54 protein-coding genes (2 of these 54 running past the window's edge) are annotated in these 57,061 nt (G+C 73.2%); 29 read left to right on the top strand and 25 right to left on the bottom strand.

The window, feature by feature from the left end; genetic code table 11:
* The 6 genes from ABIH81_RS07580 to pdhA all read right to left on the bottom strand — a co-directional run.
* A protein-coding gene (locus tag ABIH81_RS07580; RefSeq protein ID WP_349879645.1) for a hypothetical protein crosses the window boundary here: on the bottom strand, positions 1-20 show its 5' end (the start). It extends 169 nt beyond the left edge of the window; 20 of the gene's 189 nt are visible here — the first part of the coding sequence; its start codon is at positions 18-20; its stop codon lies off the left edge, out of view.
* A 186-nt stretch (positions 21-206) separates the two neighbouring features.
* The gene (locus tag ABIH81_RS07575; protein ID WP_349879644.1) at positions 207-3,002 is read right to left on the bottom strand and encodes a hypothetical protein; all 2,796 of its coding nucleotides are present in this window, start codon (positions 3,000-3,002) and stop codon (positions 207-209) included.
* Positions 3,003-3,349: 347 nt separating this feature from the next.
* Positions 3,350-3,487: a hypothetical protein gene (locus tag ABIH81_RS07570; RefSeq protein WP_013283356.1), complete on the bottom strand. Its 138-nt coding sequence runs from the start codon at positions 3,485-3,487 to the stop codon at positions 3,350-3,352.
* Positions 3,488-3,710: 223 nt separating this feature from the next.
* Positions 3,711-5,204: a dihydrolipoamide acetyltransferase family protein gene (locus tag ABIH81_RS07565; protein ID WP_349881034.1), complete on the bottom strand. Its 1,494-nt coding sequence runs from the start codon at positions 5,202-5,204 to the stop codon at positions 3,711-3,713.
* Positions 5,205-5,209: 5 nt separating this feature from the next.
* A complete protein-coding gene (locus ABIH81_RS07560; protein WP_260036515.1) occupies positions 5,210-6,199 on the bottom strand; it encodes an alpha-ketoacid dehydrogenase subunit beta in 990 nt (329 codons plus the stop codon).
* Positions 6,199-7,377, bottom strand: coding sequence for a pyruvate dehydrogenase (acetyl-transferring) E1 component subunit alpha (gene pdhA, locus ABIH81_RS07555; RefSeq protein WP_349879643.1), 1,179 nt, complete (start codon positions 7,375-7,377; stop codon positions 6,199-6,201). The genes ABIH81_RS07560 and pdhA overlap by 1 nt, the downstream gene beginning before the upstream one ends.
* 487 nt (positions 7,378-7,864) lie before the next feature.
* Between pdhA and ABIH81_RS07550 the strand changes: the two genes are divergently transcribed.
* The gene (locus tag ABIH81_RS07550; RefSeq protein ID WP_349879642.1) at positions 7,865-8,611 is read left to right on the top strand and encodes a hypothetical protein; all 747 of its coding nucleotides are present in this window, start codon (positions 7,865-7,867) and stop codon (positions 8,609-8,611) included.
* Here ABIH81_RS07550 and ABIH81_RS07545 read toward each other — a convergent pair.
* Genes ABIH81_RS07545 through ABIH81_RS07535 form a run of 3 tightly spaced genes read right to left on the bottom strand, consistent with a single transcriptional unit; the run spans position 8,608 to position 13,397 of the window.
* Positions 8,608-9,834 (bottom strand): hypothetical protein, encoded by a 1,227-nt coding sequence (locus ABIH81_RS07545; protein ID WP_349879641.1) that lies wholly within the window; start codon positions 9,832-9,834, stop codon positions 8,608-8,610. The two genes, ABIH81_RS07550 and ABIH81_RS07545, sit on opposite strands and share 4 nt — an antisense overlap.
* Before the next feature lie 52 nt (positions 9,835-9,886).
* Positions 9,887-11,545 (bottom strand): GTPase, encoded by a 1,659-nt coding sequence (locus tag ABIH81_RS07540; protein ID WP_349881033.1) that lies wholly within the window; start codon positions 11,543-11,545, stop codon positions 9,887-9,889.
* 37 nt (positions 11,546-11,582) lie between these two features.
* Complete coding sequence (locus tag ABIH81_RS07535) at positions 11,583-13,397, bottom strand: ABC transporter (protein ID WP_349879640.1); 1,815 nt, start codon at positions 13,395-13,397, stop codon at positions 11,583-11,585.
* A 210-nt stretch (positions 13,398-13,607) separates the two neighbouring features.
* Here ABIH81_RS07535 and dnaK point away from each other — a divergent pair, with 210 nt between their 5' ends.
* The 5 genes from dnaK (at position 13,608) to ABIH81_RS07510 (ending at position 18,361) form a co-directional block, all read left to right on the top strand.
* Positions 13,608-15,470 (top strand): molecular chaperone DnaK, encoded by a 1,863-nt coding sequence (gene dnaK / locus ABIH81_RS07530; RefSeq protein WP_349879639.1) that lies wholly within the window; start codon positions 13,608-13,610, stop codon positions 15,468-15,470.
* A gap of 48 nt (positions 15,471-15,518) precedes the next feature.
* The gene (grpE, locus tag ABIH81_RS07525; RefSeq protein ID WP_349879638.1) at positions 15,519-16,256 is read left to right on the top strand and encodes a nucleotide exchange factor GrpE; all 738 of its coding nucleotides are present in this window, start codon (positions 15,519-15,521) and stop codon (positions 16,254-16,256) included.
* Positions 16,257-16,335: 79 nt separating this feature from the next.
* Positions 16,336-17,523: a molecular chaperone DnaJ gene (dnaJ, locus tag ABIH81_RS07520; protein WP_349879637.1), complete on the top strand. Its 1,188-nt coding sequence runs from the start codon at positions 16,336-16,338 to the stop codon at positions 17,521-17,523.
* A gap of 24 nt (positions 17,524-17,547) precedes the next feature.
* On the top strand, positions 17,548-17,988 hold the full coding sequence (locus ABIH81_RS07515) for a MerR family transcriptional regulator (RefSeq protein WP_349879636.1): 441 nt from the start codon (positions 17,548-17,550) through the stop codon (positions 17,986-17,988).
* Positions 17,989-18,154: 166 nt separating this feature from the next.
* Positions 18,155-18,361, top strand: a complete 207-nt coding sequence (locus ABIH81_RS07510; RefSeq protein WP_349879635.1) for a hypothetical protein — start codon at positions 18,155-18,157, stop codon at positions 18,359-18,361.
* An 88-nt stretch (positions 18,362-18,449) separates the two neighbouring features.
* On the opposite strand, the gene ABIH81_RS07505 is transcribed toward ABIH81_RS07510, so the two are convergent.
* From ABIH81_RS07505 to ABIH81_RS07490, 4 genes are all read right to left on the bottom strand, one after another.
* Complete coding sequence (locus ABIH81_RS07505) at positions 18,450-18,878, bottom strand: hypothetical protein (protein ID WP_091413780.1); 429 nt, start codon at positions 18,876-18,878, stop codon at positions 18,450-18,452.
* A gap of 166 nt (positions 18,879-19,044) precedes the next feature.
* On the bottom strand, positions 19,045-20,262 hold the full coding sequence (locus ABIH81_RS07500) for a cation:proton antiporter (RefSeq protein ID WP_349879634.1): 1,218 nt from the start codon (positions 20,260-20,262) through the stop codon (positions 19,045-19,047).
* 5 nt (positions 20,263-20,267) lie between these two features.
* On the bottom strand, positions 20,268-20,768 hold the full coding sequence (locus ABIH81_RS07495; protein WP_091416018.1) for a cation:proton antiporter regulatory subunit: 501 nt from the start codon (positions 20,766-20,768) through the stop codon (positions 20,268-20,270).
* A gap of 81 nt (positions 20,769-20,849) precedes the next feature.
* Positions 20,850-21,068 carry a winged helix-turn-helix domain-containing protein gene (locus ABIH81_RS07490; RefSeq protein WP_262012805.1) on the bottom strand — a complete coding sequence of 73 codons (219 nt, stop codon included), beginning with the start codon at positions 21,066-21,068 and terminating at the stop codon, positions 20,850-20,852.
* 291 nt (positions 21,069-21,359) lie between these two features.
* Here ABIH81_RS07490 and ABIH81_RS07485 point away from each other — a divergent pair, with 291 nt between their 5' ends.
* The 15 genes from ABIH81_RS07485 (at position 21,360) to ABIH81_RS07415 (ending at position 34,172) form a co-directional block, all read left to right on the top strand.
* Complete coding sequence (locus ABIH81_RS07485) at positions 21,360-21,614, top strand: hypothetical protein (protein WP_349879633.1); 255 nt, start codon at positions 21,360-21,362, stop codon at positions 21,612-21,614.
* Between the two features lie 159 nt (positions 21,615-21,773).
* Positions 21,774-24,365, top strand: a complete 2,592-nt coding sequence (gene clpB / locus ABIH81_RS07480) for an ATP-dependent chaperone ClpB (protein WP_349879632.1) — start codon at positions 21,774-21,776, stop codon at positions 24,363-24,365.
* Between the two features lie 376 nt (positions 24,366-24,741).
* The gene (locus tag ABIH81_RS07475) at positions 24,742-25,119 is read left to right on the top strand and encodes a hypothetical protein (RefSeq protein ID WP_349879631.1); all 378 of its coding nucleotides are present in this window, start codon (positions 24,742-24,744) and stop codon (positions 25,117-25,119) included.
* Positions 25,120-25,204: 85 nt separating this feature from the next.
* The gene (locus tag ABIH81_RS07470; RefSeq protein ID WP_120572374.1) at positions 25,205-25,843 is read left to right on the top strand and encodes a DUF4178 domain-containing protein; all 639 of its coding nucleotides are present in this window, start codon (positions 25,205-25,207) and stop codon (positions 25,841-25,843) included.
* Position 25,844: 1 nt separating this feature from the next.
* On the top strand, positions 25,845-26,339 hold the full coding sequence (locus ABIH81_RS07465; protein ID WP_349879630.1) for a DUF2617 family protein: 495 nt from the start codon (positions 25,845-25,847) through the stop codon (positions 26,337-26,339).
* Entirely contained in the window at positions 26,336-26,761 is a 426-nt protein-coding gene (locus tag ABIH81_RS07460; RefSeq protein WP_349879629.1) for a DUF4247 domain-containing protein, read from the top strand. The genes ABIH81_RS07465 and ABIH81_RS07460 overlap by 4 nt, the downstream gene beginning before the upstream one ends.
* 30 nt (positions 26,762-26,791) lie before the next feature.
* A complete protein-coding gene (locus tag ABIH81_RS07455) occupies positions 26,792-27,214 on the top strand; it encodes a DUF350 domain-containing protein (RefSeq protein ID WP_282312062.1) in 423 nt (140 codons plus the stop codon).
* A complete protein-coding gene (locus ABIH81_RS07450) occupies positions 27,214-27,987 on the top strand; it encodes a hypothetical protein (protein WP_349879628.1) in 774 nt (257 codons plus the stop codon). The genes ABIH81_RS07455 and ABIH81_RS07450 overlap by 1 nt, the downstream gene beginning before the upstream one ends.
* Positions 27,984-29,552 (top strand): polyamine aminopropyltransferase, encoded by a 1,569-nt coding sequence (locus tag ABIH81_RS07445; protein WP_349879627.1) that lies wholly within the window; start codon positions 27,984-27,986, stop codon positions 29,550-29,552. Before ABIH81_RS07450 ends, ABIH81_RS07445 begins: the two co-directional genes overlap by 4 nt.
* 64 nt (positions 29,553-29,616) lie before the next feature.
* A complete protein-coding gene (locus ABIH81_RS07440) occupies positions 29,617-30,615 on the top strand; it encodes a hypothetical protein (protein ID WP_349881032.1) in 999 nt (332 codons plus the stop codon).
* A gap of 67 nt (positions 30,616-30,682) precedes the next feature.
* Positions 30,683-31,438 carry a hypothetical protein gene (locus ABIH81_RS07435; RefSeq protein ID WP_349879626.1) on the top strand — a complete coding sequence of 252 codons (756 nt, stop codon included), beginning with the start codon at positions 30,683-30,685 and terminating at the stop codon, positions 31,436-31,438.
* Between the two features lie 72 nt (positions 31,439-31,510).
* Complete coding sequence (locus ABIH81_RS07430; RefSeq protein ID WP_349879625.1) at positions 31,511-32,245, top strand: hypothetical protein; 735 nt, start codon at positions 31,511-31,513, stop codon at positions 32,243-32,245.
* A complete protein-coding gene (locus tag ABIH81_RS07425; RefSeq protein ID WP_349879624.1) occupies positions 32,235-33,044 on the top strand; it encodes an SDR family NAD(P)-dependent oxidoreductase in 810 nt (269 codons plus the stop codon). Before ABIH81_RS07430 ends, ABIH81_RS07425 begins: the two co-directional genes overlap by 11 nt.
* A gap of 153 nt (positions 33,045-33,197) precedes the next feature.
* Complete coding sequence (gene pyrE, locus ABIH81_RS07420; RefSeq protein WP_091413808.1) at positions 33,198-33,737, top strand: orotate phosphoribosyltransferase; 540 nt, start codon at positions 33,198-33,200, stop codon at positions 33,735-33,737.
* A 57-nt stretch (positions 33,738-33,794) separates the two neighbouring features.
* Complete coding sequence (locus tag ABIH81_RS07415) at positions 33,795-34,172, top strand: metalloregulator ArsR/SmtB family transcription factor (protein WP_007454255.1); 378 nt, start codon at positions 33,795-33,797, stop codon at positions 34,170-34,172.
* Between the two features lie 173 nt (positions 34,173-34,345).
* On the opposite strand, the gene ABIH81_RS07410 is transcribed toward ABIH81_RS07415, so the two are convergent.
* From ABIH81_RS07410 to ABIH81_RS07390, 5 genes are all read right to left on the bottom strand, one after another.
* Positions 34,346-35,185, bottom strand: coding sequence for a VTT domain-containing protein (locus tag ABIH81_RS07410; RefSeq protein WP_349879623.1), 840 nt, complete (start codon positions 35,183-35,185; stop codon positions 34,346-34,348).
* A gap of 23 nt (positions 35,186-35,208) precedes the next feature.
* Entirely contained in the window at positions 35,209-37,725 is a 2,517-nt protein-coding gene (locus ABIH81_RS07405; RefSeq protein WP_349879622.1) for a polynucleotide kinase-phosphatase, read from the bottom strand.
* Positions 37,722-39,242: a 3' terminal RNA ribose 2'-O-methyltransferase Hen1 gene (locus tag ABIH81_RS07400; RefSeq protein ID WP_349879621.1), complete on the bottom strand. Its 1,521-nt coding sequence runs from the start codon at positions 39,240-39,242 to the stop codon at positions 37,722-37,724. The genes ABIH81_RS07405 and ABIH81_RS07400 overlap by 4 nt, the downstream gene beginning before the upstream one ends.
* 216 nt (positions 39,243-39,458) lie before the next feature.
* Positions 39,459-41,036: an LPXTG cell wall anchor domain-containing protein gene (locus ABIH81_RS07395; protein ID WP_349879620.1), complete on the bottom strand. Its 1,578-nt coding sequence runs from the start codon at positions 41,034-41,036 to the stop codon at positions 39,459-39,461.
* 168 nt (positions 41,037-41,204) lie between these two features.
* Positions 41,205-41,417 (bottom strand): hypothetical protein, encoded by a 213-nt coding sequence (locus tag ABIH81_RS07390; RefSeq protein ID WP_349879619.1) that lies wholly within the window; start codon positions 41,415-41,417, stop codon positions 41,205-41,207.
* A gap of 138 nt (positions 41,418-41,555) precedes the next feature.
* Between ABIH81_RS07390 and ABIH81_RS07385 the strand changes: the two genes are divergently transcribed.
* Both ABIH81_RS07385 and fbaA read left to right on the top strand, forming a co-directional pair.
* Entirely contained in the window at positions 41,556-41,939 is a 384-nt protein-coding gene (locus ABIH81_RS07385) for a phage holin family protein (protein WP_349879618.1), read from the top strand.
* 162 nt (positions 41,940-42,101) lie between these two features.
* Complete coding sequence (gene fbaA / locus ABIH81_RS07380) at positions 42,102-43,124, top strand: class II fructose-bisphosphate aldolase (protein WP_349879617.1); 1,023 nt, start codon at positions 42,102-42,104, stop codon at positions 43,122-43,124.
* Between the two features lie 94 nt (positions 43,125-43,218).
* Here fbaA and ABIH81_RS07375 read toward each other — a convergent pair whose 3' ends face one another.
* Positions 43,219-44,430, bottom strand: a complete 1,212-nt coding sequence (locus tag ABIH81_RS07375) for a hypothetical protein (RefSeq protein WP_349879616.1) — start codon at positions 44,428-44,430, stop codon at positions 43,219-43,221.
* Positions 44,431-44,691: 261 nt separating this feature from the next.
* Here ABIH81_RS07375 and ABIH81_RS07370 point away from each other — a divergent pair, with 261 nt between their 5' ends.
* Positions 44,692-45,120 (top strand): DUF3151 domain-containing protein, encoded by a 429-nt coding sequence (locus ABIH81_RS07370; RefSeq protein ID WP_349879615.1) that lies wholly within the window; start codon positions 44,692-44,694, stop codon positions 45,118-45,120.
* Between the two features lie 48 nt (positions 45,121-45,168).
* Here the strand turns inward: ABIH81_RS07370 and ABIH81_RS07365 are convergent, their stop codons facing one another.
* On the bottom strand, positions 45,169-46,959 hold the full coding sequence (locus ABIH81_RS07365) for a chromosome partitioning protein (protein WP_349879614.1): 1,791 nt from the start codon (positions 46,957-46,959) through the stop codon (positions 45,169-45,171).
* Positions 46,960-47,033: 74 nt separating this feature from the next.
* A complete protein-coding gene (locus tag ABIH81_RS07360) occupies positions 47,034-48,032 on the bottom strand; it encodes a diacylglycerol kinase family protein (protein ID WP_349879613.1) in 999 nt (332 codons plus the stop codon).
* 121 nt (positions 48,033-48,153) lie between these two features.
* On the opposite strand from ABIH81_RS07360, the gene ABIH81_RS07355 reads away from it, so the two are divergent.
* From ABIH81_RS07355 to purD, 4 genes are all read left to right on the top strand, one after another.
* Positions 48,154-49,443 carry an adenylosuccinate synthase gene (locus ABIH81_RS07355; RefSeq protein WP_349879612.1) on the top strand — a complete coding sequence of 430 codons (1,290 nt, stop codon included), beginning with the start codon at positions 48,154-48,156 and terminating at the stop codon, positions 49,441-49,443.
* Positions 49,444-49,662: 219 nt separating this feature from the next.
* Positions 49,663-50,391 carry a type IV toxin-antitoxin system AbiEi family antitoxin domain-containing protein gene (locus ABIH81_RS07350; protein ID WP_349879611.1) on the top strand — a complete coding sequence of 243 codons (729 nt, stop codon included), beginning with the start codon at positions 49,663-49,665 and terminating at the stop codon, positions 50,389-50,391.
* On the top strand, positions 50,388-50,582 hold the full coding sequence (locus ABIH81_RS07345; RefSeq protein WP_349879610.1) for a hypothetical protein: 195 nt from the start codon (positions 50,388-50,390) through the stop codon (positions 50,580-50,582). Before ABIH81_RS07350 ends, ABIH81_RS07345 begins: the two co-directional genes overlap by 4 nt.
* A gap of 84 nt (positions 50,583-50,666) precedes the next feature.
* A complete protein-coding gene (gene purD / locus ABIH81_RS07340) occupies positions 50,667-51,914 on the top strand; it encodes a phosphoribosylamine--glycine ligase (RefSeq protein WP_349879609.1) in 1,248 nt (415 codons plus the stop codon).
* Here the strand turns inward: purD and ABIH81_RS07335 are convergent.
* The 4 genes from ABIH81_RS07335 to ABIH81_RS07320 form a co-directional block, all read right to left on the bottom strand.
* Positions 51,898-53,400: a N,N-dimethylformamidase beta subunit family domain-containing protein gene (locus ABIH81_RS07335; protein WP_349879608.1), complete on the bottom strand. Its 1,503-nt coding sequence runs from the start codon at positions 53,398-53,400 to the stop codon at positions 51,898-51,900. The two genes, purD and ABIH81_RS07335, sit on opposite strands and share 17 nt — an antisense overlap.
* A 77-nt stretch (positions 53,401-53,477) precedes the next feature.
* A complete protein-coding gene (locus ABIH81_RS07330) occupies positions 53,478-55,043 on the bottom strand; it encodes an AMP-binding protein (RefSeq protein ID WP_349879607.1) in 1,566 nt (521 codons plus the stop codon).
* Positions 55,044-55,183: 140 nt separating this feature from the next.
* Positions 55,184-56,398 (bottom strand): acyl-CoA dehydrogenase family protein, encoded by a 1,215-nt coding sequence (locus tag ABIH81_RS07325; protein WP_349879606.1) that lies wholly within the window; start codon positions 56,396-56,398, stop codon positions 55,184-55,186.
* 1 nt (position 56,399) lies between these two features.
* Entirely contained in the window at positions 56,400-56,852 is a 453-nt protein-coding gene (locus ABIH81_RS07320) for an SCP2 sterol-binding domain-containing protein (protein ID WP_349879605.1), read from the bottom strand.
* Positions 56,853-56,930: 78 nt separating this feature from the next.
* Between ABIH81_RS07320 and ABIH81_RS07315 the strand changes: the two genes are divergently transcribed.
* Positions 56,931-57,061, top strand: the start of a protein-coding gene (locus ABIH81_RS07315; protein WP_349879604.1) for a TetR/AcrR family transcriptional regulator. It continues 508 nt past the right edge of the window; the window shows 131 of its 639 coding nt (coding positions 1-131); it begins with the start codon at positions 56,931-56,933; the stop codon falls past the right edge of the window.

Here is a 57,061-nt window from a genome sequence, read left to right as displayed (position 1 = left end):
ATGCGGGGCGGCTCGGTCACGGTGGGCTCCTTTGTTGCGCAGAGGGGCCGCCAGCGTACGCACCTCCCGAGCGCCGGAGGCGCAGCGGCTCGCCGGGATCACGGCCGAGGAAGCGATGCCCTAGGGGTCCGAAGGCCGACAGACGCACATCGAAACGGCGCGGAGCGCCCACCCCGGCGAGGGATGGGCGCTCCGCGTACGTGCGGTTACTGGCCGGCGGGCTTCAGGCAGAGCACCCGGGTGGTGCCGCCGCTCTCGACCGAGACCGAGGGCTGCGACAGATCGGCGCACTTGTCCTTGTTGTCCACCTTCGACACCACGCTGAACGCGCCCGGCTCACCGCACTCGGCGGGCACCGCGCTCGTGCCGGACTGCTTGACGCAGGAGCCGACCGCCGGGTCGAAGCCGGCCGGCTTGTCGTCACCGACCTTGCCGAGCAGCGTCAGCAGACCGAGCGGCACGGCGAGGATGAGCACCGCCGCGATCAGCACGGCGGCGAGCACCCGGCCGTTGCGCACCTTCGGCGGGGGCGCCTCGGTCTGCGACTCGGCGGCGTCCGGCTTGAACGCGTCGAAGCGGCCCTGCTCCGGCTCGGTGCCGGGCCCGTCCTGCGACCAGGCCGGCGGGGCCTGCTGGGGCGGCGGCGGGAAGGCGTTCGCGCCACCCGCCGGGCCCTGGCCGGGCACCGCGACCGAGGCACGTCCACCGGCCGACGGACCGAACCGGTCCGGCTCGCCGAACGGCTCGGGCCGGCCGGCCGGGCCGCCGAACGGATCCTGCTGCCCGCCGGGGCCGCCGAACGGCTCGGGCTGGCCGCCGGGGCCGCCGAACGGCTCGGGCTGGCCGCCCGGGGCGCCGAACGGGTCCGGCCGGCCACCCGGGCCGCCGAACGGATCCTGGCCGCCGGGAGCGCCGTACGGGCCCTGCTGGCCGCCGAACGGGTCACGGGCCGCGTCGGGCTGCTCGCCGCCCGGGTGCACGCCGTTGGCGGGGCGGGTGTTGCCGGGCGGGTCCACGAAGGACGGCACACCGACCGGGAACGACGGCGGCGCGGCCGGCGAGGAGGGCGCGCCGGCGTACCCGTGCGGGCCGTCGGCGTCCTCGGACCGCGACTGCGGGCCGGGGAAGCCGTTGCCGGGCGGCCCGTCCTGGCCGGGGAACCCGGGCTCGTCCTGCTCGGGGGCGTCCTCGGGCTCCGGGCGCGCGGGCCGGCCGTACACCCGGGGCTGCGGCGTGGGGCCGCCGGCCGGCAGCGGCTGGTCGGACGGCGGGGTGACCCGGCTGGCCACCGGGACCGACGCGCTCGCCGAGACCGGGCCGCCCTCCGGGGAGGTACGCGGTCCGGGAACGGCAGGCGACTGCGGCTCCTCGGCACGGGACGCGCCCCAGGCGCCGTCGCCGCGCTCCGGCTCGTACCCCTGGGGTTCGGTGCCCGGGTGGTCGGCGGGCGACGACGCGGCGAGCGCGGCGCCTGGCACCCGCTGCTGCTGTGCCGGCAGCGGCACGGCGTTGCCGGGAGAGATGCCCGGCGCGGGGGCGGGCTGGTAGGCCGGGGCGGAGTCCTCGGAGCGGCCCCACGCCTCGGCCGGCGACCACGGCTCGGGCGACGGTGCGGCCGCCCGCTCGTCCTGGTTGCCGCCCCAGCCGGCGGGCGCGTCGGGCGACGGCACGGACACGCTCGCGCGGGCCTCGGCCGGCGCGGCGGTGCCCCAGGCGGGCTGCGCGGGCTCGTCCGACGGCCGCCCGGGCTCGTGCTGCTGCGGTACGGAGGCCGCGCCGCTCCAGGCGCCGGCCTGCTCACCTGAGTCCCGCTGCTGCGGTACGGCGGCGCCGTCACCCCAGTCGCCGGCCTGCCGGCTCTGGTTCGGCTCCCAGCCGCCCGGCTGGGCCGCCTCGGCGGGGTTCGCGGCGCGCCCGGCGGCCCAGCCGCCGGAGCGGTCCGGGTCCTCGGTGCGGGCCGGCTCGTCCCAGCCGCCGGACCGGTTCTCGGCCTGCGGGGCGGGCCAGCCGCCGGAACGCTGCCCCTCGTCGTGCTGCGGCCCGCCCGAGGCCCGCCAGCCACCGCTGTCCTCGGCCGAGCGGTGGTCCTGATCGGACTGCTCCGGAGTGGACCAGGCGTTGTCCGGCCGGGCGGCGCCGGGCACCGAGACCGCGGCGGCGGCACGGGCGGGCGGGTCGGCGGGCGGCCAGGTGGCGCCGGTCTGCTGCCCCGGCGCCCAGGCCGGCTGGCTCTCGCGCGGGTTCCAGCCGCCCGAGCGGTTCGGGTCGTCGGACGCGGCGGGCTGCTCGTCGCGCGGGGTCCAGCCGCCGGAGCGGTTCGGGTCGTCCGGCTGCGGGACGGCCCAGCCACCGGCGCGACCGGGGGCGTCGTCGTGCTGCCCGCCGGTGGGCGCGAAGCCGCCGGAGCGGTGCGGGTCGTCCGCGGGGGCGGGCGTGACCCAGGTCTCGTTCGGCACGGTGGCCGGGGCGGGCACGTAACCGGTGCCACGGGCAGCCGGGTCACCGGACGGCGACCAGCCCGGCTGCTGCTCGCCGGAGCCCCATCCGGGACGGTTCTGCTCGGCGGCCCAGGGGGCCTGCGACGGTTCGGCCGGGCTGCCCGGCGGCGTGGCGGCCCAGGCGGGCGGCGCCTGCTCGGCGCCGCGGTCCGGGCCGGACTGCTCCTGGTTGCCCCAGGCGGGGCCACCGGAACCGGCCCAGGCGGGGTTGCCCTGGTCGTTGCCGCCCCAGGCGGGCTGCGGGACCTGGGCGGTCGCCCGTCCGGTCACCGGCTGGCCCGCGGGCGGGGCCCACGCGGGTGGCTGGTCGTCGTTCGCGGCCCAGGCCGGGGCCGGCTGCGCGGGCCGACCGGCCGGCGGGGGCGGTGCCCAGCCGAGGTCGGGTGCGCCGTTGTACCCGTTGTCCTGCTGCGCCGGCTGATCGCCGTACGGCACCGGTCCGCCGGTGCCCGGCGACACCTCGCCCGGCTCCTGGCCGGGGCGGTGCGGAGCCTCGGACGTCATGGGTGCGCCTCCTCCATCACAGGTCGGCCGCCGATGCCGGTCGGGGGACCGTCGGCATGGCTACCGGCGTCGCCGGCGGGTACCGGCCGTGCGGGCTCCCCGCACCGTATCCGGTGGTCGCCCGGGGCCGCTCGGGGGAGCATCAGCGGTCACCGAAAGTCACCGGATGACGTCGATGGGTTTCGTTGTCCCGCGTCCGTCCGGAGTCAGCCGGTTGGCGACCGTGCCAACCGTACCGGGCGGTGGAGCGAGGTGGAATCCCGGTGCCGACCGATGCCGATACGCCGAAGACCCGCCCGGTGCCGGGCGGGTCTTCGGACTGGAGGAGATGAGAAAGGTCGGTGGCGTCAGCTCATGTGACGCTGGGCGATGGCGAGAAGCTCCTCGCGGACCGCGGGCGAGTTGGCGGAACGCAGCGCGTGCTCGATGGCGCGGGCGCGGCGGTTGGCGTCGCGGCGGGTGCGGATTCGCTCGATCATGCTCATCTCGGGTCTCTCCTCCTGGCTATTCGGTTGTCAGCCCCTTGATGTCTCTATTCAACCGCATCGGACCGTCCACCGCCATCGATTATTAGGTGAGCTGAACCACGTACCTACGGATCGTAGGCCTCTGCGCCCAAGGATCCGACGAATCTGTTCCCAAAAAGGTCACGGCCGGTGTGCCGGGCGTTCACCCGTGGCACACCGGCCGTGACCGGAGCGTGGTGCGTCAGGTCCAGGCGAGCAGCGCCGCCTCCGGGTCGGCCAGGAAGTCCCCGATGTCGCGGAGGAACTTCGAGCCCAGCTCACCGTCGATGATCCGGTGGTCGAAGGACAGGCCCAGCGTGGTCACCAGGCGCGGCTTCACCTTGCCCTTGTGCACCCACGGCTGCTCCCGTACCGCGCCGAAGGCGAGGATCGCCGACTCGCCCGGGGGCAGGATCGGCGTACCGGTGTCGACGCCGAAGACGCCGACGTTGGTGATGGTGAGCGTGCCGCCGGACATGTCCGCCGGGGAGGTCTTCCCCGACTTCGCGGTCTGCACCAGATCCGTCATCGCGTCCGCCAGCTCGCGCAGCGAGAGCCGCCCGGCGTCCTTGATGTTCGGCACGATCAGGCCGCGCTCGGTGGCCGCCGCGATACCGAGGTTGACGTACTCCTTCACCACGATCTCGTCGCCGGCCCAGGTCGAGTTGACCATCGGGTGCCGCTTGACCGCCAGCAGCACCGCCTTGGCGACAAGCAGCAGCGGCGAGACCCGCACGTCGCGCCACTCGCGCCGGTCGCGGAGCCGGTCCAGCGCCTTCATCGCCCGGGTCACGTCGACGGTCAGGAACTCCGTCACGTGCGGGGCGGTGAACGCCGAGCGGGACATGTTCTCCGCAGTGAGTTTGCGTACCCCCTTGACCGGGATGCGCTGCTCGCGGTCGGCGCCGAAGCTCGCGGCCGGCACGGCCGGTGCCGCGACCGTCAGCGGCCCGGCCGCCGCCGGGGTCGCGCTCGCCGCCCGCTGTACGTCCTCACGGGTGATCGAGCCGAGCGGACCCGAGCCGGTCAGCGTGGCCAGGTCGATGCCGAGATCCTTCGCCAGCTTGCGGACCGGCGGCTTGGCCAGCACCGGGCCGGAGACCCGGCCGTTGCCGTTGACCGCCGGCGCCGGCGCCGGCGCCGGCGCCGGCGCCGGCGCGGGCGCCACCGGCGCGGGCGCGACAGGCGCGGGTGCCACCGGAGCGGCGGCCTGAGCCGGTGCCGCGGCCGGCACGTCGCCCTTGCGCGGGCGGCGCTTGGCCGGGGCGTTGCGCGGGCCGTAGCCGACCAGCACCGCGGTACGCCCGCCCGGCGCCGCGCCACCGATCAGGCCCGGCTCGACCATGCCCTCGGCGGGCGCGACCTGCACCGCGGCCAGCGACGCGGCCGACGGGGCGGGCAGCGCCGACGCCGGGGCGGCGGTCGTCGACTCCTCGATCGGCCCGGCGCCCGGGTCGGTGTCGATCGCGATGATCGGCACGCCGACCTCGACCGTGGACCCCTCCGGGTGGAAGATCGCCTGCACCCGGCCGGCCCACTTCGCCGGGATCTCGACCGCCGCCTTGGCGGTCTCCACCTCGACGATCGGCTGGTTCAGCTCGATGTCGTCGCCGACCTTGACCAGCCACGCGAGGATCTCGCCCTCGGTCAGGCCCTCGCCCAGGTCGGGAAGGTTGAACTCCTTGATCCGGGACATGCCGCTCACCAGCCGAACGTGCGGTCGACGGCGTCGAGCACCCGGTCCAGGTCGGGCAGGTACTCCTCCTCCACCCGGGCGGCCGGGTAGGGGGTGTCGAAGCCGGTCACCCGCAGCACCGGGGACTCCAGGGAGTAGAAGCACTCCTCGGTGATCCGGGCCGCGATCTCCGACCCGAGACCCAGGTTGCCCGGGGCCTCGTGCACCACCACGCAGCGGCCGGTGCGCCGCACCGACTCGTACGCGGCGGTCAGGTCCAGCGGCGAGAGCGTGCGCAGGTCGATGACCTCCAGCTCACGGCCGTCCTCGGCGGCGGCGGTCGCCGCGTCGAGCGCGGTACGCACCATCGGGCCGTACGCGAGCACCGTCGCGTCGGTGCCGGGCCGCGCGACCCGGGCCGAGTGCAGCGGGTACGCGTCGGCGATCGGCGCGTCCAGGTCCACCGGACCCTTCTCCCAGTAGCGCCGCTTCGGCTCCAGGAACACGATCGGGTCGTCCGACGCGATCGCCTGCTGGATCATGACGTACGCGTCCTGCGGGTTCGCGCAGCTCACCACCTTGAGACCGGCGGTGTGCGCGAAGTACGCCTCGGGCGACTCGGAGTGGTGCTCGACCGCGCCGATGCCGCCGCCGAACGGGATACGGATGACCATCGGGATCCGCACCTTGCCCTGCGAGCGGTAGTGCATCTTCGCCACCTGCGACACGATCTGGTCGTACGCGGGGTAGACGAAGCCGTCGAACTGGATCTCGCAGACCGGCCGGAAGCCGCGGATCGCCAGGCCGACAGCGGTGCCGATGATGCCGGACTCGGCCAGCGGGGTGTCGATCACGCGTTGGTCGCCGAAGTCCTTCTGGAGGCCGTCGGTGATCCGGAACACGCCGCCGAGCTTGCCGACGTCCTCGCCCATGATGACGACCTTGGGGTCGTTCTCCAGGGCCCGCCGCAGGCCGGTGTTGAGCGCCTTGCCGAGGGTGAGCGTCTCCGTGGCCATCAGTGCGCGCTCCCCTCGAAGGACTCCATGTACTGCGTGAACCGGGCCCGCTGCTCGTCCAGCTCGGGAGAGCCGTTGGGGTAGACGTGGTCGAACATGCTGACCGGCTGCGGGTCGGGCATGTCGAGCACCCGCTCGCGCAGGTGCACCGACTCGGCGCGGGCCTGCTCGTCGACCTCGGCGAAGAACGACTCGTCGGCGATCTTCTGCTTGGTCAGGAACGCCTTCATCCGGGCGATCGGATCCTTGGCCTGCCACGCCTCGACCTCGCTGGCGATGCGGTAGCGGGTCGGGTCGTCGGAGGTGGTGTGCGCGCCCATCCGGTAGGTGTACGCCTCGATCAGGCTCGGGCCCTGGCCGTTGCGCGCGTTGTCCAGCGCGTGCCGGGTCACCGCGTACGACGCGAGCACGTCGTTGCCGTCCACCCGGACGCCGGGGAAGCCGAACCCGCCGGCCCGCCGGTACAGCGGCACGCGGGTCTGCCGCTCCAGCGGCTCGGAGATGGCGTACTGGTTGTTCTGGCAGAAGAACACCAGCGGGGCGTTGAAGACGCTGGCCCAGACGAACGACTCGTTGACGTCGCCCTGGCTGGTGGCGCCGTCGCCGAAGTAGGCGATGACCGCCTCGCCGTCCTCGCCGCCGGTCTTGCCGTCCATGGCGACACCCATGGCGTACCCGGTCGCGTGCAGGGTCTGCGCCCCGATGACGATCGTGTACATGTTGAACTTGAACTCGTTCGGATCCCAGCCGCCCTGGTCGACGCCGCGGAACAGGCCCAGCGGCATGATCGGGTCGATGCCGCGGCAGTAGAGCACGCCGTGCTCGCGGTAGGTCGGGAAGGCCATGTCCTGCTTACGCAGTGCCCGGCCGGAGCCGACCTGCGCGGCCTCCTGGCCCAGCAGGCTGGCCCACAGTCCCAGTTCGCCCTGGCGCTGCAGGGCGGTGGCCTCGGCGTCCAGCTTGCGGACCAGCACGAGGTCGCGGTAGAGCCCGCGGTACTCCTCGTCGGTGAAGTCGACGCGGTACTCGGTCCCGTCCGGGCCGAGCGCGCTCTCGATCCGCTCACCTTCGGGGGTCAGCAGCTGTACGAGTTCCGGTTCACCGGTCGCGGCGGCGCGTCTGGTGCGGGGTGCGGCCCGCTTGCTGCGGGTGGCGGCCCCGGGGTCGCCCTTTGCCATCCGTCTCTCCCTGTCTGTCTGCGCCGGCGCCGGGGGTTACCCGAGCCGAGCACCTCGTGCGCCCGCCCGGCTGGTGCCGGGTCGGTCCCTGGCGACCGCGCCTGACCCCGGTAGGGGTTGCCGCGCGGCGTGAGCCGGAGTCGGTCGGGGACAGACCCAGGCCCGGGAGCGCCGGCGCCGTTCCGCACCAGCCGCGGGGTACGCGGAGGTGGCGGCTGCGTTGCCGTCGTGTCTGAATGATTGCAGAGGAGGTGAGCGGGCCCACAGTATGGCCTCCCTCGCCGGTGAGGTTCCATCGGGTTAATGACGGATATGGCCTTTTGTCCGCAGTGGCTGGTGCGGCCGACGTACAAAATGTGTGTCGACACGCGGTTGCGGCTGGTGAACTGAGCGTCACTGGGTCAAGCTGGCGATGAGCCTCCGCGCGGCATTTGTCCTAATATCCGCGCGTGCTCTCCCGTCCCGTCCGTGCGTGAGGAGTGTGCCGGTGTCCGAACCAGAGGGTCCGCCCGGTACGCCCTTCCTCGGCCGGCACCGGGCGCTGCCCGCCTCCCCGTACCGCCGGGTCGTGGGCGCGCACCGCGCCGGGACGGGTGGTCCCAGCCGGGGCTATCTGCTCACCGTGGCGTTGCTCGCCGGCACCGCGTCGATGCCGATCCTGGCCGCGATCAGCAGCGGGTCGGCCACCGTCGGCAACAGCGCCCTCCCCGACACCAGCACGCCGTTCCTGCCGACCCCCTCGGTCGGTCCGGTGGTCATCCCGATGCCCCAGGGCACCCGGGCCCCGGCGCCGTCCACGCCCACCCCCGCCGTCGACGTGACCTCGGTGCCCCCGGCCCGGCCGGTGCTCCCGGCGGCACCGGCCCTGCCCGACGACAGCGACCTCGGTGACCGGCACCGGTCCCGCCCGGTCGCCGCGCCCCCGCCGCCGTCCGCGCCGGTCCGGCCCACCCCGGTCCGCCCGCCGCGCCCGTCGCCGGTGCCCTCACCGTCGCCGTCGCCGTCGCCGTCGGATCCGGGTACGCCCGAACCGAGCCCGAGCCCGAGCCCGAGCCCCGAGCCGTCCGTCACGACCGCCGAGCCGACGCCCTCGGCGGGTTCGTCCGAGCCGTCCGGCCCATCGGATCCGTCCGGTCCCGCCGACCCGTCGAGTCCCGCCGACCCGTCCGGTCCCGCCGACCCGTCGGTTTCCGCCGGGCCGTCCGCCACGTCGATGCGGGGCGCGAATGCCTAGGCCGGGTCGTCGGTGAGGCGGTGGCGGTTCGCCTCGATCCAGGCGTTCAGCGCCTCCGGGTCGTCCGGGTCCACCCCGTCCGCCATGAGCTGGGCCACCGCCGCGGTGGCCGGACTGCGGCGCTCACCGGTGGTGTAGAGCCGTGCGAACTCGGGGACCATCTCGGTGATCGCCTCGTCCGTCCGGGCGGCGGCCGGCTGCGACAGCCCGCGCTGCCGGGCCGCGTACGCCGCCCACGCGCGCAGCACCCGGGGCAGCATCGCCGCGTCGTCCATGTCCAGCACGGCCCGGCGGTGCACCCAGTCGAGCAGGAACAGCTCGGCGACCATCGGGCTCCACCGCATCGGGTCGGCGTCCGGGAAGCCGGCCGCGTGGTCCAGCAGCAGGCCGAGGCAGAAGTGCAGCGAGGCCAGCTCGCCGTCGGCCACCTCGGGCAGGCCGAACCGGGCCGCCTCGGGCGAGTCGAGGAAGGCGCGCACCAGGCGGGTGCGCTCCTCGTCGGTGGGCGGCGGCACGACCGCCGGACCGGCCGGCGGGGTGGGCCCCGGCAGTACGGCGAGCCGGGCGCCCACGAGCGCCCGGTCGGTGGCGAGCGAGCCCTGTGCGGGCAGCTCGGCGAGGTCGTCGGTGACCGCCAGGTGGCGGCTCACCTCGGCGTGCATCCGGGCCGGGTCCTCGGTGCGGAACCAGGTGAACTCGTCCTCGGTGCAGATCTCCCGGGCCTGCTCGACGATCCGTCCGGCCGGGCCGCCGACGAACACGTCCTTGGTGATGCCGATGTTGTGGTCGACGAGGGCCACCAGGGCGTGCTCCGGGCCGCCCTCCTCCTCGTCGTCGTACGCGAACGTGGCGAGGTAGGAGGTCTGGTCGCCGTACACGTCGCCGTAGGCCCAGGCGCCGGTGACGCGCACCCGGCCGAGCTGGCCGGCCCACGACGGGGCGTGCGCGCCGGGCCGGACCCGGGCGGCGCCCTCGGCGTCGGGCACCAGGGCGGCGAAGACGGCCCGCAGTGTGGTCGCGGCGGCGCTGCGGCGCCGGGACGTGGCGGCGAGGAAGCCGGTGACGAACTCGCGGACGGCCTGTTCCCGGTCGTGCTCCGCGACGGCGTAGACGCTGCCCAGCAACGCGGCGCCGAGCATCTCCGCGTCCAGGGCCGAGTCGAGCCTCGTCACGTCGCGCGCGGCGTGCAGCACCGCGTCGTAGGGGGTCTGTGGCGTGGCCATGCATCGACCCTACGCCGCGCCGGCCGCCCCCACACCGGTCAGCACGCCGGGTTCAGCGCCGGCCCGCCTCGCGCAGCGCGTCCCGGGCCGTGCCGTAGCGCGCCAGCACCGCCCAGACCGGATCCAGCACGTACTTCTCCCCGACGCTGCCCACCGACGTGAGCAGGCGCTCCTCGGCCCGCCGCCGGGCCCGCCGGGCGGCCCACCCGACCACCGGCCGGGTGACCGCCGCGACGAGCAGCCCGGCCAGCAGGCCACCGAGCAGCAGGACGGTGGGCCAGGGCACCACACCGAGCGTCGGGTGTTCCAGCTCCGGCAGGCCGAGCAGGCGCAGCGCGTACCCCAGGACCAGCCAGGCCAGGCCGGCCAGCGCGGCGAGGGTGACCACCCACTGGATCACGCCCACCACCCGCCACCAGGCGGGACGCCGGTCCATGCCCAGGTCGGTCGCGGCGACCGCGTGGTCGAGCGCGCCCGGCAGGTCGGCCTCGCGGGCCCGGGCCGCGGCGGTCACCGCGGCCGGCCACGGCGCCGGCAGCCCGGCGCCGGACCGGTCGGCCACCGCGCGGATCGCCAGCGTCAGCGCCGAGCGCTGCGCGGCTGTCGGATCGGGTACGGAGGTGGCCGCGACCAGGCTCTCCGCCGGCGCGTCCGGATCGCGCCCGGAAAGGTGCAACCGGCGCAGCGGATCCGGCCGCAGCTTGCGCCAGCTCCGCAGCATCGGCCAGCCGGTGTTGCCGACCGCCCGGTGCCGGTACGCGCCCTCGACCGCCGCCGCGACGGTCGGCACCCCGGCCGCCCCGGCGAGTGCCCGGGTCAGCTCCTGCGCGGAGGCGTCACCGGGCCGGGTGCGCGGCGGTTCCGGCCCCACGAGCGGTTCGAGATCGGCCACCACGGCGTCCACGTCGCCGGAGAGCCGGCGCAGGGCGGCCTGCCGTTCGGCGACCGTACGCTCCAGCTCGGCCCGCAGCCCGTCCAGGCCGTTCGGGTCCACCGCGACGGTCGGCAGCAGCGGCACCCCGCCCAGCCCGTCGGCGTCGAGCAGCCGGCGGAGGTCGTCGAGGACCTTCGGCAGCTCGGTCGGGTGCAGCCGATCGGCCTGGTTGAGCACCACGACCGTGACGTCCTTGTGCCGGTGGAACTCGCGCAGGTAGCTGGTGTGGATCACGCGGTCGGCGTACTTCTGCGGGTCGACCACCCAGACCACGAGGTCGACCAGGCCGAGCAGGCGGTCGACCTCCAGCCGGTGGCCGTGCTGCACCGAGTCGAAGTCGGGCAGGTCGAGCAGGACGAGGCCGTGCAGGTTCGACTCGTCGTCGCCGTCCAGCGGGCTCTCCCGGACGAACCGGTGCCGGGGCAGCACCCCGACCCAGTCGAGCAGCCGGACCGCGCCGTCGAGCGGGCCCCACACGCAGGCGTGCGCGACACCCGTCGTCGGCCGGCGTACGCCCACCGGCGAGAGGTCGAGCCGCGCCAGCGAGTTGAACAGGCTCGACTTGCCGCTGCCGGTCGCGCCGGCGAGCGCGACCACCGTGTGCCGGCCGGAGAGCGCGAGCCGGTCACCCGCGCGCTCGACCACGGTGTGCGCGGCGACGAGCTGGGCGTCGGGCACGTGGCCGTCCACCGCGCCGAGGAACCGCTGGATCGCGGTCAGCCGTTCGATCAGGGTGTCCGGGTCGACCCGCTGCTCACCCCGAATCGCCTCGCGCATCCGTCCCACGATGTTGCTCACGGTGCCTTCCTCGCGCTCACGGGCGTTCCTGTCCGGGGGCCGGGAACAGGCCGCTGCGGTGCCGGGCCCGCTCGACCTCGACGGCGGCCCAGCGCAGCGCCGCACCGGCGTTGTCGGCCGGGCGCGCGGCCTCGGTGCGGCTCAGGTAACGCGCGGCCTCCTCGGCCAGCAGCTTGCCGACCCGGTCGAGCAGGTCGACGCGGGCCTTGCGGGCCAGGTTGCGGACCGCCTGGTCGCCGAAGATCGCCTGGAGCACGGTCTGCCCGGCCACCGCCGTACCGGTGCCCGCGGCGACCTCCAGCCCGGTGGGGACGAACGCGGTGGAGGCGAACACGCCGATCATGACGGCGAGGCCGGTGGCGTTCACCGCGTACGCGGCCGTGCGGGCCACGAACCGCCGGTCGCCGCCCTCGACCCGGACCAGCTCCAGCACGCCGCGCTGCCAGTCGCGGACCAGCTGCTCGGCCCGCTCCGGCAGGTCGGCCGAGGGGTGGGCCAGGTCCGGCTCCAGCAGCGCCGCGCCCGCGGGGTGCGCCTTCCAGCCGGTGTACGCGTTCTCCGCCGCCTCGGCGGCCACCCCGCGTAGCAGCGTGACGAGCTGGGACTCGATCGCGGTACGCAGTTCCGCGGCGGGAGCGGGCCGCCCGGTGACCGCCGCGACCACCCGGTCGCGCAGCCGCCCGATGCGGGCCTCCAGCCCACGGAAGAAGTCGCCGGTGCCGATGAACTCCTGCCAGCGGGCCAGCACCTCGCCGCGCAGCAGCCGGCCGTCCTTGAGCCCCTGGTCGACGCTCCGCTCCGCGCTCCGGTACGCGGCCTGGACCCGCTCGTCCAGCGCGTCGGCGGCGGTGACCTGCTCGTCGGCGGCCTCGGCCAGCGCCTCGACGACCGGGTGCAGCGCGGCGAGCGCGCCGTCGAGCGTCTGCCGGACCACAGCGGCGCGGGCCTCGGCGTCGGCGGCGAGCCGGGCGAACCAGTCGCTCAGTGGCGCGGTGATCCGGTCCGGCAGCAGCCCCTGCCCGTCCACCCAGGTCTCCGGCAGCACGAACAGCGGCGAGGCGCCCAGCTCCTGCTCGGCGAGCATCTCGGACAGGTGGGCGGCGATCTCGTCGACGGCCTCCGGGGGTACCCGGTCCAGCACCATCGCCACGGCGGTGCCCCGGGCGCGGGCGCTGCGCAGCAGTTCCCAGGGGACGGCGTCGGCGTACCGGGCGGCGGTGGTGACGAACAGCCAGAGGTCGGCGGCGGCGAGCAGCTGACCGGCGAGGGCCCGGTTGGCGTCGACCACCGAGTCGATGTCGGGCGCGTCGAGGAAGGCCAGGCCGGGCGGCAGCGCCGGTGCGGTGACCAGGTGCAGGGTGCCCGGCTGCTCGCTGGGCTCGGTGGTCCGGGTCAGGCCGGGCAGCAGCTCGCCCTGCCGGAACCAGGCCGCGTCGGTCGGGCTGCACACCAGCACCGGGGAGCGGGTGGTGGGGCGGAGCACGCCCGCCGCGCTGACCCGCGCCTGGACCAGGCTGTTGACGAGCGTCGACTTGCCGGCGCCGGTGGAGCCGCCGACGACCACCAGGAGCGGCGCGTCGAGCCGGGCCAGCCGGGGCAGCAGGTAGTCGTCGAGCTGGTCGGTGAGGCTCGTGGCGGCGTGCCGGGCCGGCTCGGCCGAGGGCAGGGCGAGCGGGAAGCGGGCCGCACCGATCGCCGCGCGCAGGCCGGTGAGCGCGGCGGGCAGGCCGTCGGCGGCGTGAGCAGGCTGGTCGTCGCCCGTGGTGGCTCCGGTGCGGGCTGCGACGGCGGGCGCGCCGGCACGGGTGGCGGAATCGCCATGCGTCGTCACCGCTAAAGCGTGCCCGACCAACGCAAGGTAAGACAACCGGACAGTAGTAACGGTCGGGTTGCGCCGGGTCGGCTCAACCTCGACTTGCGGATTGGCGATCGCGTGGCACTATTGAGTCAAGTTCACTCAACTTATGGCGCGGTCGCTTCCGGGCGACCCGCCGGGCAGGCCGTCTGACCTGCTCACCCGTTACGAAGCGAGGAAGCGAACATGGCACGTGCGGTCGGCATCGACCTCGGCACGACGAACTCCTGCGTCAGCGTTCTCGAGGGCGGTGAGCCCACCGTCATCGCCAACGCCGAGGGCTCGCGTACGACTCCCTCGATCGTCGCGTTCGCCCGCAACGGCGAGGTGCTCGTCGGTGAGGTCGCCAAGCGCCAGGCGGTGACCAACCCCGACCGGACCATCCGGTCGGTCAAGCGTGAGATCGGCACCAACTGGACCGTCGACATCGACGGCAAGAAGTACACCCCGCAGGAGATCTCGGCGCGCACGCTGATGAAGCTCAAGCGGGACGCCGAGGCGTACCTGGGCGAGCAGATCACCGACGCGGTGATCACCGTCCCGGCCTACTTCAACGACGGGCAGCGCCAGGCCACCAAGGAGGCCGGTGAGATCGCCGGCTTCAACGTGCTGCGGATCGTGAACGAGCCGACCGCGGCGGCCCTGGCGTACGGCCTGGACAAGGGCTCCAAGGAGCAGACCGTCCTGGTCTTCGACCTCGGTGGCGGCACCTTCGACGTGTCGCTGCTGGAGCTGGCCGAGGGCGTGGTGGAGGTCAAGTCCACCAGCGGTGACAACCAGCTCGGTGGTGACGACTGGGACCAGCGCATCATCGACCACCTGGTGAAGACGTTCCGTGGCGAGCACGGCATCGACCTCTCGCAGGACAAGATGGCCATGCAGCGGCTCAAGGAGGCGGCCGAGAAGGCCAAGATCGAGCTGTCCGCCGCCACCACCAGCAACATCAACCTGCCGTACATCACCGCCGGTTCGGCCGGCCCGCTGCACCTGGACGTGACGCTCAGCCGCGCCGAGTTCCAGCGCATGACGCAGGACCTGCTGGACCGCTGCAAGGGCCCGTTCGAGCAGGCCGTCAAGGACGCCGGCATCAAGATCTCCGACGTCGACCACGTCATCCTGGTCGGCGGCTCGACCCGCATGCCGGCCGTGACCGACCTGGTCAAGCAGCTCACCGGCCGCGACCCGAACAAGGGCGTCAACCCGGACGAGGTCGTCGCCGTCGGCGCCGCCCTCCAGGCCGGTGTGCTCAAGGGCGAGGTCAAGGACGTCCTGCTGCTCGACGTGACCCCGCTGAGCCTGGGCATCGAGACCAAGGGCGGCATCTTCACCAAGCTCATCGAGCGCAACACCACCATCCCGACCAAGCGCTCCGAGGTGTTCACCACCGCCGACGACAACCAGCCGTCGGTGCTGATCCAGGTGTTCCAGGGCGAGCGGGACATCGCCGCCTACAACAAGAAGCTCGGCACCTTCGAGCTGACCGGTCTCCCGCCGGCCCCGCGCGGCGTGCCGCAGATCGAGGTCACGTTCGACATCGACGCCAACGGCATCGTGAACGTGCACGCCAAGGACCTGGGCACCGGCAAGGAGCAGAAGATGACGATCACCGGCGGCTCCTCGCTGCCGAAGGACGACATCGAGCGGATGCGCCGGGACGCCGAGGAGCACGCCGACGAGGACAAGCGCCGCCGTGAGGAGGCCGAGACCCGCAACGTGGCCGAGGCGCTCCAGTGGCAGACCGAGAAGTTCCTCGCCGAGAGCGGCGACAAGCTGCCCAGCGAGAACCGCGACCAGCTCAACGAGGCGCTCGGCGAGCTGCGCAGCGCCCTCGGCGGGCAGGACATCGAGAAGATCAAGTCCGCGCACGAGAAGCTGGCGCAGGTCTCCCAGCAGGCGGGCTCGCTGCTCTACACCCAGCAGCAGGAGGGCGAGCAGGCCGCCCCGGGCGCGGCCGGGCCGGGTGCCGGCGCGGGTGCGGCCGGTGGCCCGAAGGCCGGCGGCGACGACGACGTGGTCGACGCGGAGATCGTGGACGAGGACAAGAAGTGACATCCGGTCCCGGACACGATTCGCACGGCAGAGGGATGAGGTAACCGCATGACGGACAAGCCACGAGCGGCCGACCCGGGTGCCACCGGGTCGGCGCCGGGCGCCGGCAAGGACACCGGCGACGAACCCCGGGTCGTCATCCGCGACAAGCGCAAGCTCGGCAAGGTGACCGAGCAGCCGGCGAACGACGCCTCGGCGGCCGACGCGGCCACCGACGCGCCCGCCGAAGGGCTGGTCGAGGAGGCCGAGGTCGTGGTCGACGAGATCGGCGGCGAGGCCGAGGTCAACGGTCCGGCCGTGGTCGACTCGCCCGCCGAGCCGAACGGCGGGACCGGCCCGGACGCGCCGCTCGGCGCCGAGCTGGAGTCGCTCCGCACCGACCTGGAGGAGCGCACCCGCGACCTCCAGCGGGTGACCGCGGAGTACGCCAACTACCGCAAGCGGGTCGACCGGGACCGCAACCTGGTGCAGGAGCAGGCCACCGGGGCGGTGCTCACCGCGCTGCTGCCGATCCTCGACGACCTGGACCGGGCCCGCGAGCACGGCGACCTGGTGGGCCCGTTCGGCAGCGTGGCCGAGCAGCTCACCGGCGCGCTCGCCAAGTTCGGCCTGACCGCGTTCGGTGAGACGGGTGACCCGTTCGACCCGACCCGGCACGAGGCGGTGGCGCACCAGACCTCCGCCGACGTGACGGAGCCGACCTGCGTACAGGTCATGCGGCGCGGTTACCAGCTCGGCGAGCGGCTGCTGCGGCCCGCCATGGTCGCGGTCGCGGACCCGGAGTAGTGCCGACCCGTGGCGTCCCGCCCGCCCGCACCGGGCGGGCGGGACGACCGGGATTCGACCCGTGGAAGGGGGTGGACCGGTGAGTTCCAAGGACTGGATCGAGAAGGACTACTACGCCGCGTTGGGCGTGGACAAGTCCGCCTCCTCGGACGAGATCAAGAAGGCGTACCGCAAGTTGGCCCGGGAGTCGCACCCGGACCACAACCCCGGCGACACCGGCGCCGAGGAGCGGTTCAAGACCGTCTCCGAGGCGTACGCGGTGCTCGGTGACGAGAAGAAGCGCCGCGAGTACGACGAGATGCGCTCGCTGTTCGGCTCCGGCGCCTTCCGGCGCAGCGCCCGCGGCGCGGGCCAGCCGGGCGGCATGCCGTTCGACGTCTCCGACCTGTTCGGCGGCGGCGCCGGCGGTGGCGACAACCGGTTCAGCGGCGGCGGCTTCACCGACCTGTTCAGCTCGATCTTCTCCGGTGGCGGGGGCGGCGGTGGCCCGGCCCGTCCGCGCGGCCCGGCCCGCGGCCGGGACGTCGAGACCGAGGTGGCGCTCGACTTCGAAGACGCGGTACGCGGCGTCACGCTGCCGCTGACGCTGCGCGCCCCCGGGGTCTGCGACACCTGCCACGGCAACGGCGCGAAGCCCGGCACCCAGCCGGTGGCCTGCCCGGCCTGCCACGGCGCCGGGGTGACCACCCGCAACCAGGGGTCGTTCAGCTTCTCCGAGCCGTGCCGCAACTGCCAGGGCGTCGGCACGATCGTCGAGGAGAAGTGCCCGGAGTGCCACGGCACCGGCGGGGTCACCAAGACCCGCACGCTGAACGTGCGCTTCCCGGCCGGTGTGGCCGACGGGCAGCGGATCCGCCTGGCCGGCCGGGGCGAGCCCGGCGAGCGGGGCGGTCCGGCGGGCGACCTGTTCGTACAGGTGAAGGTTCGCCCGGACGAGCTGTTCGGGCGTACCGGGGACGACCTGACCCTGAACGTCCCGATCACGTACGCCGAGGCGGTTCTCGGCACGGACCTGCGCGTACCGACCCTGGACGGGACGGTGACCCTGCGGGTGCCACCGGGTACGCCCAGCGGGCGGGTGCTGCGCGCCCGCGGCAAGGGCGTCGTACGCAAGGACGGCCGCGCCGGTGACCTGCTGGTCACGCTCGACGTGGTGGTCCCGGCGAAGGTGTCGGACGAGGCGCGGGCGGCGCTGGAGACCTTCGCGGCGCAGACCCCGCCCGCCGCGCGGGAACATCTCGACGCGCGGGTACGTCGGTTCAGTTGACGGCGGCAGCGGAGGTGAGCGGGCATGTCGGAGGAGTACGTCGGCTCGGGTGACCCGGCCTACGAGGCCAAGGTCTTGATGATCTCGGTGGCCGCGCGGATGGCGGGGATGCACCCCCAGACGCTGCGCCAGTACGACCGGCTGGGCCTGGTGCAGGCCGGCCGGGCGTCCGGCGGCGGTCGCCGGTACAGCGTCCGGGACGTGGTGCTGCTCCGCGAGGTGCAGCGACTCAGCCAGGACGACGGGATCAACCTGGCCGGGGTCAAGCGGATCATCGGGTTGGAGCGGCTGCTCGAAGAGGCGCAGCAGCGGGTGGCCCGGCTGGAGGCGGAACTGGACGCCGCGTACCGGCGGATCGCCGAACTGGAGTCGCTCGGCGGCTTCCCCCGCGGCGATCTCGTGCCCACCAACCGCACGTCCACCGCGCTCGTCGTCTGGCGTCCGCGCCGCGTTCCCGACCGCTGACCTCGTACCGGAAGGCCGGCGCGGCCCCGCTCCCCCGGGGCCGCGCCGGCCTTCGTCGTTCCCCGGGCGGGTCAGGGGAAAGCGGGGTACGGCTGGGTGGGGTCAACTAGGCTTCTCCGCAGGGGCAAAAGCCCTCAAAGCGGATTCCGGGCTGGCGGGGGGAGTCATGACGGAACCGGCGAAGAAGGTGGCGGAGCGCGCGGAGGAACGGCTGGAGAAGGTGGCCGAGAACGTCCGCGAGCGGTTCGACCGGGTCACCGAGGGACGCTTCACCGACAAGATCAAGGAAGGGCGCTTCGCCGACCAGACGGACCACGGCGTGGACCGGGCGCGGGACGACGAGCGGCGCAAGAAGCAGGGCGGGTCGACCTGACGATCCGCCGACGTGCGGGCCGGGATCCACGGGGGATCCCGGCCCGTTCGCCGTTTCGAGGTGGCGAGGCGTTCGAGGTGGCGGGCCGTCAGAGGCGGCGGTTCTCGCGGACCAGGCCGCCCTCGCACCAGTCCCGGTAGACGAAGAGATCCGGCCGGGCGAGCAGCACCCGGCTGTTGTGCGCCCAGTTGCGCATCAGGTCGTCGCCGGACTTCTCGGCCTGCTCGACCAGCTTGCGGAATCGGCGCTTGGGATGGGCGCGGAAGTTCGTCCGGATGCCGTCGGCGGCGTAGATGTAGAGGCAGTGCAGCGTGAACCGCCGCGCCGGGCAGCCCTGGTCCATCGCCAGATCGAACAGCGTCTGCACCAGATGGTCACCGGCGACCAGCAGATCCCAGTCGGGCGGCATCGAGGTCAGCGGCACCGAATCCGGTTGATAGGCCCACGCCCGGAGTTCGGCGGGCGAGGGATCGACCGGGTTGGCGAAGCCGTGGAACGTCTCTTCCTGCACGCTCACCGGCCGACCTTCCGCTTGCGCTGGCGGGGGCGCAGGCCACCCGCGGACCCTGGCTGCTGGGCCGAAACGTTAACGCGGTTGGAGGGAGCAGTGGTAGACCTTCCCGGGCTCAATTTGACAACGCCGGGCCGGATCTGCCCCGCGGCTGATCCGGCCCGGCACCGAGTCAGTCGCCGGAGCCCAGGGGCAGCGGCGCGGGCGGCCGTGCGGCGGCGGCGCGGCTGCGCAGCCACTGCTTGAACCACGGGGTGTCGGGCAGGCGGGCGAGCAGCGGCCCGGTCACCACCGTGATCAACACGTACGCGGTGGCGAGCGCGGCGAGCTTCGGCTCGACCGGGTAGATGGCCGCGACGGCCAGCCCGGCGATGACGATGGAGAACTCGCCGCGCGGGGTCAGCGCCAGTCCGGCCCGCCAGCGTCCGGGCTCGGCGATTCCGGCCCGGCGGGCGGCCAGGTAGCCGGTGGCCACCTTCGTCGCCATGGTCACCACTGCGAGCAGCAGCGCGGGCAGCAGCACCGGCGGCATGTCCAGCGGGTTGGTCACCAGCCCGAAGAACACGAAGAAGACCGCGGCGAACAGATCACGCAGCGGGGAGAGCAGCTCGGTGGCGTGGTGCGCCACCGGCCCGGACAGCGCGATGCCCACCAGGAACGCGCCGACCGCCGCGGACACCTGGAGCTTGGCCGCGAGACCGGCGACCAGCAGGGTCAGGCCGAGCACCCCGAGCAGCAGCGCCTCCGGATCCTTGGCGGAGAGCGCGGCGGAGATCAGGTGGCCGTACCGGATGGCCACGGCCAGTACGACGACCACGGTGAACACCGCGACGGCGAGTGCGATGCCGCCCTTGACCAGGCCGACCCCGGCGAGCAGCGCGGTGACCAGCGGCAGGTAGAGGGCCATCGCCAGGTCCTCGATCACCAGGACGGAGAGGATCACCGGGGTCTCCCGGTTACCGACCCGGCCCAGGTCGCCGAGCACCTTGGCGATCACGCCGGACGACGACACCCAGGTCACGCCCGCGAGCACCACCGCCGCCACCCAGCCCCAGCCGAGCAGGAGCGCGAAGGCGAAACCGGGCAGCGCGTTGAACACCGCGTCGATCAAGCCGGCCGGCGCGGCCGAGCGGAGGTTGCCCACCAGCTCGTTGGCGCTGTACTCCAGGCCGAGCATGACCAGCAGCAGGATCACGCCGATCTCGGCGCCGACGGCGAAGAACTCCTCGCTGGCGTTGAGCGGCAGCAGACCACCGTGCCCGAACGCCAGGCCGGCGAGCAGGTACAGCGGGATGGGCGACACGCCGAAGCGACGGCTCAGCCGGCCGAGCAGGCCGAGCAGGAGCAGCAGCGCACCGACCTCGATGAGCAGGATTGTGGTTTCGTGCATACGCGTCAGCCGTCCGGATCGGTCTCGGCGAGGATCGCGGTCACGCCGTCGAGCCCCTGACGGGTACCGACCACGACGACCACATCGCCGGCCTCGAACCGGAAGGTGGGATCGGGCGAGACGTTCACCGCGCCCTGACGCAGCACGGCCACGATCGACGCGCTGGTCCGGGTGCGTGCCTTGGTGTCCGCGAGCCGCTTGCCGACGTACTTCGACCCCGCCGGGATGGCGATCTGCTCGGTCAGCAGCCCGGCGGCCTGCTCGCGCAGCCCGGAGAGCTGACCCAGCATCAGCGACGCGCCGAGGATGTCGGCGAGCGCCTCCGCCTCGTCGTCGGTCAGGGGTATGTCGTGTTGGCAGGAGTCGGGATCGTCCGGGTCGTAGAGGACCAGGTCGCGACGGCCATTGCGGTGAGAGACCACGCCGAGCCGGCGGCCGGACTCCGTCATCAGATCATGACGTACGCCGATCCCGGGCAGGGCAGTCTGTTCGACACGTACTCGCACGCGGGTGAGGCTACTCCGGGCGCGCACCTGCCGCTTCCGGGGCCGAACTACAGACTGGTCGATGCGGCTCGGGCGGCTTGTCTAGTCCCGTTCGGCTACGAACACGCCGACACCTTCAAGCGTTTCGGTGAGGCCGGTCGCGCGCAGGATCATCATCGCCTTGCCGACGACGGTGTCGGAGACGGCGTACTCCTTGCACAGTTGGGCGCGGCTCGGCAGCTTGGTGCCGGGTGGCCACTCTCCCGAATCGATCTTGCTCTTCAGTTCGTCTGCGAGCACTTGGTACTGCTGCTTGGGCATACACACTCCCCGGATGGCACGCCCATTCGACCATGCAACCACCTCCAACCTCAAGCAATTGTGGGTCGGTCGTTGACCTACAACTGGTACCAATTGTACGTTGCTGACGAACGCTCCCGGATGGCACCTGGAGCTTTCCCGGGTCGGGGCGGGCATCCCCGTGGCTCGTCCCGACCCCCCGTCCTCCGCGAGAAGGGACAGCGTCGTGCGCAATCTCCTGCGAATACGTCCGAAGTGTTCCGAGTGGCAGTCCCGGCAGGCTCCGTCGATGCGTGACCTGGCCGGGCGGCCGTGACCGGGCGGTACGTGATCCATCTGCCGGTGCGCGCGGCCGACCTGGCCCGGGCGAAGATGCTCGGTCGCACGGCCGGGCGGTCGTTGGCGTTCCTCGCGGTGGTGGAGTTGGGCGGGATCACCGTCTCGGCCGAGGACGACCAGGCCGTACGCCATTGGGTTTTCTGCAACCGCAAGCTGGACGGCGGCCGGCGTTGCGTGCTGCGCGCCGACCACGAGACCCCTTGCGTCGCGCGCCTCCCGCGTCGCTGAGATCTTGGTACGAAAGGGCCCCTCCGAGGGCCGTTTCGTACCAAGATCTTTCCGGCTGGTTCGGAGGAGGGTGACTCAGGTCACAGGGGTGGAGTTGAGCGGAATAGACTCAACTCTGGTTGTGTCATGTCCAGTGGACACGCCGATCCGGGGGAGCCCATGAACACGGAACGTCTCACCACCAAGAGCCGCGAAGCCATCACCGGTGCCGTCGCGCTGGCGAACCAGCGCGGTCACGCCACCGTGGAGCCCTGGCACCTGCTGCTGTCACTGCTGGACACCGAGGGCTCGACCGCCGCGGGCCTGCTGCGCGCCGTCGGGGCCGACCCCGCCGAGGTACGCCGCGTCGCCCAGCGTTCGGTCGACGCGCTGCCCGCCGCGCGCGGGTCGAGCATCGCCGAGCCGACGCTGGCCCGCGAGTTCGTCAACGCCATCGGCGCCGCCGAGCAGATCGCGCGACCGCTGGGCGACGAGTACACCTCCACCGAGCACCTGCTGGCCGGGCTGGCCCGGGTCGGCGGCGCGGTCTCGGTCGCGCTGAAGAACTCCGGCGCCACCGAGGAGAACCTGGTCGCCGCGTTCCCGACCGTCCGCGGCGGGGACCGCCGGGTCACCACCGCCGACCCGGAGCAGACCTACCAGGCCCTGGCCAAGTACGGCGTGGACCTCACCGCCAGCGCCCGCGACGGCAAGATCGACCCGGTGATCGGCCGGGACTCGGAGATCCGCCGGGTGATCCAGGTGCTGTCCCGGCGTACGAAGAACAACCCGGTGCTGATCGGCGAGCCGGGCGTGGGCAAGACCGCGATCGTGGAGGGCCTGGCCCAGCGGATCGTGGCCGGCGACGTGCCGGAGTCGCTGCGGGACAAGAAGCTGGTCTCGCTCGACCTCGGCGCGATGGTCGCCGGCGCGTCGTACCGGGGTCAGTTCGAGGAGCGGCTGAAGTCCGTGCTGGAGGAGATCAAGAACTCCGACGGCCAGGTCATCACGTTCCTGGACGAGCTGCACACGGTGGTCGGCGCGGGCAAGGGCGAGGGCTCGATGGACGCCGGCAACATGCTCAAGCCGATGCTGGCCCGCGGTGAGCTGCGGATGGTCGGCGCGACCACGCTCGACGAGTACCGCGAGCACATCGAGAAGGACCCGGCCCTGGAGCGCCGCTTCCAGCCGGTGCTGGTCGGCGAGCCGACCATCGAGGACACCATCGGCATCCTGCGCGGGCTCAAGGAGCGCTACGAGGTGCACCACGGCGTACGGATCACCGACGCCGCGCTGGTGGCCGCCGCCGCGCTCTCCGACCGGTACATCACCGACCGGTTCCTGCCGGACAAGGCGATCGACCTGGTGGACGAGTCCGCGTCCCGGCTGCGCATGGAGATCGACTCGCGCCCGGTCGAGGTGGACGAGATCGAGCGGGCGGTACGCCGGCTGGAGATCGAGGAGATGGCGCTGGCCAAGGAGCCGGACGCCGCGTCCGCCGAGCGCCTGGAGCGGCTGCGCAAGGAGCTGGCCGACAAGCGCGAGCAGCTCACCGCGCTCTCCGAGCGCTGGCAGACCGAGAAGAGCCACATCACCAAGCTCTCCACCGCCAAGGAGGAGCTGGAGCGCCTCGGTGGTGAGGCCGAGCGGGCCGAGCGCGACGGCGAGCTGGAACGCGCCGCCGAGCTGCGGTACGGCCGGATCCCCGCGCTGCGGACCGAGCTGAAGCAGGCCGAGGAGGAGCTGGCCCGGCTCCAGGCCGACGGCGCGATGCTCAAGGAGGAGGTCGGCGCGGACGACATCGCCGCCGTGGTCGCCTCCTGGACCGGCATCCCCGCCGGGCGGCTGCTCGAAGGCGAGACCGCCAAGCTGCTGCGGATGGAGGAGTCGCTGCGCGGCCGCGTGGTCGGCCAGGCCGAGGCGGTCGGCGCGGTCTCCGACGCGGTCCGCCGCGCCCGGGCCGGCGTCGCCGACCCGGACCGCCCCACCGGCAGCTTCCTGTTCCTCGGCCCGACCGGCGTCGGCAAGACCGAGCTGGCCAAGGCGCTCGCCGAGTTCCTCTTCGACGACGAGCGGGCCATGGTCCGCATCGACATGAGCGAGTACGGCGAGAAGCACTCGGTGGCCCGCCTGGTCGGCGCCCCGCCCGGTTACGTCGGCTACGAGGAGGGCGGCCAGCTCACCGAGGCGGTGCGCCGGCGGCCGTACTCGGTGATCCTGCTGGACGAGGTGGAGAAGGCCCACCCGGACGTCTTCGACGTACTGCTGCAGGTGCTCGACGACGGCCGGCTCACCGACGGTCAGGGCCGTACCGTGGACTTCCGCAACGCGATCCTGATCCTCACCTCGAACCTGGGCTCGTCGGTGATCAGCGACCTGACGCTCACCGAGAACGAGCGCCGGGAGGGTGTGCTCGCGGTGGTCCGGTCGCACTTCAAGCCGGAGTTCCTCAACCGGCTCGACGACATCGTGGTGTTCGCCGCGCTTCAGGGCGAGGACCTGCGGTCGATCGTGGACATCCAGCTCGACCGGATGAGAACCCGTCTTGCGGACCGCCGGTTGGCGCTGGACGTCAGCGACTCCGCACGCACCTGGCTGGCCGAGCACGGGTACGACCCGATCTACGGCGCCCGGCCGCTGCGCCGGCTGGTGCAGTCGGCGATCGGCGACCAGCTCGCGAAGGCGCTGCTGGCCGGTGAGATCCGCGACGGCGACACGGTCCGCATCGACCTGTCCGACTCCAAGGAGTCCCTGGCGGTAACCGCCGCCTGACCCGCACCACCCCGCGAAGGCCCGGCCATCCCGGCCGGGCCTTCGCCGTCCCCGCCCCGTCCCCCAGCCCCGTCCCCGCCCGCACCTGCCCGCGCCGCAGCGGTGATCAAGGAGTTTGTGTCCCCGCCGGAGCATCCAGAGGACACAAACTCCTTGATCACCGGGGAGGGCCGGGGCGAGGGCCGGGGCGAGGGCCGGGGCGGGAGGGAACGGCGGACCGGGGCCGGGTGGTCACCGGCCGCGCCGACCGGCGTGCCGGTGGTGCTGCGCGCCGTGGGTGTTAACAAGGGGCCCTTCCTCTACCGGAGGCGTTAAGAGGGGGCCCTTCCTTAACTGCGGGGGGTGAGGGGTTGGTGGGGTGGGCACATAGTGGGGCATGAGCGGGAGCTGGGAACGGGAACTGGACGCGGCCGTGCGGGAACTCGACGGCGCGGACACCCTCGCCTTCGGCGGGGTCGGGCTGGCGGGGCAGATCCTGCCCGCGACCGAGGCGTACCGGACGCTGGAACAGGGGTTGCGGGAGCACCCGGAGGCGGCCCGCAAGCGGATCGACAGGTTGCTCCGCAAGGGTTCGCCGGCCGGCCGGGCGTACGCGGCGACGTTGCTGGAGACGGTCGACCCAGCCGCCGGGAGGGACGCCTGGGCGCGGCTGCGCGGCGAGGACGGCGAGTTCACCACGTTCTCCGGCTGCCTCATGGGCCGCGCCACGCTGGGCGAATACGCGACCGACCGGCTCGCCGGCGGCGACCAGTAACTGAGCGCACACTCAGCGAACAGGACTTCAGGAGGCGTGCGTGCGGTTGTTACCGTTCCCGCCGAGCACGTTGGGGGAGGCGGTCGTGAACGGTTCGTTGGCGTACGTGGTGACCACGCTGGGGTGCCTGGTCGGGGTGGCCGGTGTGGTGATCGCCGTGATCGCGGTGCGGAAGTCCCGGTCCGCGTCCCGCCCGAAGACGAAGGCGGCGCCGGGTGACCCGTTCCGGGACCGGGACGCCGACGCGCTGCGTGGTGACCCGCGCGCGCTCAAGCCCGGTGACATCGTCGAGATCCGCACGGTGCCGTACACCGTGCGCGGCTCGGTGCACCTGGTCGAGGGCGGGTGGAGCTGGGCCGAGCACCTGCTCGACGACGCGGGCGGGGTGAAGCGCTGGCTCTCCGTCGAGACCGACCCGGACCTGGAGATGGTGCTCTGGACCAGTGAGCCGGGGGCCACCGTGACGCCGGGCGCCCCGACGCTGGAGATGGCCGGCCGCCGCTACAACTGGGACGAGTCGGGCCAGGCCCGGTACACCGCCACCGAGGGCACCGGCCTCGACCCGCACGGCACCATGCGCTACTACGACTACCAGGCGCCCGGTGGCGCTCGGCTGTCGTTCGAGGCGTACGGGGAGGCCGGCTGGGAGGTCAACCTCGGCGAGGAGCTGCGTCGTGCCGAAGTGATGATCTACCCGCAGGGCGGCCCGGACACGGTGCGCTGACGTGCTCGTCTGCCTGGACGCGCCCTACGTCGACACCAGCGCCGCCGACCTGAGCCTGGCCCTCGGCGGCCCGGAGCTGCCGGCGCTGGCCGTACGCGACATCGACCTGCCCGGCCTGCCCCGGCTGCGGCTGCGCCTGCTCGGCGCCTCCCACCAGGTCGTGCTCGGCACGCTCACCGAGACGGTCGCCTGCCTGCCCGGCCGCCCGCCGCACCTGCCGGGCACGCTGCACGACGAGACGGCCGGCTACCGGTTCCTCGCCACGGTGCTCCGGCCGGAGGGCGACGGCCTGCGTACCCGGGTCGCGGCGCTGCGCGCCGAGCTGGCGGGCGACCCGTACGCGCTGATCGGGGTCTTCCCCGGCGACGAGGACGCGGTCACCGCGCTCTCCGTCCGGCCCGGTCCGCCGGACGGCGCGCTCGCCTGGCGCACCTGGCACGCCTACCCGCAGACCAACGAGCTGGTCCTGACCGAGACCGTGGTGGAGGAGCTGTGACGTACCGACGGTGGTTCGTGGTGGGCGTGGCGGTCGCCGTCATCGGGGCGCTCATCGCCGCCTTCACGATCTTCTACGGCAACTTCTCGCCCCGGGGCTACGTGGAGGACCAATTCTCCCGCGCCTCCGGGCGGGACATCGGCTCGAACGCGATCGCGTACACCTCGAACAAGGCGCCGAGCGAGGTGTCCAAGCAGATCACCGACGCCTGGAAGCCGGCCGACCAGTACGTCGACGGCAGCGGCGTCTACCTGCGCTACGACGACGACTCGGTGGTCATCCTCCCGCTCGCCGTCGGCTCGGTGATCCTGCTGGAGAAGATGACCACCGCCTACCCCCGGTACCACGGCGTCGTCGGCAACAGCTGGGGCTGGGGCCGAGGCAGCACGGTCCGGGGCGGCGGCCCCGGTTCCGGCAAGTAGCCCCTCCGACCCCTCACCCTGGAGTCTCCTGTGCAACATCTCGTCACCGACCTGCTGATCACCCTCGCCTACGGCGCGGTCGGCGTCGTCCTGATGGCGATCGGCTACGTCCTGGTCGACCTGGCCACCCCCGGCAAGCTCCACGAGCTGATCTGGACCGAGCGCAACCGCAACGCGGCGCTGCTGCTCTCGTCCAACCTGCTCGGGGTCGGCACGATCGTGGTCGCCGCGATCGTGGCCAGCGACGACGACTTCACGCTGGGGCTGGTCGGCGCCGCCGCGTACGGCATCCTCGGTCTGGTGATCATGGCGGCGGCGTTCGTGCTGCTCGACGTGGCCACCCCGGGCAAGCTCGGTGAGCTGCTCGTGGACCCGGAGCCGCACCCGGCGGTGTGGGTCTCCGCCACCGTGCACCTCGCCACCGGCGCCATCATCGCGGCCGCGATCATCTGATGAGCGGCAAGCCCGCACCGCGTTCGGCGGGGAAGGACAAGCGCACGCAGACGGTGATCTGGTCCGTGGTCGTGGGGGTCGTGGTCGTCGTCTGCGCCATCGGCGTGTTCAGCGGCGACTCGGACACCTCGGTCCCCGCCCCGGCGGCCGACGAGCGGTCCGGCACCGTGCCGATCCTCCGGGCCGCCGCCGACAGCCAGGGCATCTGCTACGGCTGGGAACTGCTCGACGTGTACGACGAGGTGAGCGTCGGCTCCAACCTCGGCGACGGCACCAGCGTCGTCGACGCTCCCGGCTGCGCGCGCTGGATCGCGGTCTCCGCCAACGTCAGGTACACCTCGTCGAGCAGCGAGTCGGAGGACTCCGCCACGATCCGGATCAAGGGCTCGGACGACATCGAGTTCGCCGACCTCGCCGCGATCGAGACCCGCCTGGGCCGCTTCGGGCTGGACGAGGAGGCGTTCGTCGACGACCCGGGCTGGGCCGTCACCCGGGCCGCCACGATCCTGCCGCTGCTCGCCGCCGAGCGCGGGCTCGCCGGGCCGGCCGCGACGCCCACCGCCGCGCCGTCCACCGCGGCCGCCCCGCTGCCGGACGCCGGCAACGACTTCTGGCGGGACCGGTGGATCTACGTGCTCAGCTCCGCCGGCCTGTTCCTGCTGGCCGCGCTGTTCCTCGCCGTGGGCGTGCGCCAGCGCCGCAACCACCGGGTACGGGTGCCCGCGCAGCGCGCCGGGGCGGGAGCCGCCGGACGTACCCGGAGCAGACGGTGACCGTCGACGTGGCCGCACGGCCGCGGTGGCGCCTGGCCCGCGCGGCGGTCCTGCTCGCGGTCTTCGTGTGCGCGGCCTGCGGCCTGGTGTACGAGCTGGCGCTGGTCGCGCTCGGCAGCTACCTGATCGGCGACACGGTCGGCCAGGCGTCGATCGTGCTCGGCGTGATGGTCTTCGCGATGGGCATCGGCGCGCTGGTGGCGAAGCCGTTGCAGTCCCGCGCGGTGGTCTCGTTCGCGGTGATCGAGTTGACGCTGGCGCTGCTCGGCGGCCTCTCCGTGCTCGGTCTCTACGCCGCGTTCGCCTGGCTCGACCTGTACGGCCCGGCGCTCGTCGGCACCGCGTTCGTGCTCGGCCTGCTGATCGGCGCGGAGATCCCGCTGCTCATGGTGATGCTGCAACGCATCCGGGAGCAGTCCGCGGGCAGCGCGGTGGCCGACCTGTTCGCCGCCGACTACGTGGGCGCGCTGCTCGGCGGGCTGGCCTTCCCGTTCCTGCTGATCCCGGTCTTCGGTCAGCTCAAGGGCGCGCTCGTGGTGGGCGCGGTGAACGCGGTCGCTGGCGTGGTGCTCGTCTTCACCGTGTTCCGCGCCGAACTCGGCCGCCGGGCGCGGGCCGCGCTGGGCGCGGCCACCGTCGTGGTCGGCCTGCTTCTCGGGTACGCGTGGGTGACCGCCCACGACTTCGAGGTGACCGCGCGTCAGCAGCTCTACCGCGACCCGGTGGTGCACGCCGAGCGCAGCCGCTACCAGGAGATCGTGCTGACCCGCTCGGTGCGCGAGCCCGGCCACTCCGACACCGACCTGCGGCTGTTCCTCAACGGCGACCTCCAGTTCAGCTCGATCGACGAGTACCGCTACCACGAGGCGCTCGTGCACCCGGCGATGCGCGGGGCGCACGGCGACGTGCTGGTGCTCGGCGCCGGGGACGGGCTGGCCGCGCGGGAGATCCTCAAGTACCCGGACGTGCGCTCGGTGACGCTCGTCGACCTCGACCCGGCCGTGGTCGAGCTGGCCAGCCGCGAGCCGCGGCTGCGTGAGCTGAACCGGGAGTCGCTCACCGACCCCCGGGTACGGGTGCTCAACCTGGACGCGTTCGCCTGGCTGCGTACCGCCACCGACCGCTTCGACGTGGTGATCGCCGACCTGCCCGACCCGGACGAGACGGCCACCGCGAAGCTCTACACGATCGAGTTCTACACGCTGATCCGGCCGGTGCTGGCCCCCGGCGGGCGGCTCGTCGTGCAGTCCGGGTCGCCCTACTTCGCGCCCCGGTCGTACTGGTCGATCGAGCGGTCGGTACGCGAGGCGGGCTTCGCCACCGTGCCGTACCACGTCGACGTGCCGAGCTTCGGCGACTGGGGGTACGTGCTCGCCGCGCCGGGCGACGTCGCGCCGGAGCTGGCGCTGCCGGCCGATCCGCCGCCGCTGCGTTTCCTCACCCCGGAGGTGCTGGCCGCCGCCGGCACGTTCCCCGCCGACCGGGCCCGGCTCGACGTGCCGGCCTCCACGCTGTTGCGACCGAGGGTGCTGGACTACGCCCGCGAGGAGTGGCGCGGCTACTAGGTTTCGGGACATGCCACCCGAATCGCCGCGCCACCGACCGGGCCTCGGCTGGCTGGTCCGCCGGCTGCCGACCCGGGCGGTCGAGGCGGCGTCCTACCTCCAGGCGTTCGTGCTCTCCGGCGTGGTCACCGTGCTGGCCGTGCGGGCGTACCTGCAGGCCACCGGTTATCCGCAGCTCGGTGGCGGCGGGCTGCACATCGCGCACGTCCTCTGGGGCGGCCTGCTGCTCGCCGTCGGCCTGGGCATCCCGCTCGTCTTCCTCGGCGGCGGCGCCCGTACCGGCGGTGCGGTCGTCGGCGGCATCGGGTTCGGGCTGTTCATCGACGAGGTGGGCAAGTTCGTCACCACCGGCACCGACTACTTCTACGCTCCCGCCGCCGCCATCATCTATGTCGCGTTCGCGCTGCTGGTCCTGCTCATCCAGGCGGTACGCGGACGCACCGGCCGGTCCCGGCTGACCCCGGCCGAGCGCACCGCGAACGCGCTGGACATGGTGCTCAGCGGCCTGCCGGGCGGGCTCACCGACCGCCGCCGGATCGCCGTGCTGCGGCTCGTGCAGGGCACCGGACCGGCCACCGAGACGGCGATGGCGCACCTGCTGGACGCGGTACCCCACCGGGAACCGCCGCCGGTGCCGCGCTGGCAGCGGGCGGCGGACCGGGCCCGGCGCCTCGCCGTCTGGGCGGCCGGGCGCCGCTGGCTGGTCTGGCCGGTGGTGGCCTACCTGGTGGTGGAGCCGGTGCTCACGGTGGTCGCGGTGTTCGTCGACGGCGTGACCGGGAAGCTGGACCAGGAACGGGAGTGGGGCGCGGTGCTCGGCGTCAGCGCCACCGCGCTGTTCACCGCCGTGCTCGGTCTGTGGGCCGCCTGGCTGCTGCGCCGCAACCGGGCCGAGGCGTTCCGCCTGTTCAAGCTGGCGCTGCTCGTCGACCTGCTGTTCGGGCAGGTCTTCAACTTCACTGTGAACCAGTTCGGCGCGGTCTCCGCCGTCGCGCTCGATCTCGCGCTGCTCGGCGTGGTCACCGCCGAGCACCGCCGGTTGCGGCGCGCCGCCGAGAGGTGAGCCGTTCCGGCGTGCTGAGCTGGTGGAAGATCGCTACGGTGGGCTTCTGATCCAGGAAGGGAGAATCATGGTCGATGCTCCGGGCACCCCGCCCCGCACGCGTCCCGGCGTGGTGACGCTCTCCAGTTGGCTGCTCATCCTCGTCGCTGCGATCCAGGTGCTGAACCTGATCGTGGCGCTGACCGTCGTCGGCACGATCCGCGACGTTCTCACCGACGCGTACGCGGGCACCTCGGCCGAGTCGGCCGCTGACATCGCGTACGCGTTCAGCATCATCACAGCGGTCGTGTCGCTGCTGATCGCGGCCGGCCTCGTCGTCCTCGCGCTGTTGAACAACCGGGGCAAGAACGGCTCCCGGATCACCACCTGGGTGCTGGGCGGCATCCTGTTCTGCTGCACCGGCGGCGGGCTGCTGACCGGTCTCACCGGCGGCATGACGGGCGGCGGCAACACCACCGGTGACGTGCCCAGCTCGGCGGAGATCCAGCGCCGGCTGGAGGACGCGCTGCCGTCCTGGTACACCCCGGTCAACCTGCTGCTGGGCCTGGTCGCGCTGCTCGCCCTGCTGGCCGCGCTGATCCTGCTGGCGCTGCCGCAGGCGAACGAGTTCTTCCGCAAGCCCAAGGCCGGCTGGGAGCCGCCGGTGCCCGGTGGCGCCTACCCGGCGTACCCGTCGCACCCGGGCCAGCCGGGGGATCCGGCGTACCCGTCGTACCCACCGGCTCCCGGCACGCCGCCGTCGGCGCCCGGCGGTCAGCCGCCGTCCGCGCCGGGCGGTCAGCCGGGTGAGCGCCGCGACCCGGAGCCGCCTTCCGGAAGTTGACGTCCGGATTACAGCGACGCCGACGATCCCTCCGAGTAGGTTGCAAGCCGACGCCTACCGGAGGGATCAGTCGTGTCGTACCCCGATCGGGCCGCACCCCGCCGGCCGGGCACGGTCCTCGCCGCGGCGGCGCTGCTGCTGGCGATGGCAGTCGGCGCCGTGGCGTACGCGGTGGTCAACCTGGCCGTCAGCGGCGGCACGGTGGACCGGTTCCGGGACGCGGCGGCCGAGCGGACCGGCGCGAGCGGTGGCGACATCGACCAGGTGGCCGGTCTGCTGCGCGGCTCCACAGTGCTGGCCGCCGTGCTCGGCGTGCTCGCCGGGTTGCTGCTCGCCGGGCTCGCGCTCGGCCTGCTCGCCGGCCGCTCCGGCGCCCGCACGGCGACCTGGGTGGTCGCCGGGACGGGCCTGCTCTGCGGTTGCTGCGGGCTGGCGGTGCTGGTCGGCCAGCGAGCCGCCCCGCTGCGGCTCGGCGCGGACGACCGGATCACCGCCGACCTGCTGGGGCTCGTCGGCGACGCCTACCCGTCCTGGTGGATCCCGGTGAACGCGACGCTGTCGGTGGCGCAGATCCTCGGCTACCTGGTGGTCGCCGTGCTGCTCACGCTGCCGTCGTCCGGCGCGTTCCTGCGCCGCCGTACCGCACCGCTGCGACTGTCCGGCTACGGCTCGACCGTGTCCGGCGCGCCGGCCCCCGGGCCGACGCCCTGGGGACCGCCACCCGGCCTGAACCCGCCCCCGTCCGTCCCGCCCGCGACGCCGCCGGGCGGGTTCCCGCCACCCCCGAGGACCGCCGATGACAGGTGACACCGACCCCTCCCGGCGCCGTGCCCTGGTCACCGGTGCCAGCCTGGGCATCGGCGAGGCGTTCGCCCGCCGGCTCGCCGCCGACGGCTGGGACCTCGTCCTGGTGGCCCGGGACGCCGCCCGGCTCGACGCGCTGGCGGCCGAGCTGACCGGCCGGCACGGCGGCGACGCCGAGACGATCGCCGCCGATCTGTCCACCGAGGACGGCTGTGCGGCGGTCGAACGGCGGCTGACCGCCGGTACGCCGATCGAGCTGCTCGTCAACAACGCCGGCATCAGTCTGAACACGTCGTTCGTCCGCTCGTCGGTGGCGGACGAGGCGCGGCTGGTCCGGCTCAACGTGCTCGCGGTGCTGCGTCTGACCCACGCCGCCCTTGGTCCGATGATCGAGCGAGGTCGCGGGGCAGTGATAAATGTCTCTTCCGTTGCGAGCTTCGGTGTCCCCATGCCGGGGTCCACGTACTCGGCCAGCAAGGCGTGGGTGACGAATTTCAGTGAATCGATCGGCCAGTCCGTCGCGCCGCTCGGCGTACGCGTGATGGCGCTCTGCCCCGGCTACACCCGAACCGGAAATCACGAACGCGCGGGCATCGACATGTCGCGCCTGCCCGCCTGGGCCTGGCTGCGAGCCGACGATGTGGTCGCCGAAGGGCTGCTTGACCTGCATAAAGGTAAGTTCGTGAGTGTCCCGGACTGGAAGTACAAGGTGGCGGCGGCCGGGTTGCGGTACGCGCCGAAGCGCCTGCTGCGCGGCTTCCGGCGGGACACCCGGGGTGCGGTCGGCCGTCAGCGCGGCTGACCGGCGGCGACCGTACGCGGGCCGGTTCGGCGGCCGGCCGGGATGGACGGTCGCACAGCGTAGCCGCTCATCGCCACCCGTCGGTCGCCCGCAGGGTTGACCAGGGCAGACCCGAAACACGGCGCTCAGACTTGCGAAGTACGCTCTTGGGCCATGGGCGACCACGACGACCTGCGCAAATTCATCACTGACCTAGCCGTCGTGCACGGCCGGGTGGTGCTCTCGTCGGGCCGCGAGGCGGACTGGTACGTGGATCTGCGTCGCGTCACGCTCCATCACGAGGCGGCTCCGTTGATCGGCCGGGTCATGCGTGACCTCACCGCCGACTGGGCGTACGACGCGGTCGGTGGGCTGACCCTGGGCGCCGATCCGGTGGCCGCCGCCATGCTGCACGCCTCGGCGGGCACCGGTCGTGCGGTCGACGCCTTCGTGGTGCGCAAGGAGGGCAAGGCCCACGGTCTCCAGCGCCGGATCGAGGGGCCGGACGTCTCCGGGCGGCGGGTGCTCGCGGTCGAGGACACCTCCACCACCGGTGGAAGTGTGTTGACGGCGGTCGAGGCATTGCGTGAGGCAGGGGCCGAGGTGGTGGGTGTGGCGGTTATTGTTGATCGAGGTGCCGGCGACACGGTGCGAGCCGCCGGATTGCCCTATCGGGCGGCCTATACGTTGGCTGACCTCGGCCTTGTGGCGTAAAAGTTTGCCGATTCGGATCTGCTGATATGCAGGCGGATCGATGCTGCTGGTGGAAGGATGGAATACGTGGGAACTGCGTTGGCTGAAATGACCATGCCTCAGATCTCGCCGCTTGCCGGCGAGCCGATCGAACGCGCCGACGCCGAGCGGCTTGCGGGGGTCCTCAAGGCCCTCGCTGACCCCGCCCGGCTGCGGCTGCTCAGCCTGATCCAGTCGGCTCCCGAGGGGGAGGCGTGTGTGTGTGACCTCACCGCGCCGCTCGGCCTCTCGCAGCCGACGGTCAGCCACCACCTGCGAATCCTCACCGAGGCCGGCTTGCTGGAGCGGGAGAAGCGCGGGGTCTGGGCGTACTACCGGCTGGTGCCGTCCGCGATCGCCACGATCGCGGATCTGCTCACCCCGCCGCGGAAGCGGGCCACCAAGAAGGCTCGCTGAAACCTTTCGGGCCGGCCCGACCGAGGGTCGTCCCGACCGGGTGACCGGTGGCGTGCGAGGGGTGGCGCCATCAGCGCACGGTGACGGCTGCCGTCGTCCGTGTGACCCGGCGAGAGCAGTGATGTCGAAGGCCGGTCCTCGCCCGAGGGCCGGCCTTCGGCGTCCGTACGTGCTCAGCGGCGGTGCTGCCCGCCGTCTCCGTGCCCGGGCCGGTGCTCCTCGATGCCCTCCCGGGCCGCCTCCACGGTGCCGGCCACCGTCGCCGCGGTGATCACGGCGACCGCCTCGCCGCGCTTGCGCGCCCGCCGGTCGCGGAGGAACTCGAAGAAGATCGGCAGCACCGAGATCACGATGATCAGCGCGACCACCGGCAGGATGTACCTGTCGATCTTGTCGCCGATGGCGTCGTAGATCTGGCGGGCCAGCAGGTAGCCGACCAGCAGGATGCCGTCCACCCAGAGGATCGCGCCCACCACGTTCCACACGAAGAACTGGCGGGCCGGCATGCCGAGCACCCCGGCCACCGGGTTGAGGAACGTCCGCACGATCGGGATGAACCGGGCCAGCACCACGGCCTTCGCCGGGCCGAACTTCTGGAAGTAGTACTCCGCCTTCTCCACGTACTCCCGCTTGAACAGCCGGGAGTTGGGCTTCTCGAACATCCGGCGGCCGTACCGGGCGCCGAGCCAATGCCCGAGCTGGGCGCCGACGATGGCGCAGAGCGGACCGCCGATCATCAGCCCGGCCAGGGACAGGCGGGTGCCGTCGCCGAAGATGGCGTCGGCCACCGGGGAGGCGGCCACCCCGGCCAGGAACAGCAGCGAGTCGCCAGGGAAGAAGAAGCCGACCAGCAGCCCGGTCTCGGCGAAGAGGATGACCCAGACGCCGATCATGCCGAAGGTGTGGATGAGGTCCTTCGGATCGAGCGGGTTCAGCGCCACGCTCTCGGAGAACATCCGGGTCTTCTCTGCTGTGTCCACGGCCACACAGGGTACCCCGGCCCGGTCCGGCATTCCGGCCGGACCGGGCGTCCTCGTCAGAGGCGGGGGTCGACCGGCTCGGACTCGCAGGCGAGGATCGCGAAAACCAGCTCGTGGCGGCGCCAGAGCGGGGCGTCCTCGGCCAGCGCGTCCAGGGCGGCCAGGCCCAGGCCGTGCTCCCGCAGGGCGAGCCCGCGCTTGCGTCCCAGCGAACGGCGGCGCAACGCGGCGAGCTGCGCCGCCCCGGTGTACCCGGGACCGTAGATGATCCGCAGGTACTCCCGCCCCCGGCACTTGATCCCCGGCTGGAGCAGCGAGCCCTTCGGCGAACGGGCGGCCAGGCCCGCGTACGGCTTGACCACCATGCCCTCGCCGCCGGCCGCGGTGAGCGCCAGCCACCACTCGGTGGCGCCAGCCACCGCCGACTCGTCGGCCAGGTCCACCACCCGCCGCCGGGTCGGGGTGAAGAACTCCGGGTCGGCGGCGCAGAGCCGGTCGGCCAGCGCCAGGTGCCAGCCGTGGTCACGGTCGGCGTAGCTCACCCCGGCCCCGGCCAGCACCGCGAACGGCGCCAGCGTCACCCCGCGCAGCCCGTCGGTCGGCCGGACGTACGCCCGGTAGGCCGCCGAGTAGGCGGTGATCTCGGCGGCCCGCCCGGCCATCCGGTCGCGCAGCGCGTCCACCGGCAGCCCGCGTCCGGCGGCCGTGTCGAGCGCGGCGAGCACGGCCGGCAGCGCGGCCCGCCCGGCCGCGCCGACCCCGGCGTACTGCTCGCGGATCAGCCCGCCCGCCTTCGCCGACCAGGGCAGCAGCTCGGCGTCGAGCAGCAGCCAGTCGGTGCCCAGCTCGGCCCAGAGGCCGGCGTTGGTGACCGCGGCGCGCACCCGGGCCAGCAGCTCGTCGTCGAGCGGCGGGCCGAAGAACGGCCTGCCGGTACGGGTGTGCACCACGCCGCCGCCGAAGCGGCCCGGCTCCCGCTCCACGAGCACCACTGCCCGCGAGCCCATGTGCTTCTCCTCGCAGACGACCCGGTCGACGCCGGCCGCGCGGTAGTCGGCGAACGCCTCGGCCGGGTGCTCCAGGAACCCGTCCACTGACGACGTGGAGCAGGGCGCCATGGTCGGCGGCAGCCACACCAGCCGGCCCGGGTCGACCGCGTACCGGCTCATCACCTCCAGCGCGGCGGCGGCGTTCTCGGCCGGCACGGTCAGCGACCCGTACGCGTGGGTGACGTGCCGTCGTCCGGTCACGTCGGCCAGGTCCAGCACGGTGTCCGGCCGCGCCGGCGCGACCGGGACCAGCGGGCGGGCCGGGGCGTACCACTCCTTCACCGCCGGGACGGCCACCAGCTCCTTCTCCGGGTAGCGCAGCGCGGTGAGCCGCCCGCCGAACACGCAACCGGTGTCCAGGCAGATGGTGTTGTTCACCCACTCCGGCTCGGGCGTCGGCGTGTGCCCGTACACGACCATCGCCGAACCCCGGTAGTCCCGCGCCCACGGGTAGCGCACCGGCAGGCCGTACTCGTCGGTCTCGCCGGTGGTCTCGCCGTAGAGCGCGAACGACCGCACCCGGCCGGAGGCCCGTCCGTGGTACGCCTCCTTCAGGCCGGCGTGCGCCACCACGAGCCGGCCGCCGTCGAGCACGTAGTGGCTGACCAGGCCGTCGATGAACGTCTCCACCCCGGCGACGAACTCCGGCGGCTCGGCGGTGAGCTGCTCCATCGTCTCGGCCAGGCCGTGGGTCAGCCGGACGTCCCGGCCGCGCAGCTTGCGCAGCAGCTTCTGCTCGTGGTTGCCCGGCACGCAGATCGCGTGCCCGGCCGCCACCATGCCCATCACCAGGCGGAGCACGCCGGGCGAGTCCGGGCCGCGGTCCACCAGGTCACCGACGAACACCGCGGTACGCCCCGACGGGTGCGCCGCGTCCACCGGGCGGCCCGCGTCGTCGTGGCGCAGCACGTAGCCGAGCCGGGACAGCAGCGCCTCCAGCTCGGTACGGCAGCCGTGCACGTCCCCGACCACGTCGAACGGCCCGGTCAGCTCCCGCCGGTCGTTGAACAGCTTCTCGTAGCGGACCTCCGCGGCGTCGATCTCCTCCACCCCGCGCAGCACGTGCACCTTGCGGAAGCCCTCGCGGGCCAGCCGCCCGTACGACTGCCGCAGGTCCCGGCGCATCCGGTTGAGCACCTGGCGGCCGTGCGTCCGGTCGGCGCGCGCCTCCGTACGCTCCCAGGCCACCGCCTCCGGCACGTCCAGCACGATCGCCACCGGCAGCACGTCGTGCTCCCGGGCCACCCGGATCAGCCCGGCGCGCGCGTGCGGCTGGAGGTTCGTCGCGTCGACCACCGTCAGCAGTCCCCGCCGCAGCCGGATCGCGGCGACGTGGTGCAGCGCGTCGAACGCGTCGGCGGACGCGGACTGGTCGTTCTCGTCGTCGGCCACCAGGCCGCGGAACGTGTCCGAGGAGAGCACCTGGCTGGGCGCGAAGTGCCGCCGGGCGAACGTGGACTTGCCGGAGCCGGAGACGCCGACGAGCGCCACCAGTGCCAGCTCGGGGATGTCCAGGACGGTCATCGGTTCGTCGCCTCCTTCCGGTCGTTGCTGTCGTTCCGGTCGCGCCGGCCGGCGCGCTCGTCGCGGTCGTCGCGCTCGGCGCGGGTGAGCACCGCGATCTGGGTCGGTGTGCCCACCTCCGGATCGTCGTCACCGACGCCGCCGAGCACCGCCGTGTAGCCGTGCGCCGCCGCGACCCGGTCCACCCAGGCGGCGAACTCGGCCCGGGTCCACTCGAACCGGTGGTCCGCGTGCCGGAACCGGTCCGGCCCGAGCCCCTCGTAGCGCACGTTGTACTCGACGTTCGGGGTGGTCACCACCACCGTGCCGGGCCGGGCGTGACCGAACACCGCGTCCTCCAGCGCCGGCAGGCGCGGCGGATCGAGGTGCTCGACGACCTCCATCAGCACCGCCGCGTCGTACCCCCGGAGCCGGTCGTCACGGTAGGTCAGCGCGGACTGCCACAGCCGGATCCGGTCCCGCTGCCGCTCCGGCAGACGGTCCAGGCGCAGCCGCCGGGCGGCCAGGCCGAGCGACCGGTCCGACACGTCGACGCCCACCACCTCGGTGAACCGCCGGTCGGCGACGAGCGCGGTGAGCAGCGCGCCGCCACCGCAGCCGAGATCCAGCACCCGGCTCGCGCCGCTGTCCCGCAGCGCGGCGAGCACCGCCTCCCGCCGCCGTACCGCAAGCGAGGCGCGGCGGACGTCCTCCACCGTCCCGGCCCCGCCGCCCGACGACTCGGCCGGCTCTCCGGTCGACGGCTCGATGCTGTCGTCGGCGGGCGGCTCGTCGGCCAGGCGCAGCTCGGTCAGCCGGGCCATCGCCTCGCCCGCGAGCGCGCGGCGGTGCGCCAGGTAGCGGCGCGTGATCAGGCCCCGCTCGGGGTGCCCGGCCAGCCAGCCGGCACCGGCGCGCAGCAGCTTGTCCACCTCGTCCGGCGCCACCCAGTAGTGCTTGGCGTCGTCGAGCACGGGCAGCAGCACGTACAGGTGGTTGAGGGCGTCCGCGAGCCGCAACGTCCCGGTCAGCGTCAGGTCGACGTAGCGGCTGTCACCCCACTGCGGGTACGTCTCGTCGAGCGGGATCGGGCCGGCCGTCACGGTCCAGCCCAGCGGGGCGAAGATCCGTACCGCCAGCTCGGCGCCGCCCCGGCAGCGCAGTACCGGCACCCGTACGGTCAGCGGGATCGCGCTCGCGGCCAGCTCGGGACGGTCGCGCGACTCGCCCCGCAGGGCGGAGCGGAACACCTTCGCCAGCGCCGACGAGAGCAGGCTCGACGCCGCGTACGGGCGGTCGTTGACGTACTGCCCGAGCGCGAAGCCCTCCGGCGCCCGGTTCCTCCGGCCGCCCCCCAGCTTGAGCGGATCGACCTCGACCAGCAGCGCCGCGGTGCAGCGCGCCTCGTCCGCCTCCGGGTAGAACACATGCGCGGCACCGGCGGGCAGGTCGAAGGTCTGCACGCGGTCCGGATGCTTCACCAGGAGGTGTCCGAGGTCGGTCGCCGGGCGGTGGGTCGTGGTCAGGGTCAGCAGCACTTGTCGATGATCTCTTGGTTTGTCGGTCCGTGTCGTGGGGGTTTCCGGGGGAGCCCGGCCCGCTCCGGGCGGTCAGGCTTGATCCCTGCGCGGGCCGGGCTCCCCCGGAAACCTGACGTGGTCCCGGTCGCGTCGACCTGTGCTGCATGGTGGTTCGGCTTCTATGCGGAGGTGCCCCGCCGACCGGTGGTCGGCGGGGCACCTTTGTCGCGTGGGTCAGGCGACGAAGCGGGTCTTGCGGCGGCGGGTCACCACGTAGCCGACCGCCCCGGCGGCGAGCAGCAGCGCGCCGACGCCGGCGATCAGGCCGGTGGAGGAACCGGTGATCGGCAGCGTGCCGCCGTCACCGCCGCCCTGGCCGCCGTCGCCCGGGGCACCGGGGGTGCCAGGCGTGCCGGGGGTGCCGGCGCCGGCCGGGTTGACGACGATCGCGGCGGTGTCGTTCTTGCGGTTCGGGTCGCCGGAGAGCTTCGTGGTGAAGCTGCCGGCAGCGTTCGCGGTCACCGTGTCGACGCGCAGGCGGAACTCGTACGGGTTCTTCATGCCCTTGGGGCTCTCGGTGACCTGGCAGGCGTACTCCTTGGCCCCCGGCTCACCCCAGTTCGCGGTCCACGGGTCCCACTCCTTCGTGGGCAGGAACGGCACGCAGTCGTAGGGTGCCTCGACGGCGGTCGTGCCGGCTGGGACGGTGACGCGGACCGGCAGGTCCTCCAGGCGGATGCCCGGCGTGCCCTGGCCCAGGTACTCGAGCGTGGCGGGGCCGAGGTTGGTGAAGCTCGGCGCGACCGTGACGACGTCGCCCTTCTTCCCGGTGGCCGTGGCGCCGTCGGCGGCGAGGTCGGCCGGGTTGTCACCGGTGACCTTCACCGTCGCGACGGTGAAGTTGTTCATCTGGTCCAGGTCGGTCTGCGGCACCCGCGCGGCCTGCACCGACTTCTCGACCAGGCGCAGCTCGGGGCCCGTGCCGGGCTTGACCTCGTCCAGCCAGTCCTCGAACGCCTCGTCGAAGTCGTCGGTGGTCCACCAGTCGAGGTAGACCGGGAACCGCGCGCCGGTACGGGCCTCCGGCCGCAGCTTGATCGGAAGGTCCTCGGAGAGCTTGTACGACCGGCCCGGCTCGAGCTTCGTGTCGAAGGCGCAGAAGGCGTAGAACCCGTCCTCCTGGGCCCGGCAGTTGGAGAAGTTCCCGCCGTACGACGCGAGCCAGTCGGCCTGCACGACGAGCACCGTCCCGTCGACCGTGGTGTCGCCGCCGTTGCGGACGACGCCCGGCACGGCGGCGCGGCCACCCGGGGCGCCGCTCGCCTCGACGGTCGGGTCACTCACCAGGTCGACGCCCTCGGCGATGGTGACGCCGGCCGTACCGGTGGCCGTCTTGCCGCCCGAGGTGACACTGATCTTCAGTGCGCCCTGCTGGCCCGGCTCGGCGGTGTCCTTGCCGTTGACCAGGTAGTCGAACCAGGGCTCGTCACCGTCGGCGAGGTCCGCCTCACAGTGCAGCTTGGTCGGGGAGACGTCGCAGGTCCAGTCCCACGCCGGCTCGACGGTGGCGAAGCCGGCGACGGCGGAGAAGTCGATGTCGACGGTGGTCCGGCCGAACTCGGGCTCCGACTCGCCGTCGGACGTGTGCGCGAAGAACGAGCCGTAACCCAGGTGGCCGGGGGCGACGAGCAGGTCGTGCGTGACGACCTCGAACGGCGCGTCCGCCGCGAGGGCGGGGGTGGCGGAGGCGGCGACGAACGCGCCTGCGACGCCCAACCCGGCGAGCCAGCGCCGGGTGGAGTTGCTCAGCATGTGGGGGTCCTCCCGTGGGGTGATCAGGTGGAGCCCACGGAGCTTAAGGATTCCTTAAGGGGTCGCGTTGTCCCAGATCATGAATATTGACCGAACGGATGATCGTCGCCACCGCAATGTTCCGGCCGCCCGGGTGAGGTCAGCGCCCTGCGGTGACCGGGTGCCGGGTCAGCGGTAGTCGTCCTCGTCGGCGGTGACGACGCGGGCCTGCTCCATGGCGTCCCAGTCGTCGACCTCCATGCCCCGGTGCGGCTCGCCGTCGGCGTCGTCGGGCGTCACGGTGGTGGCCTGCTCGACCGCGTCGGCCGGCTCGGCCTCCAGATCCCGCTCCTCCGGGGCGAGGTGGTCACTGGGGGCGAAGTCCTCGTCGGGCTGACCCATCGTCCCTCCCTGTTCTCCGTGCGGGCATCGTCCCCACCACCGTACGGGCTGCTCCCGGCCCCCGCTGGGTGGCGGGCGGAACGGCGGAGTCGGCGATTGTCCCGCTCCCGGCGCGCGGCCGGTGCCAGGATGGGAGGCATGGGCTTCCTGATCCGACTGGCGATCACCGCGGTCGCGTTGTGGATCGCGACGCTGATCGTGCCCGGAGTGGAGGTGAGCGGCCGTAACACCGGCAGCGACGTGCTCACCCTGATCGTGGTGGCCCTGGTCTTCGGTGTGGTCAACGCGGTGCTCAAGCCGCTCATCAAGGTGTTCGGCTGCGTGTTCTACCTGCTCACGCTCGGTCTGTTCGCGCTCGTGGTGAACGCGCTGCTGTTCCTGCTGACCGACTGGATCGCCGGGGTGCTGAAGCTCCCGTTCCACGTGGACGGCTTCTGGGCCGCCTTCTGGGGCGCCATCGTGGTCGCGGTGGTGAGCTGGCTGATCAGCGTCGTCGTACCGGACCGGCTGGAGAATCGGTGAGCGGCGTCCGGGCCGGTTGCGCCCCGCTCGCGCTCCTACGGGATACTGCCCGCGGTGGACAGCGCGGTCCGGCGGACCCGTGGACGTGAGCGACCGGAACGGTCGCGGCCATGGAAGACAGCGGCCTGCACGGCCGAGAGCGGTAAGTAAGGAGCGTTCGACATGCCCATCGCTTCCCCCGAGGCTTACGCGGAGATGCTGGACCGGGCCAAGGCCGGCCGGTACGCGTACCCCGCGATCAACGTGACCTCCTCGCAGACGCTGAACGCGGCGCTCAAGGGCTTCGCCGATGCGGAGAGCGACGGCATCATCCAGGTCTCCACCGGCGGCGCGGAGTACCTGTCCGGCCCGTCCGTGAAGGACATGGTGACCGGCGCCGTCGCGTTCGCCGCGTACGCGCACGAGGTTGCCAAGAAGTACCCGGTGAACATCGCGCTGCACACCGACCACTGCCCGAAGGACAAGCTGGACAAGTTCGTCCGGCCGCTGATGGCCATCTCGCAGGAACGCGTCAAGGCCGGCCAGGAGCCGCTGTTCCAGTCGCACATGTGGGACGGCTCGGCCGTGCCGGTGGCGGAGAACCTGGAGATCGCCGAGCAGCTGCTCACCGAGGCCGCCAAGGGCAAGATCGTCCTGGAGATCGAGGTGGGCGTCGTCGGCGGCGAGGAGGACGGCGTCGAGAACGCCATCAACGACAAGCTCTACACCACCGTCGAGGACGGCCTGGCCATGGTCGACGCGCTCGGCCTGGGCGAGAAGGGCCGCTACATGGCGGCGCTGACCTTCGGCAACGTGCACGGCGTCTACAAGCCGGGCAACGTCAAGCTGCGCCCCGAGGTGCTCAAGCAGATCCAGGACGCGGTCGGCGCCAAGTACGGCAAGGAGAAGCCGCTCAGCCTGGTCTTCCACGGCGGCTCCGGCTCGCTGCTGTCGGAGATCCGGGAGGCGCTGGACTACGGCGTGGTGAAGATGAACATCGACACCGACACCCAGTACACCTTCACCCGCCCGGTCGCGGACCACATGTTCCGCAACTACGACGGCGTGCTGAAGGTCGACGGCGAGGTCGGCAACAAGAAGATGTACGACCCGCGCGTCTGGGGCAAGGCCGCCGAGGCCGGCATGGCCGCCCGCGTGGTCGAGGCCTGCGAGCACCTGCGCTCCACCGGCACCAGGATGAAGTGACGCCTCGCGCGTGTAAGGAAGGGCCCCTTGTTAACGCTCGGCGTTAACAAGGGGCCCTTCCTCTACCGGAGGCGTTAAGAGGGGGCCCTTCCTTTCACTGCACCAGCACCCGGACGGCGTCGCGCACGTCGTCGGTCAGGTGGATCGTGTGCGACAGGTCGCCGAACGGGGACGCGGCGAACAGCGGCCGCAGCAGTGACTCCACCGGCAGCTCGGTGGTCCAGTACGTGCGGTCCAGGAAGACGTACGCACCGCTCGCCCCGTCGGTGCCGTAGAACGTCTTGGTGGCCGCCTGGAACACCTCCTGCACGGTGCCGGCCTTGCCGGGCGCGAACACGATCCCGCCCCGGGCCAGCCGCAGGATCGTGTCCTCCCGGATGGCGTTGGAGAAGTACTTGGCGATCCGGCCCGCGAACAGGTTCGCCGGCTCGTGGCCGTACAGCCAGGTCGGGATGGCCAGCCCGCCGGACCGGGCCCACTCGGTGCCGGGCGCCGACGGGCGGGGCGACGGCAGCGACGGGCCGTCCGCGTACCGCTTGCGCACCGTCAGCGCCGCCGCCGTGTACCGGTCGTGGTCGGTGAAGTCCGGCGCGACGGCGAGCACGTCGATCGCGGCGGACAGCTCCTCGGCCGGCCAGGCCGCGAGGAACGCGCCGAGGTTCGCCGCCTCCATCACACCCGGACCGCCGCCGGTCACCACCAGGCGGTCGGCCCGCGCCAGCTCCCAGCCCAGCACGGCGGCCATCCGGTACGCGACGCTGCCGCGCGGCACCGCGTGCCCGCCCATCACGCCCACCACCGACTGCGGGCCGTGCGCGGCCAGCCACGACCGGGTGGCGTCGGCCAGCGCGTTGTCCACACCGTGGTCGTGCAGTCGCTGACCGAGCGCCTCGCGTACGTCCGGCAGCGCGCCGCCGTGCGCCCGGAAGTGCGCGTACACCCGGGTGTCGTACATCTCGGCGAACCCGCCCTCGGCGAACCCGGCGGCCAGCTCGTCGGCGGTGTAGAGGTGCGACGGCTGGGTCGGGTAGGGCAGCCCGGAGAACGGCGGGACCACGTTGGCGCCCCGGCGGACCAGGTCCGCGCCCACCTCGCGGCCGGCGAAGCGGCAGCCCACGAAGAGCGTGCCGGTGACGTCGACGTCGCGCAGGTCGGGAACCGGGTCGAGGTCGAGGCGCAGACCCTGCACGGTCAGACCGGCCAGGGTTCCCCCGGCCAGCCGCTGCTCGAACGCGGTGCGGGTCTCGATCTCGTTGACGTGGGGCGCGTGCGGCTCGATGACGTCCGCGGGTGGTGGGGTCGGCACCAGGTCATCCTGCCCCCGCACGGCAAGTGCCGAAACCGGGGCGAGAACGACAGGAGCCCGGCGGGCACGCCGCCGGGCTCCTGCGTAACCGGGTCCTGGGGAGGCTCCGGATCTGTATTTGTAGTGCAAGAACCACGGCGGCGGCATGGGCCGCGGGTACGTCCGCTCCCGCCGCAGGCGTGACGAAACCCTCAGCCGTTCAGCCAACCCTACGGGCGGGGCCCCTCGCGTACCCGGGGGCGAAGCGGGTTGAATGGGGCGATGCAGAACCTGTTGCCTGAGCCACCGGCCACCCTGCTCCCGGCCCACGAGGAGGCCGACGCCGCGCTGGCGGCGGCGGCCGAGCAGGGCACCGACGAGGCGTACGCCGAGGTCGCGGCCCGTTTCCCGACCTACAGCGCGGCCTGGGCCGCGCTGGCCGGCCGCGCGCTCGCCGCGGATCAGGTCGTCACGGCGTACGCGTACGCCCGCACCGGCTACCACCGGGGCCTCGACCAGTTGCGCCGCAGCGGCTGGAAGGGCCACGGCCCGGTGCCCTGGTCGCACAAGCCCAACCGGGGCTTCCTCCGCTGCCTCTACGTGCTGTCCCGCGCGGCGGGGGAGATCGGCGAGGCGGACGAGGCGGCCCGCTGCGCCCAGTTCCTCCGCGACTGCGACCCGGCCGCCGGGGACGCGCTGTCCGGCGACTGACCACTGCCGCGACGGCCGGCCTTCCGATGGCCGGCCGTCGCGCCCGTCCTACAGCCCCTCCGCCACCGACGCGGCGATCTTCAGCCAGGCGTCCCGGGTGGCGGAGGAGAGCTGCCCGTACCGCAGCGGCTCGCCGGTGTCGATGAGCCGTTCGTACGGCGCCAGCAGCACCGCCCGGGTCCGCGCCGCGAAGTGGGCCTGGATCGCGGGCAGGTCGATCTCCTTGCGCGACGGCGGCATCGAGACCACTGTGACCGCCTGCCGGACCAGCCGCTGCCGGCCGCTCTGCTCCAGGTGGTCGAGCATCCGGGCGGCGGTCTCGGCCGAGTCGTTACGGGCCGACATGGTGACCACGAGCTGGTCGGTGGCGTCCATCGCGGCCTGCCAGTTCTGCGCCCGGACGTTGTTCCCGGTGTCCACGAAGATCAGCTTGTAGAACCGGCTGACCACCTCGCGGATCTCCGCGAACGCGGCGGCGGTGAGCATCTCGCCGCCGGTCGCGGACTCGTCCGAGGCGAGCACGTCGAACATGCCCTCGCCCTGTGAGCGGACGTACTGCGACAGGTCACCCACCCGGCCGTGCGGCCCCTGGAACTGGGCCAGGTCGCGCAGCATGTCCCGCACGGTACGGGCGTGGAAGTCCTGCTGCGCCCGCATGCCGAGGGTGCCCTGGGTCTCGTTGTTGTCCCAGGCCAGCACGTATCCGCCGCGCTTCTGGCCGAACGTCATGGCGAGCAGCAGGATCGCCACCGTCTTGCCGGCGCCGCCCTTCGGGTTGACCACGGTCACCTGACGCAGGCCGCCGAAGTTGCGGCGGACCATCTCGATGTCGCGCTTCATCTCCTGCTCGTGCCGCCCGGGCGCGAGCCGGACCAGCCCGATCTTGTTGACCACCGCGCGTACGCCCATGGTCGCCACCGGGTCGACGGGCCGGGCCTGGCGGCGGCGGGCGAAGTCCTCGGCGGTCGGGGGCACCGCCTGCTGCGGCGTCCAGCCCTGCTCCGGGTGGGCCGGGGGCTGATGCGCTGGTGGGGGTGCCACCGGGCCGGACACCGGCGCCTGCGGGGGCATCGGGCCGCCCGGCTGTGGCACGCCGGTCTGCGGCGTCCAGCCGGGTGGCGGGTACCAGCCGGGCTGACCGGGTTGCGGCTGGTAGCCGGGCGACGGGTAGCCGTTGCCGTACGGGGACGGCTGCACCGGCACACCGGGCGACGGCGGGAACGGCCCGAGGCGGGGCGGCGGCTCCGGCGCGGGCTCGCCCGGCCCTGCCGGTCCCGTGCCGGGTTCCGGCGACGGCTGGGCCGGCGTCCCGGCGACAGTGGCCCGGCCTGCGGCGGTGCCGTCGGTGGGGAGGGCGTCGGACGGTGGGGGTGGCACCGCGGTGACCGTGGCGCGGCCGGAAACCGTGCCGTCGGCGTCCGCTGCCTCGGACGGTGGAGCCGTGGCGCCGGCGGGGTCCGGCGTGGTGGTGAGGTCCGACCCGGCCCGCTGCGGCGGCTGTGCCCACGGCGAGGTGGCCCGTCCGTTCCCGGCGCCCTCGCCGGGGGTACCCGAGCCGGTCGTACCCGGGGCGGGCGTGCCGGGGGCGGGCGTGGTGGCCGGGGCGGGTGCCGCCGGCGACGCGGACGAGGGCGCGCTCACCGGCGCCTGGATCGCCGGACCGTCCGCCGCCGGTGTGGGAGCGTCGGCCGGCGGAAGCGGCCAGGGTGCCGACGCCCACGGCGGGATCGTGGCCGCCGCCGCGTCGGTCTCCTCCGGCGGCCAGAGCGGCTCGACGTCCCGCTCCGGCACCTGCGGTCGGCCCGGTACGTGGGCCCGGTCGTCGTTCTCGTGCACCACGGTTCCTCCCCATTCCTACCGCCGAGGATAGGCGGTCCGGCCAGCGCCGCGAGCCGGGCGAGGATCGACCGAGGTCAGCCCGTCCAGACCGCCCAGGCGCCCGGCTCGGTCCACCAGGAGCGCTTGCGGCTCAGCTCGCCCTCGACGCCGTCGTCGAGGAAGGGCACCTTCTCGTCGCGGGGCACCACCGCCACCGCGCGGCCCCGCGCCCGGCGTACCTCCAGCCGGACCTTCTTCCGGCCCAACGCCGACCGGGTCACCACTGGTACGGCGACACCCACCGTCACCCGGCCGTCGGCCGGATCCGGGCCGCCCAGCAGGTCCACCTCGCCCAGGCGCGCGTACCCGCCCGCGTTGCCGATCGCGCACGCGGTGATCGGCTCGGAACCGTCGCTGAGCACCGTGCCGTCGACCTCGACCCGGGCCCGCCAGTGCAGCGGCCGGCTGGCGTCGTCGGCGGCGCCGAGCAGCGCCCCGTCGAGCGTCACCGAGCCGCCGTCGTTGCGCAGCAGATCCAGGCGCCGGGCGGTGCCGTCCAGCACCGCAGCGGCCACGCCCGCCGGATCCCGGGGCAGCCCGAGCTGCGCGGCCAGATCCCGCGCCGTCCCGGACCGGGCCGGATCGAGCGGGAGTACGCCGACCGGGGGCAGGTCGGGCACCGTACGGTTGTCGGCCAGGTCCGCGGGGCGGCGACTCGGCGGCGGAGCGTACCGGCGGACCAGCCGGCGCAGGACGGCGCGCAACTGACCGTCACTGGCCGTGGCGACGATCAGCCGGGTCTTGCCGTCGGAATCCGGCCAGGTGAGGCCATCGGCGCGCGGCGGGCCGTCGAGGCGGGCCAGCACCTCGTCGATCTCGGAGTCCGACCGGGCGGTCACGGTGGTCACCCGGGCGCCCCGGGCGGTCAGCTCGTCCGCGCAGGCCAGCACCGGTACGCGCGGCGTCTCGCAGCGCTCCTCGCCGGTCTGGGCGGCGGTGTCGTCCGCGCCGCCGCAGCAGGCGCCGCCGCTGCCGCAGCCACCACCGGGAGCGTCCCGCTCCGAGCCGAGGGTGAGCAGCACCACGTCGTACACGAAGGAGCCTCCCGCTTTCCGACCAACCCCTGCTGGTCCCGCCGTCACTACTTGTTAGCCTGACACCCCGGGCTCGCTGACCGGTCGCCACCTGGCACCCGAGCCTTCTGGAGGCGAGAAGATGCCAGCGATCGTGCTGCTCGGCGCCCAGTGGGGCGACGAGGGCAAGGGCAAGGTTACCGACCTGCTGGGTGAGCGGGTCGACTACGTCGTGCGCTACTCCGGCGGCAACAACGCAGGCCACACGGTGATCACGCCGGACGGCCAGAAGTACGCGCTGCACCTCATGCCGTCCGGGGCGCTGTCACCGAGCGCGATGATCGTGATCGGCAACGGCGTGGTGGTCGACCCGAAGGTGCTGCTCCAGGAGATCGACGGGCTCGCCGAGCGAGGTGTGGACGTGTCCCGCCTGCGCATCTCCGGCGACGCGCACCTGATCATGCCGCACCACCGGGCGCTGGACCGGGTGGTCGAGCGCTACCTGGGCAGCTCTCGCATCGGCACCACCGGCCGGGGCATCGGGCCCGCGTACGGCGACAAGGTCGCCCGGATGGGCATCCGGCTCCAGGACCTGCTCGACCCGGGCATCCTGCGCAAGAAGCTGGAGCTGGCGCTCCGCGAGAAGAACCAGCTGCTGTTCAAGATCTACAACCGCAAGGCGATCGACGTCGAGGAGACGGTCGAGGAGTACCTCCAGTACGCCGAGCGGCTGCGCCCGTACATCGCCGAGACCCGGGTGATGCTCTGGGACGCGCTCGACCGCGGCGAGACCGTGCTGCTGGAGGGCGCCCAGGCCACCATGCTCGACATGGACCACGGCACCTACCCGTTCGTGACCTCGTCGAACCCGACGGCCGGCGGGGCGTGCGTGGGCGCGGGCATCCCGCCGACCGCGATCACCAAGGTCATCGCGGTGAGCAAGGCGTACACGACGCGGGTGGGCTCCGGCCCGTTCCCGACCGAGCTGTTCGACGACAACGGGCAGCACCTGCGCAAGGTGGGCCACGAGTACGGCACCACCACCGGCCGGGAGCGCCGCTGCGGCTGGTTCGACGCCGTGGTGGCGCGGTACGCGTGCCGCCTCAACGGCGTAACCGACCTGGTGGTCACCAAGCTGGACGTGCTGACCGGCCTGGCCAAGGTGCCGATCTGCGTCGGGTACGAGATCAACGGTGAGCGCTTCGACGACATGCCGATGACGCAGACCGACTTCCACCACGCCACGCCGATCTACGAAGAGCTCGACGGCTGGTGGGAGGACATCACCAAGGCGAGGACCGAGGACGAGCTCCCGGAGAACGCCCGCCGCTACATCGCCCGCATCGAGGAGCTGACCGGCGCTCGGGTGAGCGTGGTGGGCGTAGGCCCAGGCCGAGAAGAAAACGTCCTCCGCCACCCCCTGCTCCCCTGACCCCACCCCACCCCACCCCACCCCCCGGGCCCCGGCCCCACCCCGTCGATCATGAAGTTAGCGGCCGTTTTGTAGATCGACTTCGCCGCTAACTTCATGATCAACGGGGCGAGGGGGTGGGCAAGGCGGGCGGGTTGTCCACAGGGTGGGGTGGGTTGTCCACAGGGGCTTCGCGCGGGTGGGGTGCGCGGGGACGCTCGGTGGGTGGAACGGGCTTGGGTGATCCGGCAGATCGCGAGTGACCAGGGTGGCGTCGTCACCCGTGGGCAGGCGCTCCGGGCCGGCTACAGCCGGCACGAGATCGACAACCTCCTCACCTCGCGTCGGTGGCGGCGGCTGGCTCGCGCGACCTACGCCGTCGAGCGCGCCGGACCCGAGGGCGCGGAACGGCGTCGTCAGATCCGGGCGGCGGTCCTGTCGCTGGGCCCGCAGGCGCACGCCGTTCTCGGCACGGCTGCCGAGCTGCACGGGATAGCGGGCCTGCCGGAAACGGGCGTGATTCACGTCGCGGTCCCGGGTCGCGCGGCTCGGCCGGCCCGCGCCAAGGATCCCGCCGTGACGTTGCACCAGTTCGAGCATCCCGAGCAGGCGCTGACGACTGTCGACGGCATCCCGGTGACGGCTCCTATGCACACGCTCGCGGAACTCGTCCTCCGGGTGCGCCGCTACTTCGCGGTGGCCCTGCTCGACTCGGCGCTCAACCAGGGAAGGATCACCGAGGAGGAGTTCGGCGCCATCCCCGCCCTGATAGCGGGCCGGCGGGGCGCGGTGAACGCGCGTCGCCACCTGGCCGAGGCGAACGGCGCCGCCCAGTCGCCGCTGGAGACGCGTACCCGGCTGCGGTGCGTCGACGGCGGCGTTCCGCCGGACGCACTCCAGGTCGAGGTGCGCGACGCCGACGGTTACCTGCTCGGCATCGGCGACATGGCTGGCGGGCCGCCCGGGTGATCGCCGAGGCGGACGGCAGGGATCCGCACTCCACGCCCGCCGCGCTCTTCGACGACCGGCAGCGGCAGAACCGCCTGACCAACGCCGGCTGGACCGTCCTCAGATTCACCTGGCCCGACACCCTCCGCCCCGACTACATCCCCCAGGTGGTCCGCGCGGCGCTGGCCGCCAGGACCCGGCGTCGATCATGAAGTTGACGGCGATGTCGATCTCATATCCTGCCGTCAACTTCATGATCGACGGGGTGGGGTGGGGTGGTCAGTAGGATGCCGGTCGTGCGCGTACTTCTTGTGGGTGGTGGTGGGCGGGAGCACGCTCTCGCGCTCGGACTGGCCGGTGACCCGGCTGTCGAGGCGCTCGTCGCGGCTCCGGGGAATCCGGGGATCGCGGGCGTGGCGCAGCTGCGGGAGGTGACACCCACCGACCCGGCGGCCGTGGCGGCCCTCGCCGTCGAGGTCGCGGCCGACCTGGTGGTCATCGGGCCGGAGGCGCCGCTGGTGGCGGGCGTCGCCGACGCGGTACGCGCCAAGGGCATCGCGGTGTTCGGCCCGAGCGCGGAGGCGGCCCGGCTGGAGGGCTCGAAGACGTTCGCCAAGGACGTGATGACCGCCGCGGCGGTGCCGACCGCTCGCGCGTACACCTGCGAGGACGCGGCGGCAGTGGCGCGCGCGCTCGACGAGTTCGGCGCGCCGTACGTGGTGAAGGACGACGGGCTCGCGGCCGGCAAGGGTGTGGTGGTCACCGACGACCGGGCCACAGCCGAGCGGCACGCCGCGGAGTGCGGCCGGGTGGTGATCGAGGAGTACCTGTCCGGCCCCGAGGTCTCCCTGTTCGTGGTCACCGACGGCGAGGCGGCGGTGCCGCTGCTGCCGGCGCAGGACTTCAAGCGGGTCGGTGACGGCGACACCGGGCCGAACACCGGCGGCATGGGCGCGTACGCGCCGCTGCCGTGGGCCCCGCCGAACCTGGTCGACGACGTGATGCGCGACGTGGTGCACCCGACGCTGGCGGAGTTGCGCCGCCGGGGCACCCCGTTCGCCGGCCTGCTCTACGTGGGCCTGGCGATCACCCCGTCCGGCCCGCGGGTGATCGAGTTCAACGCGCGCTTCGGCGACCCGGAGACGCAGGTCGTGCTCGCCCTGCTGGAGACGCCGCTGGGCGGGCTGCTGCACGCCGCCGCAACCGGCACGCTGGGCGCGCACCCGCCGCTGCGCTGGCGCGACGGCGCGGCGGTCACCGTCGTGGTGGCGGCCGAGGGCTATCCGGCGGGCCCGCGTACCGGTGATGTGATCACCGGCGCGGACCGCGCCGGGATCATCCACGCCGGCACCCGCCGGGACGCCGACGGCACGTTGCGGTCCGCGGGCGGCCGGGTCCTCTGCGGTACGGCCACCGGCCCGGACCTGGCGGCCGCGCGCGACGCCGCCTACGAGTTGGTACGCGACGTCGAGCTGGCCGGTGCCCACCACCGCACCGACATCGCGGCGGCGGCGGTGGACGGCCGGATCACGATTCCGGGCTGACCGGGCCGGGGCGCCGGTCGGCCATCCGGTTGAGCACGTTCGCCGTGGCCCGCTCGATGCGCGGGTCACGGTGTCCCTGCCGGTCCAGTGCCAGGGTCCAGCCGAGCGTGCCGCTGGCGAAGACGACAGCCCCGCGTGGAGTCTCGTGGACGTGGCTGCTCTGGAGCCGCCGGCCGCCCTGCTGGGCCGGGTACGGCGAGGAGCTGAGCGTCGTCCCGGCGGGCCGGGGGAGCGCCGCGTGCAGCCCGTCCGCCTCGCCCGCGACCACGCCCGGGATGCGGTCGCCGTCGGCGACGCCGGTGCCGGCCCACACCCAGTGGTCGGCGGCGCGCACCACGAGCGGCTGCGGGGTCAGCACGATGCCGTTGTACTGGACGCCGAGCAGGGCCTGTTCGGGCCGGTCGAGGGCACGCCAGGTCACGGTCGGGTCGCCGGTGCCGGCGCCCGGGTCGGGGAGCGTCTTGGCGCACTCGACGAGCCGTTCGGGGCGGCCGTCGGCGGCGGCGCGTACCCGGGCGTGCCAGTAGACGCTGTTCGCGCCGAGGAACGCGAGGCTGGTGCCCCCGGCCAGGCCGACCTCGGTGGCCCGGCGCATCTCGGCCGACCAGTACTCGTCGTGCCCGCAGAACACCAGGCCCCGGTACCGGGCCGGGTCGAGTCGCCCGGAGTGCAGGTCGAAGCTGGTGGCGTAGCTGACGTCGTAGAGGTTGCGTTCCAGCCACCGGATCGCGGCCTCGTCGCGGTCCAAGTGGGTGGGCGTGCCCGCGCCGGAGTACGGGCGGTCGAACGAGACAGCGCGTGCCCGCAGCGCCGGGTCGCGCCGCCCGTCGGGCCGGTAGCCGTTGTAGAGGCTCTTGCCGACGCGCCGGTCACGCGGCCACTGGTTGTACGCCTGCCAGGTGGTCACCGGCAGCACCACGCAGAGCGCGGCCGGGCGCCTGTCGTCGCGCACCACGAACGGCGTGCACGCGCGCCAGCCGCCGGCCGAGGTGAAGACCGCCTGGTAGATGCCGGAGGTCCAGCCGTGCGGGACGGGCAGGCGCCAGGACACCGGCCACCGGCAGTCGAGCACGCCGGTGTCCGGGTCGGCGACCGGCACGGGTTGCGGCACGCCGCGCAGTTCGGGGCTGGTCAGCATCGTGCGGGCGCCCGCGCCGTCGTACCAGCCGAGGCGGTGCACGCTGACCCGGAACCGGCCGGCCGGGTTGACCGCGACGTGGAAGTCGATCACCTCGCCGGGGGCGACGCTCGTCGTCGAGGCGTACCCCTGGATCTGGCGCCGCCGGTCGTCGGCGGCCCGGCCGCCGTGCTCGGGCCACCACGGCTCACCGGCGGCGCGGTTCTCCCGCTCGATCGGCGGGACCGGCCAGCGCGTGGGTGAGTCGTCGGGCCGGCCGCCGAGGACGGGGTCGAACGGGCCGAGCGCGGCGGCGGACACGCCGCCGGCGAGGAGGCCGAGCGCGGTACGCCGCCGAAGTCGGTCCATTGTGGTGCTCCCCGTCTCCCCGTTCGATCGGGGGAGACGGTAGCACCGGGCGGCCAGGGCTGTCTGACCGATGTTGATCAATCGAAGTAGCGGCGCAGCTCGCGGGTGAGCACCTTGCCGGTGGCGTTGCGCGGCAGGTACTTGACGAACACCACGTCGCGGGGCACGGAGAAGCGGGCCAGGTAGCGCCGGACGTACTCGCGGACCGCCTCCGGGTCGAGCGTCTCGCCGGCGCGCAACGCCAGGAACGCCGCCAGCCGCTGGCCGTAGTCCGGGTCCGGCACGCCGATCACGGCGACCTCGCGGACCTGCGGCAACCGGGCGATCAGATCCTCGACCTCGGACGGGAAGACGTTCTCGCCACCCGAGACGATCATGTCGTCGGCCCGGCCGTCGACGAAGAGCAGCCCGTCGGCGTTCAACCGGCCCAGGTCGCCGGTGTCCAGCAGGCCGTCGTGGCTCTCCCGGCCGGCGCCCGAGGTGTAGCCCTCGAACAGCATCTCGTTGCCCACGAAGATGCGCCCGACCTCACCGTCGCGGACCGGCCGCCCGGTGTCGTCCAGGATGGCCAGCCGGGTGCCGTGCGGCGGCCGGCCCGCCGTGGTGGGCGCGGCGCGCAGCTCGGCCGGGCCGGCGATGGAGGCCCAGGAGACCTCGGTCGAGCCGTAAAGGTTGTAGAGCACGTCGCCGTACCGGTCCATGAACGCGGTGGCCAGGTTGCCGGGCAGCGCGGATCCGCTGACCGCTACCACCTTGAGCGGCGGCCGGGGCTGCGGCGGCGCCACCTCCATCAGTCGTTGCAGCATCACCGGTACGGCGAACATCGCGTCGCACCGCTGGTCGACGAGCGCGGCGAGCGTGGCGGCCGGGTCGAAGCGCCGGTGCAGCACGACTGTGGCGCGCAGCGCGAACGAGACCTGGAGTGCGGCGTACCCCCAGGTGTGGAAGATCGGCGCGGCGATCATCACGGTGTTCTTCGCGTGCAGCGGGATGCGGTCGATGATGGACACCAGCGGGCCGAAGCCGTCCGGGGTGGGCCGGCGGGCGCCCTTGGGCGCGCCGGTGGTGCCGGAGGTGAGCACAATGGTGCGCCCGTCGCGCTCCGGCGGCTGGAGCTTCTCGCCGGGGACCGCGGCGGCGATCAGCTCCTCCTGCCCCCGCTCGTCGACCCGGTGCAGCTCGGCCGGGAGGCCGAGGACGCGCTCGGTGAACTCGCCGTCGTGCACGAGGACGCGCAGGCCCTGTTCCTCGGTCACCGTCACCAGTTGCGCGGCGGACAGTCCGGTGTTGACCAGGACGGCGTCCGCGCCGAGCAGCATCGCCGCCACTATCGCCTCGATCAGGCCGTGGTGGTTGCGGCAGAGCACACCGACCCGGTCCCCGGTCTGGACGCCGAGGTGGGACCGCAGCGACCGGGCCAGCCGCTCGGAGCGGTCGAGCAGTTCCTGGTACGTCATGGTGGCGCCGCGCTCGTCGACCACGGCGACGCGGCCGGGGTCGCGGGCGGCGGCCTGGCGCAGTTCCCCGGCGAGGCTCCAGCCCCACCGGCGCAGCGCGTTCAGCTGGGAGGCCACGCGGATCGGTCCGCCCGGGGTGAGCAGTCCACGTCGGGTCAGCGTGGCGGCGATGAACGGCAGGTCCAAGGCGCAACTCCTTCGCGTTCGTGGTTCGTCCACCAGGCTCCGGACGGGCCGGCCGTCCGGTTCGGGCCGGCCCGGAAGCCGCGGCCCGGCCCGCGACGGCACGAGGCGCCGTCACGGGCCGGGCCGCGGCCCACCGGCGGTCAGCGGATCTGCATCCCGGAGATGGCCCGGGAGATGACCAGCCGCTGGATCTCTGAGGTGCCCTCGAAGATGGTGTAGATCTTGGCATCGCGGTACCACCGCTCGACCGGGTGGTCGCGCAGGAAGCCCGCGCCGCCGAGGAGCTGGACCGCCTTGTCGGTCACCGAGACGGCCACCTCGCCGGCCTTGAGCTTGGACATCGAGCCCTCGCCGGCCGTGAACGGCCGGTTGTTGCGGCCCATCCAGGAGGCGCGCCAGACCAGCAGCCGGGCCGCGTCGATCTCCATCTTCATGTCGGCGAGCGCGAACGCGACCGCCTGGTTGGAGATGATCGGCCGTCCGAACTGGACCCGCTCCTTGGCGTAGTCCAGGGCGTACTCGTATGCCGCGCGGGCCACGCCGAGCGCCTGCGCGCCGACTGTCGGGCGGGACAGCTCGAACGTCCGCATCGCCGCCTGGCTGGAGGCGCGCTGGCCGGACCGGGCGCGGGCCAGGCGCTCGTCGAGCGCGTCCTTGCCGCCGAGCAGGCAGCGGCCCGGCACCCGGACGTCGTCGAGGAAGACATCGGCGGTGTGCGAGGCCCGCAGCCCGAGCTTGCGCAGCTTGCGGGTGGCGGTCAGACCGGGAGTGCCCGGGGGTACGACGAACGCGGCCTGCCCGCGCGAGCCCAGCTCGGGCTCGATCGAGGCGGTGACCACGTGCACCCCGGCGATACCGCCGTTGGTGGCGTACGCCTTCTGCCCGTTGAGCACCCACTCGTCGGTGGCCTCGTCGTAGACGGCGCGGGTACGCATCGAGCCGACGTCGGAGCCGGCCTCCGGCTCGCTCGTGCAGAACGCGGCGACGGCCGGGGAGTCGACGTCGCCGAAGCACTGCGGCACCCACTCGACGAGCTGGTCGGGGGTGCCGGCGCCGTAGATCGCGGCGACCGCGAGGGAGGTGCCGAAGATGCTCAGGCCGATGCCGGCGTCACCCCAGAAGAGTTCCTCGCTGGCGATCGGCAGGGAGAGGCCGGTGGGGTCGGCCCAGCAGGTGGCGAGGAACTCGAACCCGTACAGGCCGACCTTCGCGGCCTCCTGGATGATCGGCCAGGGGGTCTCCTCCCGGGCGTCCCACTCGGCCGCGGCCGGGCGCACGACCTCGGCGGCGAAGCCGTGCACCCAGTCGCGAAGGTCCCGCTGTTCCTCGTTCAGGTCTAGCGAGAACTCGGCCATGTCAGGCCTTGGGGATGTCGAACAGGTTGGCGATGTTGGCGGCCAGGCCCAGGTCGCCCTTGGCCTTCAGCTTGCCGGTCATGAACATCATCACCGGGTTGGCGCCACCAGAGACGATCTTCAGGAACTCGACCGGGCCCATGGTGAGGCTCAGCTTCGGGTCGCGGGTCGCGGTCTCCGAGACGGTGCAGGTGCCGTTCTCGATGACGATCTCGTACGTGTCGGTGCCACCGTCCGGGCGGCCGGTGATGTTCCAGTGGATGACCGCGTTGGTCGAGCCGGCGCGGTCGGCGCGGAACAGCGTGGGCATCCGGTTGAAGACCTCGCTGAGGATCTTGCCACGCGCCTCGCCGGACATGATCTCGGCGATCTTGGCGTCCGGCGTGGACTTGACCAGCTGCGCGAACTCCTTCGGGCCGACGTTCGCGAAGTTGGCCGGGTCGAAGTCAGTCATGGGGGATTGCACCTCTCGGGCGGGCCGACTTTGGTTACTCTGGCGTAACCTTACGCACGGGTAGGTATGCTCGCAAGGGTGTCCAGCACGCCGACCTTCAAGCGCCTCCCTCGGGCCGTACGCGAGCAGCAGATGCTCGACGCGGCGGTGAAGGTGTTCTCCCGCCGGGGCTTCCACGCCGCCAGCATGGACGAGATCGCCGACGACGC

This window comes from Micromonospora sp. HUAS YX12 (assembly GCF_040215685.1).
In the GTDB taxonomy this organism is placed as follows: Bacteria; Actinomycetota; Actinomycetes; order Mycobacteriales; family Micromonosporaceae; genus Micromonospora; species Micromonospora tulbaghiae.
This window is presented reverse-complemented; position numbering and strand designations above follow the sequence as displayed.

Coding starts and splice junctions, on each gene's coding strand:
- ABIH81_RS07575 (WP_349879644.1), bottom strand. CDS start 3,002: ATGACGTCCGAGGCTCCGCACCGCCCCGGCCAGGAGCCGGGCGAGGTG.
- ABIH81_RS07570 (WP_013283356.1), bottom strand. CDS start 3,487: ATGAGCATGATCGAGCGAATCCGCACCCGCCGCGACGCCAACCGCCGC.
- ABIH81_RS07565 (WP_349881034.1), bottom strand. CDS start 5,204: ATGTCCCGGATCAAGGAGTTCAACCTTCCCGACCTGGGCGAGGGCCTG.
- ABIH81_RS07560 (WP_260036515.1), bottom strand. CDS start 6,199: ATGGCCACGGAGACGCTCACCCTCGGCAAGGCGCTCAACACCGGCCTG.
- pdhA (WP_349879643.1), bottom strand. CDS start 7,377: ATGGCAAAGGGCGACCCCGGGGCCGCCACCCGCAGCAAGCGGGCCGCA.
- ABIH81_RS07545 (WP_349879641.1), bottom strand. CDS start 9,834: ATGGCCACGCCACAGACCCCCTACGACGCGGTGCTGCACGCCGCGCGC.
- ABIH81_RS07540 (WP_349881033.1), bottom strand. CDS start 11,545: ATGCGCGAGGCGATTCGGGGTGAGCAGCGGGTCGACCCGGACACCCTG.
- dnaK (WP_349879639.1), top strand. CDS start 13,608: ATGGCACGTGCGGTCGGCATCGACCTCGGCACGACGAACTCCTGCGTC.
- grpE (WP_349879638.1), top strand. CDS start 15,519: ATGACGGACAAGCCACGAGCGGCCGACCCGGGTGCCACCGGGTCGGCG.
- ABIH81_RS07515 (WP_349879636.1), top strand. CDS start 17,548: ATGTCGGAGGAGTACGTCGGCTCGGGTGACCCGGCCTACGAGGCCAAG.
- ABIH81_RS07510 (WP_349879635.1), top strand. CDS start 18,155: ATGACGGAACCGGCGAAGAAGGTGGCGGAGCGCGCGGAGGAACGGCTG.
- ABIH81_RS07500 (WP_349879634.1), bottom strand. CDS start 20,262: ATGCACGAAACCACAATCCTGCTCATCGAGGTCGGTGCGCTGCTGCTC.
- ABIH81_RS07490 (WP_262012805.1), bottom strand. CDS start 21,068: ATGCCCAAGCAGCAGTACCAAGTGCTCGCAGACGAACTGAAGAGCAAG.
- clpB (WP_349879632.1), top strand. CDS start 21,774: ATGAACACGGAACGTCTCACCACCAAGAGCCGCGAAGCCATCACCGGT.
- ABIH81_RS07475 (WP_349879631.1), top strand. CDS start 24,742: ATGAGCGGGAGCTGGGAACGGGAACTGGACGCGGCCGTGCGGGAACTC.
- ABIH81_RS07450 (WP_349879628.1), top strand. CDS start 27,214: ATGAGCGGCAAGCCCGCACCGCGTTCGGCGGGGAAGGACAAGCGCACG.
- ABIH81_RS07435 (WP_349879626.1), top strand. CDS start 30,683: ATGGTCGATGCTCCGGGCACCCCGCCCCGCACGCGTCCCGGCGTGGTG.
- ABIH81_RS07425 (WP_349879624.1), top strand. CDS start 32,235: ATGACAGGTGACACCGACCCCTCCCGGCGCCGTGCCCTGGTCACCGGT.
- pyrE (WP_091413808.1), top strand. CDS start 33,198: ATGGGCGACCACGACGACCTGCGCAAATTCATCACTGACCTAGCCGTC.
- ABIH81_RS07415 (WP_007454255.1), top strand. CDS start 33,795: ATGGAATACGTGGGAACTGCGTTGGCTGAAATGACCATGCCTCAGATC.
- ABIH81_RS07410 (WP_349879623.1), bottom strand. CDS start 35,185: ATGCCGGACCGGGCCGGGGTACCCTGTGTGGCCGTGGACACAGCAGAG.
- ABIH81_RS07405 (WP_349879622.1), bottom strand. CDS start 37,725: ATGACCGTCCTGGACATCCCCGAGCTGGCACTGGTGGCGCTCGTCGGC.
- ABIH81_RS07395 (WP_349879620.1), bottom strand. CDS start 41,036: ATGCTGAGCAACTCCACCCGGCGCTGGCTCGCCGGGTTGGGCGTCGCA.
- ABIH81_RS07390 (WP_349879619.1), bottom strand. CDS start 41,417: ATGGGTCAGCCCGACGAGGACTTCGCCCCCAGTGACCACCTCGCCCCG.
- ABIH81_RS07385 (WP_349879618.1), top strand. CDS start 41,556: ATGGGCTTCCTGATCCGACTGGCGATCACCGCGGTCGCGTTGTGGATC.
- fbaA (WP_349879617.1), top strand. CDS start 42,102: ATGCCCATCGCTTCCCCCGAGGCTTACGCGGAGATGCTGGACCGGGCC.
- ABIH81_RS07370 (WP_349879615.1), top strand. CDS start 44,692: ATGCAGAACCTGTTGCCTGAGCCACCGGCCACCCTGCTCCCGGCCCAC.
- ABIH81_RS07355 (WP_349879612.1), top strand. CDS start 48,154: ATGCCAGCGATCGTGCTGCTCGGCGCCCAGTGGGGCGACGAGGGCAAG.
- ABIH81_RS07335 (WP_349879608.1), bottom strand. CDS start 53,400: ATGGACCGACTTCGGCGGCGTACCGCGCTCGGCCTCCTCGCCGGCGGC.
- ABIH81_RS07325 (WP_349879606.1), bottom strand. CDS start 56,398: ATGGCCGAGTTCTCGCTAGACCTGAACGAGGAACAGCGGGACCTTCGC.
- ABIH81_RS07320 (WP_349879605.1), bottom strand. CDS start 56,852: ATGACTGACTTCGACCCGGCCAACTTCGCGAACGTCGGCCCGAAGGAG.